The organism is Citrobacter sp. Cpo089 (genome assembly GCF_030332695.1).
Taxonomy (GTDB): domain Bacteria; phylum Pseudomonadota; class Gammaproteobacteria; order Enterobacterales; family Enterobacteriaceae; genus Citrobacter; species Citrobacter portucalensis.
Genome location: NZ_JAOWHJ010000067.1, coordinates 1 through 57,671, shown reverse-complemented (window position 1 = coordinate 57,671; position 57,671 = coordinate 1). Strand labels below are relative to the sequence as shown.

Here is a 57,671-nt window from a genome sequence, read left to right as displayed (position 1 = left end):
AAAATCTGATGTGATGTTTGGTTATGATTCAGCAGCATTAACCCCAGAAGGGAAAGCGGCGATTGCGCAGTTATACCGAAATCCCGGTCTGCAACCGGCCAAAGACAAAGCGACCGTTGTTATTGGCTATAGCGATCGCACCGGAGCCGCAGATTATAACCAGCAACTGTCAGCCCAGCGCGCTCAGGCTGTTGCCGATGAATTAGTCGCGTTAGGCATGCCGGCTGCAAATATTACTGCACAAGGATATGGTTCGAGTGATTCTGTCACGGGATCCAGTTGTGATGGGCAGACCGGACAGCAGCTGATTAATTGTCTTGCTCCAGATCGCCATGTCGTTGTTGAGATCACTGATAAGCACTAAATCGGTGTACAAAAAGCCCTCCTCATTATCGAATGGGGAGGGCTTTTTTATTCGCACAGTGAACTATCATTAACTGTGACAATTTAAAGATGTTAGAGCGTAATCATGTTCATAGAATCGTTAGTTTCGAGAGCTAAAGGTAAATTATGGCGTTATTTTCTGCCACGGTTTACTCTGAAAAATCATGTGGATGATCAAGTATATAATTACTATGGTGTTTATTTTTCGGATGTAAAACAAGAAAAATATCAGCTTGTGAGTCTAAGAGGCAAAAATGTTGTGCTTGAAAAATGGCATGCTGAGCAGCACGCCTATATGGAGAAAATAAACCTTCCACTCAATGATATTGAAAAAATGAATGTTGAGATTATTCATTGGAGAAAGCAAGGTCCGTTAAGGTTTAATTCGATTTTTCTTTTTGCAATAAATTATTTTACGCGTATTGCTTATGTAAAAAATGCTCTGACGAGAGCAAAAAGCAATCTCTTTTCTTCATTCGCCAGTAACAAGGCGTTGAGTGGACTTGATCGTATAATGTTGCTACAGATGCTGGTGAACGAATATGTACATCAATCGCCAGAGAAAACTCACACTGGAGTAACATGTGATGAGGTTATTGATCTATTGTACGGGACGCTTTGGTATAAACATATCAAGAATGAAGATTTCAGGAGGAAGGTCTTTCTGCTGCTCCAGTCACTTGTAATTACAGAGGATGTCAGATTTAGTGATGAAAAATATTATATTCAGGGCAAGGCTATTTCAACAATTGTTTCATGGGAATCTGAAGATAAACGGGAAAAGCAGCAGATCAGGATCCAGAAAAATATTAGTCGTTTGATGCTTGTGATTACCGCGTCCACATTGATGATCACCCTGGCGATACTGGCTCAGGCAGGCCTTATTAATCTACATAATCTTTGGGTGCATCTGACACAGTTAAAACCAATCAGGGTGTTGTTCAAACTAATATAATAAAAATCAATGCGTTAACATAATCAGTAATCATATATTTTACAGCCAAATAACAAATCTGATAGTATACCCCCCTATAGTATCTGGAGGGCGTATGCCGCATTCACCTGAAGACAAGAAACGCATTCTCACCCGTGTACGCCGTATTCGCGGTCAGGTTGATGCGCTTGAGCGCGCACTGGAGTCCGGCGAACCGTGTCTGGCTATCCTGCAGCAAATTGCCGCCGTGCGCGGTGCATCCAATGGCCTGATGGGCGAAATGGTTGAGATCCATCTGAAAGACGAGCTGGTCAGCGGGGAAACTACGCCAGATCAGCGTGCCGTGCGCATGGCTGAAATCGGCCATCTTCTGCGTGCTTATCTAAAATAACACCATCACCTCGCAATAATGGGAAGAGACAAATGAAATCACGTGCAGCAGTTGCATTCGGCCCCGGCCAACCGTTAAAAATTGTCGAAATCGACGTCGCACCGCCAAAGAAAGGTGAAGTGCTGGTTAAAATTACCCATACCGGCGTGTGCCACACCGACGCCTTTACGCTCTCTGGCGACGATCCGGAAGGCGTATTCCCGGCGGTACTTGGCCATGAAGGTGGTGGCATTGTGGTTGAAGTAGGCGAAGGCGTTACCAGTCTGAAACCGGGCGATCATGTGATCCCGCTGTACACCGCAGAGTGCGGCGAGTGTAAGTTCTGTAAATCGGGTAAAACCAACTTGTGCCAGGCCGTACGTGCGACCCAGGGCAAAGGTCTGATGCCGGATGGCACAACGCGCTTCTCGTATAACGGTGAGCCGATTTATCACTATATGGGCACCAGCACCTTCAGCGAATACACTGTTTGCGCGGAGATCTCTCTGGCGAAGGTTAACCCGCAGGCCCCGCTGGACAAAGTGTGTCTGCTGGGTTGTGGCGTGACCACCGGTATCGGAGCCGTCCATAACACCGCAAAAGTGAAAGAAGGCGACACCGTAGCCGTATTTGGTCTGGGCGGTATTGGTCTGGCGGTCATTCAGGGCGCGGTGCAGGCGAAAGCCGGGCGTATTCTGGCCGTTGATACCAATCCGGAAAAATTTAAGCTGGCAGGTGAGATGGGCGCGACCGACTTCATCAACCCGAAGGATTACGACAAACCGATTCAGGATGTGATCGTCGAACTGACTGACGGCGGTGTGGATTTTAGCTTTGAATGTATCGGTAATGTTAACGTGATGCGCGCAGCGCTGGAATGTTGCCATAAAGGATGGGGCGAAAGCATCATCATTGGCGTGGCGGGAGCAGGACAAGAGATCAAAACGCGTCCATTCCAACTGGTTACCGGGCGTGTCTGGCGCGGCTCCGCATTTGGCGGCGTGAAAGGGCGCACTCAGCTTCCTGGCATGGTTGAAGATGCGATGAGTGGGAAAATTCAGTTGGATCCGTTTATCACCCACCGTTTACCGCTGGAGCAGATTAACGAAGCGTTCGATTTAATGCATCAGGGTAAGTCCATCCGTACCGTTATCCACTTTGGCGATAACTGATTCATTGGCCAGCGGATTTAACCGCTGGCACTTTCCTGAATTTTTTAGAATTATGTTGTGAAAGTGTGACGAATCCGGCGCTTTTCAAGGTAAGTAAACTTCCCGGATTGCCGATGACTATCTAACGGGCGTGTTTTCACGCATAAACCCTACAAGAGAGTCGACGGTCATGGACAACACTACATCGATGCAAGCCCAGCATAAACTGGGCTTTCTGCATCAAATCCGGCTGGTTCCGCTGTTTTCCTCCATTCTCGGTGGCATTCTCCTGCTGTTCGCCCTAAGTTCTGGGCTGGCAAGCTATTTTCTTATGCAGGCCGATCGCGATCAGCGCGACGTGACCGATGAGATTCAGGTCAGGATGGGGTTATCTAACAGCTCTAACCACTTACGCACCGCACGTATCAATATGATCCACGCCGGCGCGGCGAGCCGTATCGCCGAAATGGATGACATGAAGGCCAATATTGCCGAGGCCGAAAAACGGATCAAGCAGTCGCAGGACGGTTTTAACGCGTATATGTCGCGTGCGGTAAAAACGTCTGCTGATGAAGCGCTAGATGCTGAACTGAGCGCCAGCTTCAAAGCCTATACCGACGGCTTACAGCCCATGCTGAAGTACGCTAAAAACGGCATGTTTGAAGCGATCATCAACCATGAAAATGAACAGGCCCGACCGCTGGACTCTGCTTACAATAAGGTATTGTTAAAAGCGATCGACATTCGTACCGCAAGGGCGAACCAGTTAAGCGAGCAGGCGCATCAGCGTACACAACTCGGCATGGCTTTTATGCTGGGTGCATTCGTTCTTGCGCTGGCGCTGACCGTAATGACGTTCATTGTTCTGCGCCGCACGGTCATTCATCCTCTGTTACGCGCGGCCAAGCGTATTGAGCAAATTTCCGCGGGCGATCTGACGATGCAAGATGAACCGACCGGGCGTAGCGAAATTGGTCGCCTGAGCCGTCACCTACAGGCAATGCAACGATCGTTGGGGAAAACGGTGGGCACGGTACGTCAGGGCGCGGAAGAAATCTACCGCGGTACCAGTGAGATTTCGGCGGGTAATACCGATCTGTCTTCACGTACTGAACAACAGGCCGCAGCGATTGAACAAACGGCAGCCAGCATGGAAGAGCTGACCGCCACGGTGAAGCAAAACGCCGACAACGCGCATCACGCAAGCAAGCTGGCGGAAGATGCGTCCGGCAAGGCCAGTCGGGGCGGTCAGATGGTTTCTGGCGTGGTGAAAACCATGGGCAATATCTCAACGAGCTCGAAGAAAATCTCCGAAATCACAGCCGTGATTAATAGCATTGCTTTCCAGACCAATATCCTGGCGCTGAACGCGGCGGTTGAGGCGGCGCGGGCAGGAGAGCAGGGGCGTGGATTTGCAGTGGTGGCCAGTGAGGTCCGTACGCTGGCAAGCCGCAGCGCTCAGGCGGCAAAAGAGATTGAAGGATTGATCAGCGAATCGGTCCGACTGATTGATCAGGGCTCCGGAGAAGTCGTCGCGGCGGGCAATACGATGACGGATATTGTCGATGCGGTAAAACGCGTCACCGACATTATGTTAGAAATTGCGGCGGCTTCTGATGAGCAGAGCCGGGGCATCGTACAGGTGAGCCAGGCGATATCAGAAATGGATAAGGTTACGCAGCAAAATGCCTCGCTGGTTGAAGAAGCATCGGCTGCGGCGGCGTCTCTGGAAGAGCAGGCTGCACGCTTAACGGAAGCCGTTGGCACGTTTCGTTTAACAGGAATAAGCGCGATTAAACGCGCTTTCGTGACCACTACGCCTGACCCTTCACGTCCGCAGACGGCAACGGCCAGTGGCGATAACTGGGAAACGTTTTAACAATAAATTAAGGGACCTGATGGTCCCTTAATTTTTGGTATCAAAACGGTACGGTTTTGCGTATTGCGGCGATAAGGATCTGCGCGGCCTGAGAGAGTTGCACATCGACACGGGTAAGAATACCGATGGGTTCGCCCGCCCCGTGGGTAGGTATCGGCAACGAAACCAGCGTCGCCTGGCGTAAATCTTCTCTAACCGCGCCTGAAGGGACAAACCACACATAGTCGTAATCAACCGTCAGCTGGCGGGAAAGCGATGCTGACAGTGTTTCAATGCAGCCTGGCGGCATTTTACAACCCTGACTTTGCAACAATGCTTCTGCGTGCTGGCGAGGTGCGGTTCCTTTTGGCGAAACCACCACCGGCCACTCCATTACCCGACTTAACGTGATGGTTTCCTGCAACAGCGGATGGTTAGGGCGCACGACCAGTTTAAGTGATTCCAGAAACAACAATTCATAATTCAGACCGACCATCAATTCTGGATCGGCCATGCGACCAATGCCAAGGTCGATTTCCCCGGATTTTAAACCTGCCAAAATCATCGGATTGCTCATGGTGGCAACCTGTAGCGTGGTCTCCATTTGCTGCTTGTGGAAAGGACCAATTACCGCAGGCAAAATACCCAGTGCTGCGGTGGGTAAGGCCCCAATCCGTACTACATCAGTCTGCGACTCTTCGCGCTGATTTAACGCTTGTCCGGCGGTGTTGAGCGCATCCAGCACTCTTACCGCGTGGGTAAGAAACTGTTCTCCGGGCAGCGTTAACTGCGCGCCAAGGCGGCCACGCTCAAAGAGCCGGGTCCCGGTCAGTTGCTCCAGTTCATTTAGCGTTTTGGAGAGAGCCGGTTGGCTCAGGTTAAGGGTCTCAGCCGCGCGCCCCAATGTTCCCTGCTGTGCAACGGCGACAAAAGTATGAAGGTGGCGCAAGCGAATGCGCTGATTGAACAGAACATTTTTTTCCATAAGCGATGTTAAAAACAGAGCCGTATCGGTGACAAGTAAAGTTGTTTGTTTTTGATAACCTGATAGCAAAATATTATTAACATTTATCATGTTTTACTTACAACTGATTTATTTTGCTTATGTTTTGTACAGCATTGCTGGGGAGTGGGATCATGGAAGGGAGTATGTTCAGTCGTTATACTTTGGTTATTGTTTACTTTTGAACGATTTCTCTTCACAAGGCACTGATGAATGATACATGTAATAGGGCACCTTAATCCCGATAGCGATGCCATCTGCACCGCCGCAATGACGGCACGTTGGCTTAGTTTACGTGGCCGGCAGGCGACGGCATGGCGTTTGGGCGAGCCTAACCGCGAAACGCAGTTTATCTTTGAACATGCGGGGCTGACGATGCCTGAACGGTTGACGTTTGAACTGACCGATCGTGATGTCTGGCTGGTCGATTTCACCGAGCCTGCCCAGGGGCCGGAATCGTTGACTGAAAGTAACGTGGTGGGAATTATCGATCATCACCGACTTGGTGGGCTAGTCACCCGTCTGCCACCGGAAGTGTGGGTGAAGCCCGTCGGCAGTAGCGCAACCCTGTTGTGGCAACTGATGACGGAAGATGAACGCAACCAGCTATCTTCCGCTGAAGCTGTTTTACTGCTCGGCGCCGTATTGAGTGACACTGTCACGCTACGTTCACCAACGACCACCTCTGACGATCGTCAGGCGGTTGATGCGCTGGCCCAAAAAACCGGAGTGGATCTTGACGCTTTCAGCCGCGACCTGCTGTCAGCCAAAACAAGCGTGGAAGGGATGAGCGCCCGCGAACTTCTGCAGAAAGACATTAAAACCTTCACCATCCATGGACATTCAGTCTGTGTAGCGCAGCTTGAACTGTATGCGCTGCAACAGGTGGATTCGGTGCTGGACGATCTCCGTCAGGAAATGGCGAGCTATGCAGAAGAAAAGAATGCTGCGTTAGTCGTGCTGATGCTCACTGACATCAATCTGGGTGACACCAGCCTGTGGTTTGCTGGATCAGAACTTTCAGACATCCCGCAGCCTTGCAAGGTAGAAGGTATGCTTAGCCGTAAAAAACAGATGCTGCCCTGGCTGGAAAGTCATTTGAAACCACGCCAGTAGGTACTGTTCATCTTTTGTATGGGTGGGAAGTTTACGCGGGGTCACACTTTGTAAATTCTTCCCACCGGAGTCAGCGGCGTTTTCTACACTCCAGGTAATATTCACTGGAGGCATGACATTATGGCGAACACCATCACGGCAGATGAGATTCGGGAACAATTTTCGCAGGCAATGTCAGCAATGTACCAGCAGGAAGTCCCGCAGTACGGCACGTTGCTGGAACTTGTCGCTGATGTGAATCTGGCGGTACTGGAAAATAATCCGACGCTGCATGAAAAACTGGCGAATGCGGATGAACTGGCCCGGCTAAACGTTGAGCGTCATGGCGCCATTCGAGTGGGTACCGCGCAGGAGCTTTCTACGCTGCGCCGGATGTTTGCCGTTATGGGCATGTATCCGGTGAGTTATTACGATCTCTCCCAGGCGGGCGTCCCAGTACATTCCACAGCCTTCCGTCCCATCGACGATGCCTCGCTATCGCGCAACCCGTTTCGGGTATTCACCTCGTTATTACGGCTCGAACTAATCGAAAACGCCGCGCTGCGGCAAAAAGCCGCTGAGATCCTCGCGAAACGCGATATTTTCACCCGCCGTTGCCACGAGCTGCTGGATGAATTTGATGCGCAGGGCAGTTTTACAACTGAACAGGCGCAAGAGTTTGTGCATGAAGCGCTGGAAACATTCCGCTGGCATCAGCACGCCACGGTCGATGAAGAGACCTATCACGCATTACATAACGAACATCGGCTGATTGCTGATGTAGTGTGCTTCCCCGGTTGTCATATCAACCATCTGACACCGCGAACGCTGGATATTGACCGGGTGCAGTCGATGATGCCGGAATGCGGCATTGAGCCCAAAATACTGATTGAAGGGCCGCCGCGCCGCGAGGTGCCCATTTTATTGCGTCAGACCAGTTTCAAAGCGCTGGAAGAACCGGTGTTGTTTGCCGGTGAAATGCGCGGCACTCACACGGCACGTTTTGGTGAAATCGAACAGCGCGGCGTGGCCCTGACGCCGAAAGGCAGAGCGTTGTACGACGAATTGCTGAATAAAGCGGGAACGGGGAAAGACAATCTGACGCATCAGCTACATCTTCAGGAGGTGTTCAAAGCCTTCCCTGACAGCGAATTCCTGCTGCGCCAGCAGGGGCTAGCCTGGTTCCGCTATCGTCTGACGCCATCGGGTGAAGCGCATCGGCAGGCGATTCGCCCGGATGACGATCCGCAGCCGCTTATTGAACGGGGCTGGCTGGTTGCGCAACCCATCACCTACGAAGATTTTTTACCGGTGAGCGCCGCAGGAATTTTCCAGTCCAATTTGGGTAATGAAACACAAGCTCGCAGCCACGGAAATTCCAGCCGCGACGCGTTTGAACAGGCGCTGGGTTGCGCGGTTTATGATGAGTTTGCGCTGTATCAGGAGGCTCAAGAGCGAAGTAAACGTCGGTGTGGTTTACTTTAATGGAATTTACATGGGATTCGGTCTGTTCCCATCGACATAAAATATTTTCGATTTTGTACAGATAATCGGCGACCAACAATTGGATTATTAATGAATTTTGTCTAGAGTGAGCGGTCAGAAATGTGCACTCTCTTGCCGCTGATTTTGACCGGCGCGGGACCATTTACACGACCAGAAGGACTCACTTTCAGGCATGAATCGCAGACGATTTATTAAAGGTTCAATGGCAATGGCCGCCGTGTGCGGAACCAGTGGTATTGCATCACTCTTTTCCCGCGCCGCCTTTGCGGCAGAGTCTGACATTGCAGACGGAAAAACCGTACGTTTTGATTTTTCCGTTCTGCAATCGATGGCCCATGACTTAGCACAGAAACCCTGGGGCGGCGCACCGCGCGCGTTACCGGATACGCTGGCAAAACTGACGCCGCAGGCCTACAACAGCATTCAATATGACGCAGAGCAGTCTCTGTGGAACAACGTTGAAAACCGTCAGCTTGATGCGCAGTTCTTCCACGTGGGAATGGGTTTTCGTCGTCGTGTACGCATGTTCTCGGTTGATGGTAGTACGCATATGGCGCGTGAAATTCACTTCCGTCCGGAACTGTTTAAATACAACGACGCGGGTGTGGATACCAAACAACTGGAAGGGCAGACTGACCTCGGATTCGCTGGATTCCGCGTGTTTAAAGCGCCAGAACTGGCCCGCCGCGATGTCGTTTCTTTCCTGGGCGCCAGCTATTTCCGCGCCGTGGATGACACCTATCAGTACGGTTTATCGGCCCGTGGTCTGGCGGTAGATACCTACACCGACAGTAAAGAAGAGTTTCCTGATTTCACCTCTTTCTGGTTCGAAACGGTTAAACCGGGCGCAACCTCTTTTACCGTGTATGCGCTTCTCGACAGCCCAAGCGTAACCGGCGCATTCAAGTTCGTGATCCACTGCGAGAAAACGCAGGTGATTATGGATGTACAAAACCACATCTATGCGCGCAAAGACATCAAGCAGCTCGGCATTGCGCCGATGACCAGCATGTTCAGCTGCGGCAACAATGAGCGTCGGATGTGCGACACTATTCACCCGCAAATCCATGACTCAGAGCGTCTGGCGATGTGGCGGGGCAATGGCGAGTGGATCTGCCGTCCGCTGAATAACCCGCAAAAGCTGCAGTTCAACGCCTATACCGATAACAACCCGAAAGGGTTTGGCTTGCTGCAACTCGATCGCGACTTCTCCCATTATCAGGACATCATGGGCTGGTATAACAAGCGCCCAAGTCTGTGGGTCGAACCGCGCAACCAGTGGGGCAAGGGGACCATCGGTCTGATGGAGATCCCGACGACCGGCGAAACGCTGGATAACGTTGTCTGCTTCTGGCAGCCGGACAAGAAGATCAAAGCCGGCGATGAGCTGGAATTCAAATATCGCCTGTACTGGAGCGCTCAACCGCCGGTGCGTTCACCGCTGGCTCGCGTGATGGCGACCCGGACAGGTATGGGCGGCTTCCCGGAAGGATGGGCACCGGGCGAGCATTACCCGGAAAAATGGGCGCGTCGTTTTGCCGTTGACTTCGTTGGTGGCGATCTAAAAGCGGCTGCGCCGAAAGGCATTGAACCGGTGATTACGCTCTCCAGCGGTGAAGCGAAACAGATTGAGATCCTCTACGTGGAGCCTATCGACGGTTATCGCATTCAGTTTGACTGGTATCCGACTTCTGACTCAACCGATCCGGTAGATATGCGTATGTTCCTGCGTTGTCAGGGTGACGCCATCAGCGAAACCTGGCTGTATCAGTACTTCCCGCCAGCGCCGGATAAACGTCAGTACGTTGACGACCGCGAGATGCGTTAATCACGCCCTTTACGGCTCTCCTGATGGGGAGCCGTATCTGCATTCATCCTCGTAACGACTCTGTACACTATTTACTCGATCCTGTTCGCATTTTTCTGTATAGCAAATGGGTACTCTGTGGGTGTGTATTTCTTATACACGTTCTTGTCCACTAACAGGGAGAAAGTATGTTTCCAGAATACAGAGACCTTATTTCCCGACTGAAATCCGAGAACCCTCGCTTTCTGTCCTTATTCGAAAAACACAACAGCCTTGATCATGAGATCTCCAGACTGGAAGGTTCGGATGGTCGGGGGTATAGTTTGGACATTGTTCGTCTTAAGAAACAGAAACTCCACCTGAAGGAAGATCTGCTCAAAATATTGCAAAAAGAGAGTGTCAGTGAGAGCTAAGTAGAACGGCGCTTGCTGTGTAAAAGGGCTTCCTGCGAGAAACGGAAGCCCTTCCTGTTTTAGGTGTTAATCGACCATCACGCGTTTGTTCGTCGCCCCCCAGAGGATCGACATTTCAGTGAACAACGCGCCGCTAATTTCTTCGACTTCTTCTGCACTAACCTGCGCATTTCCCTGTTTACCGAACAGCACCACTTCATCACCGGATGCAACCTGCGGCAAATCGGTTACATCGACGATCACGGTATTCATGGATGTTTTACCCAGTACCGGAACCCGCTGGCCGCGGATCAGCACGTGCCCCGCATTACTGAACACACGGCGATAACCATCGGCATAACCTGTCGGGATATTGGCCAGAACGGAATCACGTTTAAGGGTATAGGTTCTGTCATACCCGACGGTGTTTCCTTTGGGGTAATGGTTTACCGACGCGATGGCAGATTTAAACGTCATGACGCGTTTGTATTCGGTGCTGGCGATGGTATCGCCATAGAAAATACCGCCAACACGCACCATGTCGAGCCAGGATTCTGGAACGGTCAGGGTAGCGAACGTATTCGCGACATGCAGGGTGACATCTTCGCGCTTAAGCCCGGTAATTTTCAATACCTGGGCTGATTGCGTATTGAAACGAGCCAGATCGCGTTTTACCACTGCCGCATCTTCTTCCGGGAAATGCGACATGATGCCGACAATTTTCAGGCCGGGTAATGCGGAAATAGCGCGTGCTTCTTCCAGACCTGCGGCGGTACTGACTTCCAGACCGTTACGCGACATACCGCCAGAGTTCAGCGCCAGATGGATACGAATAGTTTTACCTTTCTCCTGAGCGATTGCACTTAGACGCTTAGCCATATCCAGATTACCGATAAGCTCTTCGGTATCGAAATCCGCCGCCTGGCGCATCTCTTTTTCCGTCGCGTTACGCACGCGCATGAGCTGCGATGTATAGCCTGACTGGCGAACGGTACTGATTTCCTCGTTACTGGCGATGCCAATACATTGCACGCCGTTTTGCATCATCACCGGCGTTACCAGTGAGAGATCGTGGCCGTACGCGTCGCCTTTAAGAATGGCGCACATCCGGGTTTTATCTCCCAGCAGTTGCTGAACTTTATGGATGTTATATTCCAGCGCGCTGCGGGAAATTTCCAGCGTGGTATTATCCACAACCTGTTGCTTATTGACCGCAAAGGGAACGGGGCCTGCTTGCGTGGTGGAAACAGGTTGGTGACAGGCGGTAATCAGTAAAAGCGGAATAAGTGCTAAACGACCCAAAGGTGCTGCCATGCTTGCTCCTTAGCAATAGAATGAAAGTGTTATTGTCATCATTACGGTCTATCCATGAGGGGATACCCGGATCACCAGAGTAACGGGTTCCACGCCAGAGATTCTTTCTAAGTGATTGCTGTTACAGCATAAAAATAAGACATCCTCGGTGCTAAACAGAGTAATATCGGCTACTGCCAGTCAGAAATGCCCCGTTTACGATCGCAAAGGAGATAAACATGTCAGAAATAATTATCGTTAGTGACGCGCTGGAACTGCGGGCGGTAGAAGAACAACACGTCACCCCTCTGCATCAGTTGGTGCTTAAAAATAAAACCTGGCTCCAACAGTCACTGAACTGGCCGCAGTTTGTCGAATCTGAGGACGACACGCGCAAAAACGTGCAGGGGAATATGATGTTGCACCAGCGCGGCTACGCCAAAATGTTCCTTATTTTCGAACAAGGGGAGGTGGCTGGCGTTATCTCGTTTAACCAGATAGAGCCGCTGAACAAAGCCGCTTATATTGGTTATTGGCTGGATAAAGAGCACCAGGGCAAAGGCATTCTGTCTCAGGCGCTACAGGCAATGATTCGTCATTATGCGCAGCGCCAGGAGATTCGCCGTTTCGTGATTAAATGTCGTGTAGATAACGTCAGGAGCAACCAGGTTGCACTGCGCAATGGCTTCCGACTGGAAGGATGTATGCAACAGGCGGAATTCCTTAATGGCGATTACCATGACGTGAATCTCTACGCCCGCATCATTGATGGTTCTTCAGAATAAACCGGCGATAGGGGTGCGCGTGATACGTTGTTCGCCGTTGATCACTTTTGGCCCGCGCAGATGGATCGCATCGCCATCAAAGGCTTCAACTTGGGCCTGATCGGTTATCTCAATATGATGCTCGATCAGCACTTCACCCAGAATACAGGCATAGCCTTCAATAAGGATGTGACCGTCAAGCTGGAGCGGTCCGCCACGTAATTGCGCATGCCCCCCAACCAGCACGTGGTGTTTCAGCACGCAGTTACCTTCAACCACCGCGTGTTCCGCCACCTGCGAGCTGTAGCGCAGGGTAGGAATGGCGTCTTCATCCGTTCCGGCAATGACGCGTGCATGCCCATAGACTTTGGCGCAATCGCAGATCCAGACATTATTCTCTTCGTTGCCTTCTATCCGTGCAAAATCAAAAACTTCAGCCCGATGTTCTATAAAAGCATAATTGATCATCGCATCGCCATAGATTTGCGCCTGATGGACCACGCGTGAATTGCTGACTGCCGCCCGCTCGTAAATTTGCAGGAGCTGGTCGCTTTCACGGGTTAACCCTCTGGCCGCAATGATTTCAGAGTCACACACAATGCGTGCATCACCGCAGATGAGGCACTCACCGCGAACAACAGAATCCTGAATGGTGACGTTGTCACGTATTTGCGCGTTATGGCTGATTTCTGCTCGGTCAATCCAGACGGCATCACCAATCTGCGCGCCATCTCTGACCACGCTTGCCTGTGTAATACGGGCGTCTCCGGTTATCGTCGCGCCGGAAAACGCGAGCGCATTCTCATCGTATATCCAGCAATTACCGCTTTGCGACAGAACGCTTTCATCATCAATCCAGCCACCGAGCGTACCGGATCTAACATCATTAAAATCAATGAGTGCGATGATTTGGCGTAGTAATACACTTTTTTTATTGCCATTATCCAGGTAACTAAAGGAGCGAGATTCATCGCTTAGACGGTATTTGGTCATAGCTCATTTCCATGTTGCGCACCTTAGTTAAACGTAGCAAAGTTTTCTGCACTGGCTAAACCGGCAGATATTCCATAAAATGCATTTCAAATATACTTTAAAAAATAAACAAAATGAGTAAGAACAAACAGAGTGAACGGGTCCTCAATCTTCCGGCTGGTTATTTTGGCATGGTACTGGGTACCATCGGGATGGGATTTGCGTGGCGCTACGCCAGCCAGGTGTGGCCGGTGAGCCACTGGATTGGTGATGGCTTAGTGATCCTCGCAATGGTCATTTGGGGATTGCTGACGCTGGCATTTGTGAATCGCTTACTACGTTTTCCGCACAGCGTACTGGCGGAAATTCGTCATCCGGTGATGAGCAGTTTTGTCAGTCTGTTTCCAGCAACAACGATGCTGGTCGCGATTGGTTTTGTACCTTGGTATCGACCGCTGGCGCTAGGATTGTTCAGCATTGGCGTGGTGATACAGCTGGCGTACGCCGCCTGGCAAACGGCAGGGCTGTGGCGCGGCGAGCATCCGGAAGAGGCCACCACGCCGGGTCTGTATCTGCCGACCGTTGCCAATAACTTTATCAGCGCCATGGCCTGTGGTGCACTTGGGTTCAACGATGCCGGGTTGGTGTTTTTGGGCGCCGGGGTATTTTCCTGGCTTAGCCTGGAGCCGGTGATTCTGCAGCGTTTACGTAGCTGCGGTGAACTACCGACGGTTTTACGTACTTCACTTGGTATACAGTTGGCACCCGCGCTGGTCGCCTGTAGCGCCTGGCTTAGCGTCAACGGCGGCGAGGGGGATACGTTAGCTAAAATGCTATTTGGTTATGGTCTGCTGCAACTTCTGTTCATGCTACGCCTTATGCCGTGGTATTTGTCACAGCCATTTAATGCGTCTTTCTGGAGCTTCTCGTTTGGCGTGTCTGCGTTGGCGACAACGGGATTGCATCTTGGACACGGCAGTGAATCAGGATTTTTTCATACTCTGTCTATCCCACTGTTTATTTTTACCAATTTTATCATTGCATTATTACTGATACGTACGTTTGCATTGCTGATGCAGGGGAAACTGCTCATCCGCACGGAGCGTGCTGCATTACTGAAATCTGAGGATAAATAATGACCCTTTGCGACGAAAACTACTTTACTGAAAAATATGATTTAACCCGTACGCATTCCGATGTCGTTGAAGCGGCAAAAGTGGTTGCACCAGGTAAAACGTTAGATCTGGGCTGCGGTAACGGCCGAAACAGCCTGTACCTGGCGGCAAACGGCTATGACGTTACCGCATGGGATAAAAACCCAATGAGCATCGCTAACCTTGAGCGCATCAAAGCGGCTGAGGGGCTGACCAACCTCAACGCGAAGGTCGCTGACCTTAATGCGTTACGTTTTGAGGGTGAATACGATTTTATTCTTTCTACCGTTGTACTGATGTTCCTTGAAGCTAAAACGATCCCTGGCCTTATTGAGAATATGCAACGTTGTACTAAACCGGGTGGATATAACTTAATCGTCGCAGCGATGGATACTGATGATTTTCCGTGCACAGTAGGTTTTCCGTTCGCGTTTAAAACCGGAGAATTACGCAACTATTACAGTGGGTGGGATCTGCTGAAATATAACGAAGACGTAGGTGAACTTCATCGTACAGATGAAAACGGTAATCGAATTAAACTGCGCTTTGCCACCATGCTGGCACGCAAAACTTCCTGAACCTCCCGTTTGGGTTAACTCTTTCTGCGTTCAGCATTTTTTGTGCTGAGCGCAGAGATAAAATTGTGCGGTGCTTACCATTTTTAGTACATCCAAAATGAAACTGTTTTGCTATCCTTTTTAGGCATCATTGCGAAAACTAAAGGGATCGTTTCATGCGTACTCAAACTTTATTTAAAGTTGCAGTGCTTACTGGCTTGTTGGCATTATCCGGCTGTGCGTCAAAAGTGACCGAGCCGGATAAATATTCTGGGTTTTTAAAAAATTACTCTGATCTGAAGGAAACAAAATCAGCATCGGGACAAACGGTACTCCGTTGGGTTGACCCGAGCTACAACGAATCCAAATATGACAACATTGTTTATAACCCGGTAACGTATTATCCGGTTCCTAAACCTACTACGCAGGTAGGGCAGCAGGTTCTTGATCAATTACTGACCTATACCAATACGAAGTTGAAAACGGCGATCGGTCAGCGTAAACCTCTGGTTACAACCCCAGGGCCACGTAGTCTGATTTTCCGCGGGGCGATTACCGGTGTAGCGACCAGCAAAGAAGGACTGCAGTTCTATGAAGTGGTCCCGGTTGCACTGCTCGTTGCAGGAACGCAAATGGCGACGGGTCACCGTACCATGGATACCAACCTCTATTTCGAGGGTGAGTTGATTGATGCAGCGACCAATAAACCGGTGATTAAAGTTGTACGTAAGGGTGAAGGTAAAGACCTGAACAACGAAAGCACGCCGATGGCGTTCGAAACGTTGAAGAAAGTTGTTGATGACATGGCGACCGATGCCTCCATGTTTGATGTGAACAAAAAACCACAATAAAAATGATGAACGCACCATCTCAGGATGGTGCGTTTTTTTATGCCACACGACGACGATAGAGTATTTTACCCATCAATGCTTCCGGTCGGGCAAACATCACCAGATTTCCCAGTAAGATCAACACCAATCCGGCAATCGCATTAACTTGCCAGATGTATCCTTCATACAATGTTGACAACGTCAGCGCCACCAGCGGGAACAGCAGCGTGCTGTATGCCGCCTTACTGGGACCAATACGACCTACCAGCGTGAAATAAGCGCCAAAGGCAATCACTGAGCCGAAAATAGCCAGATATAACAGCGCGCTAAGATAGCTGAATGTCCACTGTGGCGTGAAGTTGTCGCCGCGCACCAGCGCAATGGCCGCGATCAGCAATGTGCCGTACAGCATGGCCCAGCTGTTGGTCGTTAACACTTCTAACCCTTTTTTCTGGTGACGCAGACTGATCATATTGCCCAGTGAGAAGCCGAAGGTTCCCAGAGCGCTCAAACCGATGCCCAGCAGCAGTGAATGATTAAACCCGCTGTTGAGCAAATCCTGCCAAAACAGAGTCACGATGCCCGTCAGTCCCAGACCCGCTGCAATATAGAAGCGCAGCGGTGGTTTTTGCCCAAAAAAGATGAAGCTATTAACTGCATTGAACAGGACGGCCATCGAGAAAATCACCGACTCCAGGCCGGTATTAATCCACGCCGCAGCCGTATAAAAACACCAGAAGTTAAAGCAAAAAACGCATCCGCCCTGTAACAGACAAAACAGATGATCGCGGCCAGACAGTTTGCGTAATTTACCGCTTAGCAACAGGATCACTATCATCACCGAGCTGGCAACTGCGAAGCGCCAAAAGATAGAAACCGGTGCAGAAACCGGACCTTGCTGCAAATAAATCGCAATCCATGTCGTTCCCCAAATAACCACCACCAGGCAGTACAACAGTGCGTTCATACAACTCTCTCTTTTTGTCGTCAGACTTACACTGTGTCACGACGGAATGCAGGAGACTTTCATCGGCTTGCGGTGTACTTGCAAAATCTTGCGCTTTTTTTAGCGTAATAGTGAAAAGGCAGCTGTTAACGATATGTAGCTGATATAGACTGAAAGCCTGCTAACTTATTTTGAATGTGATGGTATGTCTCAGCCCTACGGTGCCTTTGAAAACTTGCGCAAACATAATGCCGTGCTGCATGAATCGGTTGCGTTACATTCAGGGATCCAACTGGCGGCCTGGTCGAACAAGCGCGATACCATCACCCAATATTGCGATCACCATACGCTCAGTTTATACATCGCAGATGGTTACGAGAGTTACCACAAGACGGCGGGAGGATGGAAGAATGGCGGGGGACCAGACCGTTTTTGCCTGATGCCGAAAGAGAGTGAGTCCAGTTGGGATATTCGTGACGATCTTTCCTTTGTTCATCTCTATTGTACGGACGCGCATTTGCGAGAAGTGGGTGAAAAAGTTTGGGACAAAAGCCCCTATAGTTTCACGCTGGACGAGCATACGTTTGGCAGTGACCCGGGGATCACGGCGGTTTACCGTCAGTTTTTGCTTGGTAACGACTGGCAGCAACCGGCCAATCACCTCACGCTTAGCGCGGCATCTTCACTACTGTTAACGCATCTGATCCAGCATTACAGCAATGTGCAATGGCGACTTCCCGTTGTCACCGGAGGGCTTGCGCCTGCCACATTGCGCAACGTGCTGGCCTATATTGAAGCACATCTGGCGTATCCCATAACGTTGAGCGATCTGGCAAGCGAGGCAGCGCTAAGTGAATTCCATTTTGCCAGAATGTTTCGCCAGTCGATGAATATGGCGCCTCATCAGTACGTCATGCAACGCCGTATGGCGCTGGCGCAGCAACTGGTCTGTTATTCATCACGCAGCCTGTCGGATATTGCAATGGCCTGTGGGTTCAGTTCGGCGAGCCATTTCAGTAACCGGTTTAAACAAGTGACGGGTAAAACGCCAACGCAGCTACGCGCGGCGAAATAATGTCAACACTGAGTAGCAAATACCGCCGACGACCAGCCCCCAGAATGCAGACCCAACGCCAAATACCGTCAGACCACTGGCCGTAACCAGAAAAGTCACGATGGCCGCATCGCGTTCTGCTTCATTATGTAAGGCTTGAAATAAACTACCGCTAATCGTGCCGAGTAATGCCAGACCAGCAAGCATCTGGATCCAGCTTACGGGGAGGGCTGCCATCAGTCCTGTGACCGAACCGCCAAACACTCCAGCCAGAATGTAAAAGACACCCGCTGCCGCTGCGGCAAGCCAGCGTCGATTTGCATCTGGATGGGCTTCGGGGCTTTGGCAAATTGCGGCGGTTATGGCGGCGATGCAGATGGAATAGACGCCAAACGGCGAAAATAGCAGTGCCAGCAGACCCGTAAAAACAATCAGGGGTGAAACGGGTAACGAATATCCAGATGCTTTCATGGTCGCAATACCTGGGGCATTTTGCGAAGCCATAGTAACCAGAAACAGCGGTAGCGCAATGCTGATACTGTGGGCTAATGAAAAGTGTGGGGCAATAAACGCTGGCAACACCGGTGACAGATTAACACCATCGGTGACAATGTCACCTTTAACCAGGGCGATAGCTATGCCTACCAACATTGCGGCGATTACGGCATACCGTGGGGCAATCACTTTTAGTACTAACCACGCCAGCAGCATGCTGCCGCACAAGATAAGCTCACTGTTCAGGCTATTGAACGCCTGCAAACCAAAACGCAGCAAGATCCCGGCCAGCATGGCTGATGCCAGCGAGTGGGGAATAATTTTCATCAGGCGAGCAAACAGCCCGGTTATACCGCACAGCACAATCAACGCATTAGCTACGATAAAAACACCGATAGCATCCTGAATCGATACCCCTTGCAGGCCCGTCACCAGCAGCGCGGCACCAGGCGTTGACCATGCGGTGAGTACAGGGGCGCGATACCACAATGTCAGCGCCAGCGTACTGACCCCCATTGCTAGCCCAAGTGCGGTCATCCAGCCTGCGATTTGTCCGGTCGTCGCACCTGCGGCGAGCGCCGCTTGCCAGATAATGGCCGCTGAACTGGCGTAGCCGACCAGGACCGCCACAAAACCCGACAAAACTGTAGGCAGGGGGATGGAAAATGTGCGCATAGCAACTCCGCGTGCGTTATAACGGTCAGTTACTGTAGCACTGTGCGTTATAGCGTACAAGTGCTAAGCTGTAGCCCCGAGAAAGGAGAGCGACGAAGGAGAAAAATGGACAACTTAACCCACTATCTGGCCACAACGCTCAAGACGCTACGTCACCAGCGTGAATGGAGCCTTTCGCGTCTGGCGGAGGAAACTGGCGTCTCAAAAGCGATGCTGGGGCAGATTGAGCGTAATGAATCCAGTCCAACGGTGGCAACATTGTGGAAAATTGCCACTGGACTGAACGTCCCGTTTTCAACGTTTATTTCACCACCAGAGTCAGACGGCACGCTAACATTCGATCCCCAGCAGCAGGCGATGGTCGTCACGCCGTTGTTCCCGTGGGATCCGCAACTGTGCTTCGATCATTTTTCGATACTGCTGGCACCCGGCGCGCTCAGTGAATCTACTCCGCATGAAACCGGCGTAATTGAGCACGTGGTGGTGATTAGTGGTCTGCTGGATATGTGTATTGAGGGGCAGTGGCGCACCTTTAAATCCGGTGAGGGTGTCCGTTTCGCCGGAGATACGGCACATAGCTACCGTAACAGTAGCGAGCAAACGGTTCATTTTCACTCGCTGATCCATTACCCACGCGGTTAATCGGGAAAACTATTCCGAAACGCCGCGCTTGTGACTACAATAACCGCCATTTTTACCGCTTGTGGATGGTAACAACTGTATGCGCCAGCAGCCTCATCACCTTGAATTGTTAAGCCCGGCTCGGGATACCGCCATTGCGCGCGAAGCCATTTTGCACGGCGCAGACGCCGTTTACATTGGTGGACCAGGTTTTGGCGCGCGTCATAACGCCAGCAATAGCCTGAAAGATATTGCCGAATTAGTGCCTTTTGCCCATCGTTACGGGGCAAAAATCTTTGTGACGCTAAACACGATCTTGCATGATGATGAGCTGGAGCCCGCACAACGGTTAATTACCGATCTGTATCAGACCGGCGTTGATGCCCTGATCGTGCAGGATATGGGGATTCTTGAACTGGATATTCCCCCGATTGAACTGCACGCCAGCACCCAGTGCGATATTCGCAGCGTTGAGAAGGCGAAATTTCTATCTGATGTGGGATTCACCCAGATTGTGCTGGCGCGCGAACTGAGCCTTGAGCAGATTAACGCTATCCATCAGGCTACCGATGCGACCATTGAGTTTTTCATTCACGGTGCGCTGTGCGTTGCCTATTCAGGGCAGTGTTATATTTCACATGCACAAACCGGACGCAGCGCTAACCGCGGCGACTGTTCCCAGGCTTGCCGTCTGCCGTATACCCTGAAAGACGATCAGGGGCGCGTGGTGTCCTATGAAAAACATCTGCTGTCGATGAAAGATAACGATCAGACCGCCAACCTGGGTGCGTTGATTGACGCAGGTGTGCGTTCCTTCAAAATTGAAGGGCGCTATAAGGACATGAGTTATGTGAAGAATATTACCGCGCATTATCGCCAGATGCTCGACGCCATCATTGAAGAACGCGGCGATCTGGCCCGTTCATCAGCGGGACGTACCGAACATTTCTTTATCCCATCCACAGAGAAAACCTTCCATCGCGGCAGCACCGATTATTTTGTGAATGCCCGTAAAGGGGATATCGGCGCATTCGACTCGCCAAAGTTTATCGGTTTGCCGGTCGGCGAAGTCCTGAAGGTGGCGAAAGATCATCTCGATGTTGAGGTGACTGAACCGCTGGCAAACGGGGATGGCCTGAACGTGTTAATCAAACGCGAGGTTGTTGGATTCCGCGCCAACACCGTGGAAAAAACGGGGAACAATCGTTATCGGGTATGGCCGAATGAAATGCCCGCCGACCTGCACAAAGTGCGTCCGCATCATCCGCTGAATCGCAACCTCGATCATAACTGGCAGCAAGCGTTAACAAAAACTTCCAGCGAACGCCGTGTTGCGATCGATATTGAGCTCGGCGGCTGGCAGGAGCAGTTGATTCTGACGCTCACCAGTGAAGAGGGCGTGAGTATCACCCATACGTTGGACGGCCAGTTTGAGGAAGCGAACAATGCGGAAAAAGCGTTGAGTAACCTACAGGACGGACTGGCAAAACTTGGTCAGACGATGTACTACGTCCGTAATATTCAGGTGAATCTGCCGGGCGCGCTGTTTGTGCCAAACGGTCAACTAAATCAGTTCCGGCGTGAAGCCGTTGATATGCTGGATGCAGCACGCCTGCAAAGCTATCAGCGCGGTAGCCGCAAACCGGTATCTCAGCCAGCGCCGGTTTATCCACAAACGCACTTGAGTTTCCTGGCTAACGTCTACAACCAAAAAGCGCGTGAGTTTTATCACCGTTATGGCGTTCAGTTGATTGATGCAGCCTATGAAGCTCATGAAGAAAAGGGCGAAGTGCCGGTGATGATCACCAAACATTGCCTGCGTTTCGCCTTTAACCTGTGCCCGAAACAGGCGAAAGGTAACATCAAAAGCTGGAAAGCAACACCGATGCAACTGGTTAACGGCGATGAAGTCCTGACGCTGAAATTTGATTGCCGACCGTGCGAAATGCACGTGATCGGCAAGATGAAACATCACATTCTGAAGATGCCGTTGCCCGGCAGCGTCGTGGCTTCGGTCAGTCCAGAAGAACTGATGAAGACACTGCCGAAGCGCAAAGGTTAATCGTTAGCTCAGATGTGTATCGGGTTTGCGTGATTTTTGCCAGTGATGGTGTTCACGAAGATCGGCGGCGGATTCTTCCGCCGTCACTCGCAACTCATCGCTGTCGGCCGTGTGTCGTAGTAAATGATCGGCATCCTGCACCTGAAGATATTCATGTCCCTGATTAGTAGCGAAAAGTTGACCGGAAAAAAGCGCGCTGGCCAGCAATAACACCGTTAACCCTTTCTTAAACATCATGCACCCTCTGGTACGTTAGCTGCGGAATTGGCGATAATTTCGCCAGGTGACTATTCAATATTTTAATCGGGTTAATGACAATCTCTGTTTTGCCATTTCGATGTTTTTTACATATTTGTTTAGCCAGTGTTGGGATTTGTTACAACCGGGCAATACAGTGCAGCCCGGTTGTTTGCAAGGAGAGTATCAGGACTTAAATCCGGCAGCTGTCATCAGGAGACGAAAGAACATACCAACGGCGGCCAGGGCCAGCACGCTGCCCCCCCAGAGGATCACCAGCCACATCAGGCGTTTCCAGATTGTTTGTTGCATCAATGATACCCCTCACCATGTTGAACTTTGCCGCGGAAAACGTAGTAGCTCCAGAAGGTGTACACCAGAATTATCGGGATAATCAGCAGTGTGCCAACCAACATAAAGCCCTGACTTTGTGCCGGAGCCGCCGCCTGCCAGAGCGTAATAGACGGTGGAATGATATGTGGCCAGATACTGATCCCCAGCCCGCTAAACCCGAGAAAAATCAGCCCCAGTGTCAATACAAAAGGCAGCGTATGGCAGTTATGTTGCCCCAGCGAACGCCACAGCCAGAGACTGATAAGCGCAACCAGCAGCGGAACCGGCATCAGAAACCACAGGTTGGGCAGGCTAAACCAACGCTCGGCAATCGCGCTATGTGCCAGTGGTGTCCACAGGCTGATAATGGCAATCACAACCAACATTGCCAGCAGCAGTTTTTTGGCCACACTGCGCATTTTATCCTGCAACGGATTTTCGCTTTTCATCACCAGCCATGTCGCCCCCAGCAGGGCGTAAGCCACGACCAGACCAATGCCGCAGAACAACGTGAACGGGGTCAACCAGTCGAAAGGACCGCCGCTGTAGCTGCGTCCGGTAACGGAGAATCCGTTGAGTACGGCACCCACCACGACACCTTGCGTGAATGTCGCGAGGATTGAACCGCCGAGAAAGGCTTTATCCCAGAATGGTCGGTGCGCAGGTGTGGCTTTGAAGCGAAACTCGAACGCGACGCCGCGAAAAATCAGGCCGATTAGCATCAGGGTCAACAGGATCGTCAGCGCATCGACAATCACCGCATAGGCCAGGGGGAAAGCGCCGAATAATCCGGCTCCGCCCAACACCAGCCAGGTTTCATTGCCGTCCCATACTGGGGCGACGCTGTTGACCATCACATCGCGATCGTCAGCGTCCTGAATCGCTGGGAATAAAATGCCAATCCCGAGATCAAAACCGTCCATCACGATATACATCAGCGTGGCGAAGACGATAATCACAAACCAGATAACTGATAAATCGATACCCATTAGCGGTGTGCCTCCGGTTGAGAATCGAGGACGGCAGCAGAAAGCGGCCGTGCAGGCGTGCCGGTTGGCGGAATGGTCGGGTCATCTTCCTGTGGTCCTTTACGGATCAGGCGGATCATGTAGCTGTAACCCACGCCAAACACTGAGCTGTACACCACAAAGAAAGACAGCAGGCTGATGCTCATATGTAAATCGCCATGTGCGGAAACCGCATCCGCCGTACGTTGCAGACCGTAAACAACCCACGGTTGACGGCCAACTTCAGTGGTCACCCAACCGGCAAGGATGGCAATCAGACCGGAAGGACCCATCCACAAGGCAAAGCGCAGGAAAGGGCGCGAGGTAAATAAACGCTGCTTATAGCGCAGCCACAGGGCAAAAGTACCCAGCAGGATCATCAGCATGCCTAGCCCGGCCATTATGCGAAACGACCAGAACACCATGGTGGAGTTGGGCCTGTCTTCTTTAGGAAACTCTTTTAGGGCCGGGACCTGTTTGTCCAGACTATGGGTCAGGATCAGACTGCCTAGCGCCGGGATTTCCAGCCCATAGCGGGTGCGTTCCTGCTCCATATCCGGCCAGCCGAACAACAGCAGCGGAGTCGGTTCACCGGGGCGATTTTCCCAGTGTCCTTCAATCGCAGCAATTTTTGCCGGCTGATGCTTCAGCGTATTCAAACCGTGCATATCGCCAATCAAGGCCTGCAGTGGAGCGACGATTAATGTCATCCACAGCGCCATCGAAAACATCGCTCGAATTGCTGGTGTGTTATTCCCGCGCAGCAAATGCCATGCCCCAGAGGCGGCAACAAACAACGCGCTGCTCAGGAAGGCGGCAACCGACATATGCAGCAGACGATAGGGGAATGAAGGATTGAAAATAACGGCGAACCAGTCGACGGGAACGACCTGGCCGTTAACTATTTCATAGCCTTGCGGTGTCTGCATCCAGCTGTTGGAGGCGAGGATCCAGAAGGTTGAAATAATGGTACCCAGTGCGACCATGCAGGTGGCAAAGAAATGAAGCCCTGGACCAACCCGATTCCAGCCAAACAACATCACCCCAAGGAAACCAGCTTCGAGGAAGAAGGCGGTTAATACTTCATAGGTCAGTAACGGCCCAGTGATACTCCCGGCGAACTCGGAAAAACCACTCCAGTTGGTGCCGAACTGATAAGCCATCACCAGCCCGGAAACGACACCCATACCAAAATTTACGGCGAATATTTTCGACCAAAAATGGTAAAGCGATCGCCAGGTGGGGTTTTTCGTTTTTAGCCATAGCCCTTCAAGCACAGCCAGATAACTGGCGAGTCCGATAGTAATAGCCGGAAAGATGATGTGAAAGGATACCGTAAACGCGAACTGGATCCTTGCCAGGTGAAACGCGTCAAGACCGAACATGCTTAACTCCGCAGGCAAAATTGATTTAGCGCAATTCTAAGTCTGAGGAGCAATGGAAGGCAGAAACAGAACAGTTCTTTTTAACCATAACAGTTGCAGCGCTGTTATAAGTTGCACTCGCTGATATGAAATCTGGAAGCTTGATTCCTGTTATTGAATAGCGTTCTCTTCTTGAAATACGCGCCGTAGGCAAAGAACTGTCATTACCGATGTTGTAAAACTGTTAACTATAACAGTTAAATAAAATACCCTGATTATGTAAACTGATATATACAGTGGTTGTCACCGACACCGGTAATCAGGACGAAAAATGAAAAAGTACCAGCGACTGGCAGAGCAAATTCGCGATCAAATTGCGTCTGGCGTATGGCAGCCAGGCGATCGCTTGCCATCTTTGCGTGAGCAGGTGGTCAGCAGCGGAATGAGTTTTATGACTGTCGGACACGCATACCAGTTGCTGGAAAGCCAGGGGCGGATTATCGCCCGACCGCAATCGGGTTATTATGTCGCCGCGCGCCCGGAACGTGAACTGGCAGCGCCGCAGGTGCAGGTCATGCGCGATGAAGCGGTGGATATCAATACCTACATTTTTGATATGTTGCAGGCCAGCCGGGATGCGTCAGTGATGCCCTTTGCCTCCGCATTCCCCGACCCGCGGCTGTTTCCACTTCAGCAGTTGAATCGCTCGTTGGCGCAGGTGAGTAAAACTGCCACCGCCATGAGCGTGATTGAAAACCTGCCGCCGGGGAATGCTGAGCTGCGTCATGCCATTGCCCGTCGCTATGCTCAACAGGGGATGACCATTTCACCTGACGAAATCGTCATCACCACCGGCGCGCTGGAAGCCCTTAATCTGAGCCTGCAAGCGGTCACTGAACCGGGTGACTGGGTGATTGTCGAAAACCCCTGTTTTTACGGGGCGTTGCAGGCCCTGGAACGATTACGTCTGAAGGCGTTGTCGGTGGCCACCGACGTTAAAGAGGGGATCGATCTTGCTGCGTTGGAGCAGGCGTTGCAGGAGTACCCGGTAAAAGCCTGCTGGCTAATGACCAACAGCCAAAACCCACTGGGTTTTACGCTCAGCGCAGAGAAAAAGGCGCGTCTGGTCGCCTTGCTGGAAAAATACCACGTAATGTTGATTGAAGATGATGTTTACAGCGAGTTGTACTTTGGCCGCGAAAAACCGTTGCCTGCCAAAGCCTGGGATCGCGCCGACAGTGTTCTGCATTGTTCGTCTTTCTCGAAGTGCCTGGTGCCAGGATTTCGTATTGGCTGGGTAGCAGCAGGGAAACATGCCCGGCGTATTCAGCGACTCCAGCTAATGAGCACCTTATCTACCAGTTCACCCATGCAGCTTGCCCTTGTTGATTATCTTTCAACCCGGCGCTATGACGCGCATTTACGGCGCTTGCGTCGGCAACTGGCGGAACGTAAACAACAGGCCTGGCAAACGCTGCTGCGTCATCTTCCGGCGGAAGTCAAAATTCACCACAACGACAGCGGTTATTTTCTGTGGCTGGAGCTGCCGGAACCGCTTGATGCCGGTGTGCTCAGTACCCATGCGCTGGCACACCACATCAGTATTGCGCCGGGGAAAATGTTCACGACCTCGGGAAGCTGGACACGTTTTTTTCGTTTTAATACTGCATGGCACTGGGGAGATCGCGAAGAGCAGGCCGTAAAACAGCTTGGTAAATTAATTCGTGAAATGATGAAATAAACCATAACGCGCTATTCAATATAAATGAATAGCGTGTTCTTATTTTCGAAATAGTGAATGCCGAACCACGGTATTATTTATATCGGGTGCGTCCATACAAAATATCAATAGTTAATGCTATTGCCACCTCTGCGTCTAACTCCTTGTCTATACTCCAGAAGATTACCCCCTGGTCAGAGTCTGTAGCGTAATGAGCGTTAGCTCACAACCTGATTAAATTTCCTTGCGCCAGCAGGAACGCTTACAACACCCCGACTATTTTTAGAAAAGGACATATATTTACGGCAAGGCTGCCGCTCAATATTTTTTAGACAGGAGTAAGACGTTATGAGCAAGCAGTTTGCCCTCAGTAGCCTGTGCGCACTCAGTATGACGCTGATGACTGCGCAGGCAGCCGAACCCCCCACATCATTAGATAAACCGGAAGGCCGCCTGGATATTATTGCCTGGCCGGGTTATATCGAACGTGGGCAAACCGATAAACAATATGACTGGGTCTCACAGTTTGAGAAAGATACTGGCTGCGCGGTTAATGTAAAAACGGCAGCCACATCTGATGAAATGGTCAGCCTGATGGCAAAAGGCGGCTACGACCTGGTTACCGCTTCTGGTGATGCCTCACTGCGCCTGATTATGGGAAAACGCGTTCAGCCAATTAATACCGCGCTGATCCCTAACTGGAAAACCATCGATCCACGCGTGGTAAAAGGCGAATGGTTTAACGTTGGCGGAAAAGTTTATGGCACACCGTACCAGTGGGGACCAAACCTGCTGATGTATAACACCAAAATTTTCCCAACGCCGCCGGATAGCTGGAGCGTGGTGTTTGTTGAGCAAAAACTTGAGGATGGGAAAAGCAATAAAGGGCGCGTTCAGGCCTACGATGGCCCGATCTATATTGCCGATGCCGCGTTATTCGTTAAAGCCACTCAGCCGCAGTTGGGTATTACCGATCCCTATCAGCTCACTGAAAAACAGTATCAGGCGGTGATCAAAGTCCTGAGCGATCAGCACGCGCTGATCCATCGCTATTGGCACGATACCACCGTGCAAATGAGCGATTTCAAAAATGAAGGCGTGGTAGCGTCAAGCGCCTGGCCTTATCAGGCTAACGCCTTGAAAGGCGAAGGTCAGCCAATTGCCACGGTCTTCCCAAAAGAAGGGGTTACCGGATGGGCTGATACCACCATGCTGCACAGTGAAGCGAAACACCCGGTTTGTGCTTACAAATGGATGAACTGGTCATTAACCCCGAAAGTACAGGGCGACGTAGCGGCCTGGTTTGGTTCTCTGCCAGTAGTGCCTGAAGGTTGTAAAGCCAGCCCGTTACTGGGTGAAAAAGGCTGTGAAACCAACGGTTATAGTTATTTCGACAAGATTGCCTTCTGGAAAACGCCGATTGCCGAAGGTGGAAAATTCGTTCCTTACAGTCGCTGGACGCAGGATTACATCGCCATTATGGGCGGTCGTTAATTCCGCTGGGGGTTTTATGACGTACGCAGTGGAGTTTCATAACGTCTCGCGTTTGTATGGGGATGTTCGAGCAGTTGATGGGGTAAGTATTGCGATTAACGACGGTGAGTTTTTCTCTATGCTGGGGCCATCCGGCTCCGGCAAGACCACCTGTCTGCGCCTGATTGCTGGGTTTGAACAACTGTCAGGCGGCGCAATCACTATTTTTGGTAAACAGGCCAGCGAATTGCCGCCCTGGGAGCGGGATGTAAATACGGTATTTCAGGATTACGCGTTATTCCCGCATATGTCGATTCTCGACAACGTCGCTTACGGGCTGATGGTCAAAGGCATCGATAAAAAACAGCGCCACGCCAAAGCGCGAGAGGCGTTGGATAAAGTTGCGCTCGGTTTTGTTTATGAACGCAAACCGTCGCAACTTTCCGGTGGTCAGCGGCAGCGCGTGGCGATTGCCCGGGCGCTGGTCAATGAGCCGCGCGTCCTGCTGTTGGATGAACCGCTCGGGGCATTGGATCTCAAACTGCGTGAGCAGATGCAGCTGGAGCTGAAGAAATTACAGCAATCCCTTGGTATCACCTTCATTTTCGTCACTCACGATCAGGGGGAAGCCCTGTCGATGTCCGATCGTGTGGCGGTGTTTAATAACGGTCGCATCGAACAGGTGGATTCTCCGCGCGAACTGTACATGCGTCCGCGGACACCGTTTGTGGCAAGTTTCGTCGGAACGTCCAATGTCTTTGATGCCACGATGTCAGCGAACGTTTGCGGGCTACAGGGGATGTTCTCCCTGCGTCCGGAACACATTCGCTTGAATGATACCGGAGGAGAAGTTCAGGCCAGGGGGGTTATCCAGGCGGTGCAGTATCAGGGGGCGGCGACGCGGTTTGAGCTAAAACTGGCCGGTGGTGAAAAATTGCTGGTTAGCCAGGCGAACCTGACGGGCGAAATGCTGCCCTCAACGTTGTCGCCAGGTCAGCAGGTGATGGCATCCTGGTCACGCGACGTGATGGTACCGCTGGTTGAGGAGAGGTGAATGGCTATGAACGTCTTACATTCGCCTCCACAGTCGACCAACCTGAACCGGATCTCAGGTTACTTCTGGCGTAATCCGGGGCTGGGGCTGTTTTTGCTGCTCCTCGGACCGCTGATGTGGTTTGGCATCGTCTACTTTGGCTCATTACTGACACTGTTGTGGCAAGGTTTTTATACCTTCGACGATTTCACCATGTCGGTCACACCAGACCTGACGCTGGCGAATTTGCAGGCGCTGTTTAATCCCGCTAACTACGACATCATTTTGCGCACTCTGACGATGGCGGTAGCGGTCACCATCGCCAGCGCGATTCTGGCGTTTCCGATGGCGTGGTATATGGCTCGCTATACCAGCGGCAAAATGAAGGCTTTTTTTTACATTGCCGTAATGTTGCCAATGTGGGCCAGCTACATCGTTAAAGCCTATGCGTGGACGCTGCTGTTGGCTAAAGACGGCGTGGCGCAGTGGTTTTTAACCCACCTTGGGCTGGAGCCGTTGCTGCTTTCGTTCCTGACATTACCTGCGGTAGGCGGCAATACGCTGTCGACTTCAGGGTTAGGGCGTTTCCTGGTGTTCGTCTATATCTGGCTGCCGTTTATGATCCTGCCGGTACAGGCCGCGCTGGAGAGACTTCCGCCGTCGCTGTTACAGGCTTCTGCTGATTTGGGCGCGCGTCCGCGTCAAACCTTCCGCTATGTGGTGCTTCCATTGGCGATACCGGGCATTGCAGCGGGTTCGATCTTTACCTTCTCTCTGACGTTGGGTGACTTTATTGTGCCGCAACTGGTGGGACCGCCGGGCTATTTCATCGGCAACATGGTGTATTCGCAACAAGGGGCGATCGGCAATATGCCGATGGCGGCGGCATTTACTCTGGTGCCGATTGTGTTAATCGCACTGTATCTGGCGTTCGTGAAGCGTCTGGGAGCTTTCGATGCACTCTGAACGCGCACCCTGGCTACTCAAACTGGCGGCATGGGGCGGGGTTATTTTCCTGCACTTTCCCATCCTCATCATCGCCACCTATGCTTTTAATACTGAGGAGGCTGCTTTTAGTTTTCCACCCCAGGGATTAACGCTGAAGTGGTTTAGCGTTGCTGCGCAGCGTAGCGATATCCTGGAGTCTGTGACGTTGTCACTTAAGATCGCTGCGTTGTCCACAGCTATTGCCCTTGTTCTGGGGACGCTGGCCGCGGCCGCGCTGTGGCGTAGGGACTTTTTTGGCAAAAGTGCAATATCGCTGTTGCTACTGTTGCCGATCGCGCTGCCGGGCATTATTACCGGCCTTGCGCTGTTGACGGCGTTTAAAACCATCAACCTGGAACCGGGTTTTCTCACGATCGTGGTGGGCCATGCGACGTTTTGCGTGGTGGTGGTGTTTAACAACGTTGTGGCGCGTTTTCGCCGTACCTCATGGAGTCTGGTCGAAGCGTCTATGGATCTTGGCGCCAATGGCTGGCAAACCTTTCGTTATGTCGTGCTGCCAAATCTGGCATCGGCACTTCTGGCGGGGGGGATGCTGGCGTTTGCCTTGTCGTTTGATGAAATCATCGTGACAACGTTCACTGCCGGACATGAAAGAACACTTCCTCTGTGGCTGCTCAATCAATTGGGTCGTCCACGGGATGTGCCGGTCACCAACGTTGTGGCATTGCTGGTAATGCTGGTGACAACACTGCCAATTTTAGGGGCCTGGTGGCTAACGCGTGAAGGCGACACTCTCGCCGGAAACGGTAAATAAACGACGATATGGGAAATTGCTATGCAACATCAATTACTGATTAATGGCGAGCTGGTCAACGGTGAAGGTGAAAAGCAGCCAGTCTATAACCCTGCCACTGGTGAACTCATTCTGGAGATTGCTGAGGCGTCAGCCATGCAGGTTGATGCCGCTGTAAGTGCAGCAGACGCCGCGTTTGCCACCTGGGGGCAAACCACGCCGAAAGTCCGCTCTGAACTGCTGCTGAAACTGGCGGATGCTATTGCTGATAACGCGCAAACCTTCGCTGAGCTGGAATCACTTAACTGCGGTAAACCGCTGCACTGTGTTCTCAACGATGAAATTCCCGCTATTGTCGATGTTTTCCGCTTCTTCGCCGGTGCGGCGCGTACCCTGCAAGGACAGGCGGCCGGTGAATATCTGGAAGGGCATACCTCGATGATTCGCCGTGATCCACTGGGCGTGGTGGCCTCTATTGCGCCGTGGAACTATCCGCTGATGATGGCGGCGTGGAAGCTGGCTCCAGCGTTGGCGGCGGGAAACTGCGTGGTGATTAAACCGTCAGAGATTACCCCGCTGACGGCGCTTAAATTGGCCGAATTCGCCAAAGACATTTATCCGGCTGGCGTGATTAACGTGCTGTTTGGTCGCGGTAAAACGGTGGGCGATCCGCTGACCGGCCATGAAAAAGTGCGCATGGTTTCGCTGACCGGCTCCATTGCAACCGGCGAACACATTATTCAGCACACCGCGCCGTCAATTAAGCGTACGCATATGGAACTGGGCGGAAAAGCTCCGGTGATCATTTTTGATGATGCCGATCTGGATGCTGTGGTGAGCGGCGTGCGGACCTTTGGTTATTACAACGCCGGGCAAGACTGTACCGCCGCTTGCCGAATTTATGCCCAGAAAGGCATTTATGATGCACTGGTCGAAAAACTTGGCGCCGCCGTTGCCAGCCTGAAAATCGGTCCGCCGAATGATGAATCGACCGAGCTGGGACCGGTGAGCTCGCAGGCACATCTCGATCGCGTGACTAAAGCGGTCGATGAGGCTAAAGCGTTGGGCCATATTAAGGTCATCACCGGCGGTAAAAAAGTGGATGGTTCAGGCTACTATTTTGCCCCGACGCTGCTTGCTGGGGCAAAGCAGGACGATGCCATCGTACAGCGGGAAGTTTTCGGTCCGGTGGTCAGCGTGACCGTATTTGATGATGAAGATCAGGTGCTGGCATGGGCCAACGATTCGAAATACGGCCTGGCATCCTCCGTCTGGACCCGGGATGTTGGGCGAGCGCATCGCTTTAGCGCTCGCCTGCAATATGGTTGCACTTGGGTCAATACCCATTTCACGCTGGTTAGCGAGATGCCGCACGGTGGGCAAAAACAGTCCGGCTATGGAAAGGATATGTCGGTTTACGGGCTGGAGGATTACACGGTTATTCGCCATGTTATGATCAAGCATGAGTAATATCTTAAGCGCGATCGGCGAATGGGGCACGGATAGCTAAATATTGGCATACGTGTGTCTATACTATTCGCGCCACTGGCCTCGTCGCCATCGGACGGCGGTAAGTTGGAAATATCCGCGAGGTCAGGCTAATTGATACAACAAAGCCCCAGCATATAGCCGGGGCTTTGTGCTTTCAGGATCGCCATCGGGTTTATCTGCGGCCCAGACTGCAAAGCCAGGCGAGTAGGGCACAGACGCTCAGAACCAGCCCCAGTTGCTGCACCACGCCTGCTAAACCCAGCATCATCCCAAGTAACAGGTAATAGCTTAATCCGAACAAAGCACCGGCGGCACCGGCCTGTTCACGGTAGTGACGCAGCGCCTGACTCAGCACATTGGGAATGGCGATACCATAGGCAATCACCACGCCGAACACCGGAATCAGGATCCACGCGGAGTGCTGTAAACACCACGCGACGAGACCTGACAACGCTGCCAGCACACAGGCATAACGTACCAGTCGCTCCGGCGTCAGACCAGTCGTTAACAGTCTTCGGTTCAGCAGGCTACCTGACAGAGAAGCAAACGCAAGTAGTAACCCCGTCCAGCCAAAGGCTCTGGAGCTCCATCCTAATTGCCCAAAAAGAAACGGCGCCAGGCTGTAATAGCTAAACAGCATGGTGTTCAGTAGGGCAACCAGCAAGGCGTTTTTCCGCAACTCATTGTCCCGCATCATGCGGGAGAACAATCCGGCAAGCTTCGGGCTGAGCGTATGTTCGGGCCGGGTTTCTGGCAGCATGGTCGCTGTCAGTATTAGCAGTAGCAGCGCCAACAGCACAAGGGCAACAAAGACACCGGTATGGCCATACAGACTTACTAACCAACCTCCGCTTAGCAGGCCAAAAACTGGACTCAATGCCAGTGCGGCCCCCATCACGGAAAAGACGCGGGATAGCGCAGTTGATTCATAACAGTCCCTTAGCATGGTCTGTACCACGACCGACCCGGCAGCCGCACCGATGGCGGAGATCATCCGCGCCAGCAGCAAAACGCTGAAGTCGGTGGCAACAACAGCTGCTGCGCAACCTGTTCCATAGCAGATAAGTCCTGCCAGCATCGCCCAACGTCGTCCGATGCAGTCGCTTAGCCACCCCCACATCGCTACGCCGACGGCAAAGGCAACAAAATAAACGGAGAGTGTTTGAGCCGCGCGCTCACTGCTTACGTGAAAAGAGGTAGCGATACCCGGCAACGCCGGGCTGTAAATGGTTTCCACCAGTTGTGGAAACATAATCAGTAGCGTAAGAAGCCACAGCGGTGGGCGACGAAGTGTGTTCATAGCAATATCCAGACAGACAGAAAACAGGCGGGCATTATTGCTGAAAGGAATATGTCGTATTACCATTATCAGGACTTTAAATATCAAATATCAGACAGATAATGAAAATTGCCCCCGATGATGCTTTTGATGCGGATAGCTTTGATAAACCGGTAATCGGTATTGCTGCCGATATGGGCGTACATGATTCCGGGCGGCACAGTCATCTTCGTCATCAGCTACTTTTTTCGGCTGCAGGAAGTATTACGATTGAACTGGAGCAGGCCCTGTGTCTGCTACCGCCACGTCGTGCGGTTTGGATCCCGGCAGGCACGGTACATCGCGCCATAATGCGTGGTGTGATGGCTTATCGCTCTTTGTATTTTTCAACCACATTGCCGTTATCTGAGTTACCGCTGCAGATAGTCGAAGTTAATCCGCTTTTTTTTGAAGTGATAGAACGTATGGCATTCTGGCCATGGGAAATGCCTGCCGCTCAGCAGTCCAGCCTTATTACCGTTTTTTGTGAGGAAATGCGTGCCGCCCGCAGTGAAAACTGGACATTGCAATATCCCTCAGATCCGCGGCTTAACGTGTGGCTCAAGGGATTACGCATGGGTGAATTGCCACCACGACTGAATCAATTGTCCCGACAGGTTGGGGCATGCGAGAGGACGATCAGTCGAATATTTATCAGGGATACCGGGATGAATTATCAGGACTGGCGGCAGCAATTTAGGTTGTTAAAAGCCATGGAAATGTTGGCTGATGGATGCCATATCAGCCAGGTCGCGCAATATCTGGAGTTTGTCAGCGACAGTGCTTTTATTGCTTTCTTCCATCAGCATACCGGCACAACACCAGGCCGATATTCGGGCAATATAATGCCGCAGAAGGATTAGGGGTATTACATATTAAGGATAATTTACCCGGTGATGGCAGAGTGGGAAGATCGTTTACTGATGGCAGAGAGAAGATCCTCTCTGCCAGCGGACGCTGCAATTAATCAAGAAGAGTTACATCAAGCAAACCAGCCGAACCTTGCGGATATCAGACTGAAAAGTCCTACAGCAGCAAATATATTTATCAGCACCACAGTTTTACTGGAAACATTCATTTTTGCCACCTTTCGTTTTAACCCTTATGGGTATAGTACGGCTTATAACTATCCGCAATAGTACGAATTCTGAACACAATGAAAATGGGTTGTTTTACAGCCGTTTTTCTTAAATTAATTAATAAAACTTGATGTGAGTCATGAAAAAGAGCATATTGCGCGCGATTTTCCCTTCTGGCCAGGATGCCTTAAATGTCCCTATACCAAAAAATGTTGGTTTTTTATGCGGTGATGGCCGTCATCACGGCAATCATCACCTGGTTTCTTTCCCGCGATAAAAAGCGGATTCGCTTTCTTAGCGCGGTATTAGTCGGGGCGACCTGGCCGATGAGTTTTCCCGTTGCGCTGATGTTTTCTCTTTTCTGATGACGGCGTATTCGCCGTTTCAGGAGAAAAGCAGGGCATCTAATCGTTTTTTGTCGGTTTCAGTGACATCCTGTGGGTGCTGATATCCCGCATTCTCATTCGCACGGGTGTACAAGGCAACCAGCCAGTCGTAAACGTAACGGCTTGCACCATGCGAGGGTTGTTCATCCAGCTTCGTCAGGCGTAGCATCGGCGATTGCTTCGGCGCGCTAAAAATAGCCGATCCTTTTTGGATCCTGCTGGCAGGGCGCTGTTCCTCAGCAACGTCGGCAAATCCAAGCCAGGTAATAAAATCACCAATATCGGCGTGTAGCTGCGCGGCACAGACGTTTTCTCGCTGCATAATGCGCTGTAAGCGTTGTGGCATCTCCAGGCGATAGCTGGTGGTGACGAGAATGTCGGCAACCTGCCTTAACGTACGGGGATCGAGTCGTAAACGACGGGCATTATTTTCATCGCGACACCACTGGCGCATGTGGTTAATCCACATTTTGTGTGCCTGATATCCGGTCTCCTGGCTTTCCGGCGAGTGCAGTGTGTCACGCACCTCGGCAAACAGGTCAATCTCTTCATTAAATAAACCGCTTACCTGCTCCTCGCGCGGTTGCTGAATACGCAGCAGCGACTCAAAAATGCGCATCGGCGGGAGCAAACCATCCAGCAGTTCGCCATGTTTTGCCGCTTGCGCCTGTAACTGGCGGATCACCGACTCGTGGCTATCCGATTCAGCTTGAGCGGGATTAATCCAGCTTATCAGAGTTTCGCGGATGCGCTGTTGATGCTGCTCGCATAGAGAAGTCAACCTGGCCTGGCGCTGCTGCGGTGAGGTTGCCTGAGTCAGCCATTCGACAAGACGTTGTAAGCTATGTTTATCCAGCGCCTGCAACGTACCCCAATGCAGCCCGGGCTTGCCCATCAATTGCTGCACGGATTCATCAAGGTTTTGCTGGGTACTAAAACGCGCATCCTGCGGGGTAATGGCCCAAACCACGCCCGGTAATGCGGCATCATGAACAGGTTGGGTATCGTTGACCCAGCCCAACAGCTTGCGGGTGATGGCGGGCGTCTGGGCGCGTGTAGAGACCGCGTTGCAGATTAAGAGCACATCCGGTTGCAGGTGCTGGCGATAATGTTCCAGCATCCAGCCTAATTTTGCCTGCCACAGTGGATGAGGATGAGCATCCGGTGCGAGGGGAATATCGAGCAGATCGACATTCTCCAGCACCGAGTCTTCAACCGTCAGGACCAGCTCGCGCGTGAGCAGCGCCAGTGACGACAAAGAAAGACTGACCGCATTGAGCAACTGATGATTTTCAATCGGATGAACCACCACATCGCTTTGCGTCTCATTATTGCCGGTCAATGCCACCTGGGTCAGGAAACTTTCGGCAGGTAAACCAAAATGATCAACCAGCAGGCTCAGCGGGGCCGCTAATTCTTGCGCGTGTCCGGTTTGTTGCAACGTGTGTGCCAGCGCCAACCACTGCTGCGTCAGCTCTGGTTGTTCTCCCCACAGTAACGCCCAGGCGTTTGCCCGGGTAGTCAGGTCCAGTGCGGGCAGCAACGTGGCAAACTGATACCATAGTGCATCGTCAATTTGCTGCTGGTTTGCCGGTACGCAGGAGCGCCAGAAACGACCGATTGCAGCAACATTATGTGCGGTAATGCCCGGCACCGGGTGACGCTGACGCAGCGTTTGCCATTTTTCCAGGCGCGCCTCAATAATCGATTTCTCGACCTGTCGGTTGTCCGGGAGCGCGCTGAACTGGGCGATAAATAGCTGTACCAGTTCGGCTTCACTGAGTAACCGCAGACGCAACGGCCATTCGCTATCATGCGGATTTTCATCGCGCGTAAAGCGGATCGCCATATTGGTTGGTGCGTGGCCCGGATTAATATGCGAGAAATAATCAAAGCTGCGATCCGGGGTAACAATATTCACTTTGCCAGTGGCATTGCAGCACAATGCCGCCAGCAGATGTGCTTTTGCCGATTGTGAGTGTCCATATAACCCTATACATCCTTGCGATGAAAAGGTCGTCTTCAGCGCAGATTCACTCACTGCGGCTAGCGTAAGCTGTGCCAGCAGGGCATCCGCTTCATCATCAAGACGCGCTGCACGTTGACGGGTATCTACCACCCACTCGATGGCGGCCTGCGCGGTATTTAACATCTTACTCATTTCAGGTACACGCTCCCGCTATCAATCCAGTAATGGCTTCCGCTATGGCGACGGTCTGCCAGCGTATTCAGTTTTAACGTTAAGGCATTGGCGGCAACGGGGGTGCCATCCTGTAACCAGGCATCACTCAGGATGAAGAATTCCGGGCCACTTTCTTTGCTGCCGCCGCGTAGCTGCAGCCGAACATTCAACACGCCATCTCCGGCGATAGTTTTTGCCAGTTCAGCAGAGTTTATGCTGAGCGTATACAGCGGCGTGGCAGGCCAGCGGCTGTTTGCCAGTTGCCGGAATCCTAACGTCACGTTGCCACGTAACGGGAAATGCAACCGGGCATCCAGCTTCGCCCCAGGTTTATCCAGATCAATATCGTGATACCAGATGTTCTCATCACGCAGGGTATTGACCGTATTATCCAGCACACCGAGAAAGCGTACGGTCGAGTAAGCGCCGATATCGGCAGCTTTAAAGTTAAAGCGTGGCAAACGCAAATCCAGCGCCAGGCTGCACAGCATAGCGCCTACAGCAGCGGTGGATTTAGGGTTACCAATTCGCCCCTGTTGGCTGAACGGATACCACTCATGCACGCGGTAGTTATCCATCCAGATCATACGGTTAACCGGGACAGGTTGCAGATGGCGGATCAACGCCTGTACACCCGGTAAACAGGCGGGCCTGCCGGTCACTAATAAGATATCGCAGCGATAATGTGAAATAGCCTCACAAACCGCGTGCAGCGGGGAAGTCAGGGTAAATTGCCCCGCCAATAGTGCTTCTTGTAACTGCCTGAACTGTACCTGTAACGGCACGCTCAGAACATCAAACGCAGGCGACCCTGCAGGCAACGCATGGTCGATAGCTTGTTGGATGTAGTTCATCACGTTGCGCGTGGGTTGTTGACTCAGGAGTTCCCCAAAGGTGGCATGTAGCCCGGCGACCGGGTCGTTAATATCGCTTTGTTCCCAGGCAGAGAGGACCGCATGACCGAGCGGCATAAAGAGCTGCAACGCCGTTTGTTGACGCAGAATTGCCTGAGTATCAATGCGCCCGGAATCGCCAAACAGCGTGGCCAGCAATGCGGCGGCGTCGGTCACGCCAGCCTGTTGTAAGCGGGTTTGCAGCGCAGGCAACACGCAGCGCTGAATCACGTCCAGCAGCATGTCATCGCCCGCAACTTTAAAACCTTCACGGAACAGCAGATGCGGGGTAATTTTGACATTCGCGCCAACGCCGTCATCAAGCTGGTAATGAACGACGGCCATATCCGTTGTCCCGCCGCCAATGTCGATCGATGCTACGCGCAGCGCACGGCCTTTAGTCTCACCAGGCTCCGGCAAACGGTCCGGGCGGGCAAGGGCGTTAAAGAACGATTCGGTGTGGCCATCGTAGTGTGAGATAGCCTCGTTATACAGCCACACCAGTTGCCCGCAGCTGGCTTCATCCCATTCCATCTGAATTTCAGGTACGGGAACCACACTTTTTTCCTGCTGCTTACGGGTGGTGAAGTCTTCATCCTGTGGGTGCCAGCCCATCGCTTTCCAGACCAGGGCAATAGCTTCAAACATGCGCAGGCGGAAAATCTCGCGCTCCTGTTTGGGCATCGCCGACGGTAGGGTCAGGATCAGCGTCCGTAACTGACGCGGAGATGCCGGGAATCCGAGGCGCAAACGCGTCGCTACGCTGTTAATTTGCCCCAGCGCCTGGGCCAGTATTTCGCACAACATATGCGTCATCAGCGTGCTGCGGCTGTATTGTGGTGAGAACACTGGTAGACGATCGTCCTGCGGCAGGCTGAACAGCGGTTGCCCGTCATCGTTCATCAGGTTCATCAGCGGGAAGGCGGTAGCCAGCGGTTCGCGCTGGGTTTTGCCATTCATCTGGCTAAAGCGCCAGTCATGTAACACCGGCGTTTCATCCCACAGATAGCGGCGCGGGCTTGAGATCCCACTGTTGCCCTCGGTGCCCATACGCTGCATCGCCAGCTTACGGGCTTCATCACCCACACGCACAATCGACGGCCAGATAAAGGCGTCATCACGTCCGCTCTCAACGGAAAAGTGCTGTTTACCAAAGCGCGCTTCGGAAAACTCCAGCCGACTGGTGAATAGCGGATCGTTGAGGAACTGCGGCTCGCTTAACGAACGGACCTGCAATTCAGCGGTCTGACGCAGCCCGTCATTGGCATCCCCGTGATCTTCAATCAGGACACCACAGGTATGGGTATTACCGATATCCAAAATAAGATCGACGGGAATGGCGGGTGTGCTAAGGGTGTGTGTAACCAGTTTCACTTCCGGGACAGAAAGCTGCTCACCTAACAGGGTCAGCACATTCAGCCAGTGCGCCTGGTATTCAAAGTTACGCAGCGCCTGCTGGATCTCTTGTTCTGAGCGGTTCTCATGTTGGGTGACATGGTGCATAAAAGATTCGCGCAACCAGCCGTCAATCCAGGTCTGGTCAAGGAAATCAGCAATTTCGTTGTCATGCCAGGCCAGCGCAAACCGTGTACCGTTAAGCAGATCATTTTCGTTGGGAGTTAACGCCGCAGGTGCATTTTCAGTAAGCTGGCTGTCCAGCGCTACGGTAACACGGTGGGTGTTACCCGCGCTGTCCGGCTGCGCCAGCTTTCGCACCTGCACGCGTGCCCAGTTATCCGGGCCTTCAACAAACGTACGCGGCGGGTTAAAGCGCAGAAACGGTAGCGGCAGCCAGACGCCGTCGAGCACGTCCAGCGAATAATGTAACGTCTGGGTACTTTCCGGCTTCACCACTTCGGGTTGTGCGCCGGTGCTGCCCGGTAGGGTATAGCGTCCTGACGTCAGATCGAAGTCCAGTCGCAGTAGCGGACCGTTTGCCGTTTTGCGCACAAAGCGTCCATGGTGCGCAGATTCCTGCGGCGTGAGGCCGAAATCCAGAAATTGTACACCGCTATTGGCGATGAGCGTCACGCTCTGTTTGTAATCACACAGATTCACCAACATAAAATCAGGCACCTATCTTTTTGATCGTCAGAGGGATTTCCGCGTGATCGTCATAACGCGCGGTACAGGCGGCGACGTCGTTGGTTCCCGCTTTACAGGTAATTTCAGGCATCGGATAACGTGACCCGTCGGTACAACGGGCATTGCCGCGACTCTTAATCATTAATTCACCCGACTGGTGCAAACCGGAGAAAATCTCGGCACGACAAACAATATTGTCACCATGAACCACGCGTGCAGTGCCTTTATTGGCCTGGATCTGATAGCGCAGGGACGGCGCTTTGCCGCTCACCGGATCTTTAACATCGACCATGACGCGCCAGTTACCGTTGAGAAAACGTGTCGTTCCTGCCTTCATCTGGTTGGCATCCATCACCAGTGCATCTTTTGGAATTGCGGCAATCACCACCGGTCCTTCGACAGGTTTCTCTTTCTTCACAGCGGGAGTCACTTCAGCACGATGCAGGGGCAGTGCAGATGTCAGTGCTGGCAGCGGTGCCATATCAACCTTAGCGACTTCAACAGCGGCGACTGCGGGTCCGGGCTGGGCGGTCTGTTGCTTCCACAGCAGCGGCCCAACGATGGCTGCAATAATCACTGCGGCAACGGGCAGGCTCCACAGCGGCAGGCGGCGTATGGGCTTCTCCTGTACCGGGGGCGCAGTAACTTCAGGTTCGTTAACAATGACCGGGGGTTGAGGTTGAGGTTGAGGTTCAGGTTCAGTCGGTTTTGGCAGATCAACGACCGGCGTCAGTAAGGGGGCATCGGCCTCGGCAAAGGTAATTTCCGGTGCGATTTCTTCTTCCTGTTCTGGCTCTGCTACGGTAACCACAGGAGGAACATCGGCAATGCGCAGGCAGTCGAGGACATCGTCGCGGGGATTTTCATTCAAATTGACGAAGCCCCAGAACGTAATAACGGGTTTGCCATCAACCAGAAACACGTGGTTTTCACCGGGAAACTGGACGGCTTTTTCGAGCAGCGAACCAAATAGCTGTAGCGAGGTTTTCCCCGATTGCAGACTTTTACGGCTCAGGGTCGCCGCATTTTCCAGCGTGCTTCCCAGATAGCGCAGCGCACGAAAACGTGCCTCTTCATCAGCGGCTTTCCACGCCACGGCTTTCCCTTCTATCGGGGAATACCAGTCAACCCGATCGCCGCTGTCGTTAATTTGTGGGATCGCCAGACAATCCACCATCGCCTGCTGTTTACGCAGACGAAGCGTTTCACGAATTTGCAATGCTGAATCAAACACGGCCTGACCACCGCCGCCCACGGCCTGATAGTCATCCAAATTGCCGCTGCGCAAGAGAGTTTTTGCCACGTTGTTACCCCTTAGACTTCTTCACGTATCTACTTTACGTTTTATAAAAACGAGCAAACGGCGAAAGAGAGGCAAAAAGGGGCTAATTTTCATGGCATAGAGTGCCGGGAAAAATCTTGACGTTTTGAAAAAGACTTAAGGGAAATTAATTCGCTTAGGGTGATGAATTATTCAGCGAAATACACCGGATTAGAATAACCTGATAGTGATTTGTTATTGGTCAGTTTTTGTCAGCTATGCTCTGATATCCCAGTTAATAATAAAATAAGAAGGCTTATAACCATGATTGCAAGGAAAACGATACTCGCGCTGGCTCTCAGCGCCGTCTTACCGTCAGGCGCTGCGTTCGCGGCCAATACTGACACCATCATCTACTGCTCTGAAGCATCGCCGGAGTCATTTAACCCGCAAATTGCCAGTTCCGGTCCCTCATTTGTGGCCAGTTCACAAGTGCTCTACAACCGACTCATCAACTTTGATCCGGTAAAGAATACCCCGATACCGTCTCTGGCAACGGACTGGACGATTTCCCCGGACGGTAAGACTTACACGTTTACCCTGCGTCAGGGCGTGAAATTCAACAGTAATAAATTCTTTAAACCGACCCGCGACTTCAACGCTGATGACGTGATTTTCTCGGTATTACGGCAGAAAGATGCCGATCATCCGTATCAAAAGGTTTCTCAGGGAAGCTACGAATACTTTAACGATGTCGGTCTGGATAAACTGATTAAAGAAGTGAAGAAGGTTGATGATTTTCACGTTCAGTTTGTCCTCAATGAACCTAATGCCGCGTTTCTTGCCGACTGGGGTATGGATTTTGCCTCCATCCTTTCTGCGGAATATGCCGACGCGATGCTGAAAAAAGGCACCCCGGAAAACGTCGATAACTGGCCGATTGGCACCGGGCCTTACGTGTTGCAGCAGTACAAGCAGGACTCGCAAATCCGCTATCTCGCTAACCCTAACTACTGGGATGGCGCCGTTCCAACAAAGCACCTGATCTTCTCCATCACGCCAAACGTCCAGACGCGCCTGGCAAAACTGCAAACCAATGAGTGCCAGATAATCCCGGCGCCAGCCCCCGTACAGTTTGACGAGATTAAAAAGAATAAAGATTTGACGCTGCATTCGGTTGAAGCGCTGAACGTCGGATATCTGGCGTTTAATACCGAGAAAAAACCGTTTGATAACGTACTGGTGCGTCAGGCGCTAAACTACGCGACCGATAAAAAGGCCATTATTAACGCCGTCTTTTTAGGTTCCGGTACGGTGGCAAAATCGCCGATTCCGCCGAATATGATGGGCTTCAATAAAGATCTGCAGGATTACACTTACGACCCGCAAAAGGCGAAAGATCTGCTGAAGCAGGCGGGGCTGGAAAACGGCTTTGAAGCGACGCTGTGGTCAATGCCGGTTCAGCGCCCTTACAACCCGAACTCCCGACGGATTGCTGAGATGATCCAGAGCGACTGGGCAAAGGTGGGCGTGAAGGCGAAAATTGTGTCGTACGAGTGGGGGGAATATCTCTCCGGAATGCGTAAAGGTGAGCATGACACCGCGTTGTTTGGCTGGATGTCAGACAACGGCGATCCGGATAACTTCGCCGATGTGCTGCTGGGCTGCGACAGCATAAAAACCGGATCTAACGCCGCGCGCTGGTGCGATAAAGAGTATAATTCGCTGGTTCAAAAGGCGAAGTTGGTGAGTAAACCGGAAGAGCGCGCCGCGCTTTACCAACAATCGCAAGAGATTTTCTACCAGCAGGCTCCGTGGATAGCCCTGGCAAACGGTAAAACGTTCTACGCTACGCGCAGCAACGTCAGCGGATACAGCGTCAGTCTGATGGGCAGTGATTTTTCAAAAGCAAAATTAAATTAATGAGTTAAGGAGAGGTTATGTCGCATCTGGATGAGGTCAGCGCACGTGTTGATGCCGCCATTGAAGAGAGCGTCATTACGCATATGAATGAATTGCTGATTGAGCTCAGCGATGATGTCGCGTTGAGCCGGGAAGACCGCTATACCCAGCAACAGCGTTTGCGTACGGCTATCGCACATCATGGTCGTCAACATAAAGAGGATATGGAAGCCCGTCGCGAACAGTTGACCAAAGGTGGCACAATCCTCTGATATTTCCCTTATCCGGCCTGCAGACACGCTCTGTAGGTCGGATAAGCGAAGCGCCATCAGGCAATTAAAACGAACGTCTCGCCACTAGCCACGCCCCGATGACCAACAGCACCGCGCCACAGACCGGACCTACCAGCGCCCGCAGCGGCACGCCGTGACTACGTAGAATATCCAGCACCAGCCCGCCGATTAACTGGCTAGCCACCAGCACCGCGATAGTGGTAGCGGCCCCCACATTTTGGTACCCATTGATGCTGGCAAAAACAAAGAACGATCCCAGCAATCCGGGGATGAGCGTCCACCAGCGCACGCTGGATACCAGTTCTCCAAATCCCGCAGCTCCTTGCTTAAACCACAGTATGCTGACAAACAGCACGATCCCGACCAGCGAGTTAAGCAACATGGCGATGAGGATCGTCGAGGACGTCTGGGTGATGCGTACCATCAAGGTATTTTGCACCACCAGACCAATACCCGCGGCAATCAGAAAGGAGAGGGTCAGCGTCTGGTTCATCTACGGGCATCCGGATCGCGGCGATCGTCTAACTGTAACTGCATGAAGGTCAGATCCAGCCACCGCCCAAATTTAGTGCCAACCTGCGGCATTTGCGCGGTGGTTTTAAAACCCAGCAAGCCGTGCAGATGCAGTGATGCCTGATTCTGAGATTCAATACCTGCCACCATCACATGCTTGCCGCATGCGCGGGCTTCGTCTATCAGTCTGCTGAGCAGTGCCCGTCCTAGCCCTTTTCCCTGATGTTCAGGATGAACATACACCGAATGTTCAACGGTATGACGGAAGCCATCAAAGTTACGCCAGTCGCCAAAGGAGGCGTATCCCGTAACCACGCCATTCTCTTCACTCACCAGCACCGGATACCCCATCAATTGTCGGGCTTCATACCAGGAAATACGGTTTTCGGCATCGACCGTTTGATCGTTCCAGATAGCCGCCGTATGCAGTACCGCATGGTTGTAGATTTCTGCAATGGCGGCGCAGTCTTCTTTGCTGGCAAATCGAATTGACATGTTGAACCTCAGGGCTTGTTCACTATAGTATTACAATATGAATACTATTGAAGACAGCATAAATCAACGGATCAGTGCAAGAATTCGCATCGAGCGGGAATCTCGCGGTTGGTCACTCACGGAACTTGCCGAGCGCGCGGGCGTGTCGCGGGCCATGATCCATAAAATAGAACGCGGCGAGAGTAGTCCAACGGCTACGCTGCTGGGTAGGCTTTCCGGTGCGTTTGGCATCAGCATGTCTACCCTGATTGCGCGGGCTGAAATGCAGGAGGGCAAGCTGCTGCGCTTCGTCGATCAGCCCGTCTGGCACGACCCGCAAAGCCACTATCTGCGCCGCCATGTTTCACCGCGCAGCGATCTGCCTATCGATCTGGTGCAGATTGAATTACCCGCCGGTAGTGATATCCCGATGCCTGCCTCTTCCTATGTGCAGGCCAGACAACTTATCTGGTTACAGCACGGGGAATTAGTCTTTGTGGAAGGGGACGTACGCCATGAAATGCAGGCAGGTGATTGCCTGGAACTTGGCCCGCCGAATGACTGTCGGTTTATCAATGAAACCGCGCAACCCTGCGTTTACCTGGTTGTGCGGTTAAACCACGTCGTCAGCTAAATAGCAGGCACAGACTGCTACTATTGATGGATTCATGCCAAAAGCAGAGGAGCACATCATGGGTCAACAGACTAATCGTAACCGTCGCTGGGTACTGGCTTCACGCCCGCATGGCGCGCCAGTCCCGGAGAACTTCCGTCTTGAAGAAGATGAGGTGGCAGCGCCAGGTGAAGGCCAGATTTTGCTGCGCACCGTTTATCTTTCCCTCGATCCCTACATGCGTGGCCGTATGAGCGATGAGCCATCTTACTCACCACCAGTAGAGATTGGTGGTGTTATGGTGGGGGGGACCGTAAGTCGCGTGGTGTCATCCCACCATCCGGACTACCAGCCAGGCGAATGGGTATTGAGCTACAGCGGTTGGCAGGACTATGACATCTCCGACGGTAACGGGCTGGTGAAGCTTGGCGATCATCCCGAACATCCCTCCTGGGCGCTGGGTGTTATGGGTATGCCGGGGTTTACCGCTTATATGGGCCTGCTGGATATCGGTCAGCCGAAAGCGGGAGAAACGCTGGTGGTAGCCGCCGCAACCGGGCCGGTTGGCGCAACGGTCGGGCAGATCGGTAAGCTTAAAGGTTGTCGGGTGATCGGTGTGGCGGGTGGGGCAGAGAAATGCCGACATGCCACCGAGGTATTGGGCTTTGATGTCTGTCTCGATCACCACACACAAGATTTTGCGCAACAACTGGCAAAAGCCTGCCCGCAGGGTATTGATATTTACTACGAAAACGTCGGTGGAAAAGTATTTGATGCCGTTCTGCCATTGCTCAATACCTCAGCGCGCATCCCGCTTTGTGGCCTGGTCAGCGGTTATAACGCCACGTCGCTTCCGGCCGGACCTGACAGATTACCGCTGTTAATGGCAACGCTGCTGAAAAAGCGTATCCGCATGCAGGGTTTTATCATTGGTCAGGATTATGGACACCGTATTCATGAGTTTCAGCGGGAGATGGGGCGCTGGGTTAAAGAGGGCAAAATCCACTACCGTGAGCAGGTGACCGAAGGTCTGGAAAATGCGCCACAAACCTTTATCGGTCTGCTGACCGGCAAAAACTTCGGCAAGGTAGTTATTCGTCTTGCTGAGGATTGATGCGTAAAGGTGGAAGACGGTGAATGCCTGTAACCAGGCCTGCTTCGTACAAAATGTAGGCCTGGTAAAATGCCAATGTCGTTAACTGGTATTCATGGAGGAAATAAGAAGGTTACTACATGAAAGCGAATAAACACTCCACATTGAGATAAATAATGATTACTATTCTCATTCTTAAAAAGGCAAAACCATGATTTTGCTCATTGAAGCTATGTGAAGCAGTAACAAACGAATTTATCAAAGGGAGTCGTCATGTCTTTACGTCATTTGTTTTCACCGCGTCTGCGTGGTTCTTTACTGTTAGGTTCACTGCTCGTTGCATCATCTTTTACTACGCAGGCCGCAGAAGAACTGCTGCGCAAAGCCGTCGGCAAAGGCGCCTATGAAATGGCGTACAGCCAGCAAGAGAACGCGCTGTGGCTGGCGACCTCACAGAGCCGCAAACTGGATACCGGCGGGGTGGTTTATCGTCTTGACCCGGTCACCCTCGAAGTGACCCAGGTGATTCATAACGATCTCAAACCGTTTGGTGCCACCATCAACAACGCCACGCAAACGCTGTGGTTCGGCAACACGGTAAACAGCGCGGTTACGGCGATGGATGCCAAAACGGGTGCGGTGAAAGGACGTCTGGTGCTGGATGCGCGTAAGCGCTCTGAAGACGTTCGCCCGCTGCAGCCGCGTGAGCTGGTCGCCGATGATGCTACCAACACGGTATACATTAGCGGTATTGGTAAAGAGAGTGTGATTTGGGTGGTGGACGGTGAGACGATCAAGCTGAAGGACACCATCCAAAATACCGGCAAAATGAGCACCGCTCTGGCGGTCGACAGCAAGGCTAAACGCCTGTACACCGCCAATGCGGACGGCGAATTCATTACCATCGACACCGCCACCAACAAAATTCTTAGCCGCAAAAAACTGCTGGATGATGGGAAAGAGCATTTCTTTATCAACCTGAGCCTGGACACCGCTGGCAACCGCGCATTTGTCACCGACTCTAAAGCGGCGGAAGTGCTGGTCATCGACACCCGTAATGGCAACGTACTGGCAAAAGTCGCCGCGCCGGAATCTCTTGCTGTGCTGTTCAACCCAACGCGTAATGAAGCCTACGTGACTCATCGCCAGGCCGGTAAAGTGAGTGTGATCGACGCGAAAAGCTATAAAGTCGTCAAAACATTCGAGACCCCAACGTTCCCGAATAGCCTGGCGCTCTCCGCCGACGGTAAAACCCTGTACGTCAGCGTGAAACAGAAATCTACCCGCGAGCAGGAAGCTACCCAGCCGGACGATGTTATTCGTATTGCGCTGTAAAAAATCCGGAGGGGGAAACCCCTCCTGTCATTTCTCTAAACCCCACGATACGCCTCGTTACACCCCGCCAGTAGCCCGACCCACTTCAGGGACTTACACTACGCCCTCAACGGCTAACTGAATAACACGGGAATACCATGAAAAAGCCATTTATCTGTCTTTGTGCAGGCGTAATGCTGTTTACCCTGGCAGGATGTACTACCGATTACGTCATGACGACCAAAAGCGGACAAACCATTACCACCCAGGGTAAGCCAAAACTGGATAAAGATACGGGAATGACCAGCTATACCGATCAGGATGGAAATGCGCGGGAAATTAACAGCAATGATGTAGCGCAGTTGATTGAAGCGAACTAAAAAAGAAGGCCTGAAGGGTTAACCTGTCAGGCCTTCAGCCATTACGGCGCGGTGCGGTGGATTTCCGCGACGCGTTTACGCACACCGAACCAGCCTGCAACCAGCAGGATGGCAATCAACGGTAACGACGCGATGGTGTAGGTGCCGTTTGGATAGTCAAATGCCATCAGCACCAGCACGCTCAGCAGGAACAGTAGGGTTAGCCACGAGGTAAACGGAGCGCCCGGCAGTTTAAAGCTGACGTCTGCCGTTTTACCTTCTTTTATGGCCCGGCGCAGACGCATCTGACAGACCATGATAAAGCCCCACGACGCAATAATGCCCAACGACGCGAAGTTCAACACGATCTCAAACACCTGCGACGGGACGAGATAGTTCAGGAATACCCCGACGACATAGACGACCAGCGTGGCGAGGATCCCAGCCCAGGGTACTTGTTGACGGCTCATTTTAGCCATGAATTTAGGCGCCGATCCGCCCATCGACATGGAACGTAAAATACGCCCGGTGCAGTACAGCCCAGAGTTAAGGCTGGAAAGCGCGGCGGTGAGCACCACAATATTCATGATACTGCCGATATACGGCACGCCCAGTTTGGAGAAGAAGGTAACAAACGGGCTTTGCCCCGCCTGATAGGCATTCCACGGCAGTAACAGAACCAGCAGCACGACAGAACCCACATAGAACAGACCAATACGCCAGATAACGCTATTGATCGCTTTTGGCACCATGGTTTGCGGATCTTTGCACTCACCAGCGGCCGTGCCCACCAGTTCAATAGAGGCAAATGCGAAAACCACCCCCTGAACCAGTACCAGCGCCGGCAGCAGGCCATGTGGGAAGAATCCACCGTTGTCGGTGATCAGGTGAAAACCGGTGGCGTTACCATCCAGCGGCTTTCCAGTGCCTAAAAAGACGGTACCCACCACCAGGAAAATCACAATCGCCAGCACTTTGACCAGTGCAAACCAAAACTCCATCTCCGCGAACCACTTCACGCCGATCATGTTCATAGTGCCGACAATAGCCAGCGCGCCGAGGGCGAACACCCACTGCGGAACATCCCCAAATGCGCCCCAGTAGTGCATATACAACGCCACCGCGGTGATATCGACAATGCCGGTCATCGCCCAGTTGATGAAGTACATCCAGCCAGCCACATAGGCGGCTTTCTCACCTAAAAATTCACGAGCGTAGGAGACAAAGCTGCCGCTGGAAGGGCGATGTAAAACCAGTTCGCCAAGCGCACGCAGTATAAAAAACGAAAAAATACCGCACACCAGATAAACCAGCGCCAAAGCAGGACCCGCCATCTGCAAGCGTGCGCCAGCCCCTAAAAACAATCCGGTACCAATTGCGCCGCCAATGGCGATCATTTGTACCTGTCGATTACCCATCGCTTTGTGATACCCCTCTTCGTGGGCATTCAACCAGCGTCGTTTCGCCGCATGTTGTTCCGCGGCTTGCGTGTTGTTTGTGTTCATTACTTTTCCTGTTGGCCTGACAAAAATACAAAATCCTTTTTGCCGCACCAGCTGCGGCGAAAACAGCCTTACCCTTCATTGTGTTATGGGGGAAAACTGCCGGCCGAGCATCCTACATTCAATTGTTCGGTTCCGCAAAGCCCCGATAACAAGAATTCAGCATTTTGTACAGCCAGCACTGGCGCGGTGTGGCCTCGATTCAGCCAATAAAAGAGAAGGGTGTAAATACGTGGAGAGGTGTGCGCTTATCGAGACATTCATCCGATAAGCGCCGTAAGGTTATGCTGATACGCCAAAGACCTGAACAGCCTGCTGTAAGCGCGATGAACGTTGAGTCAGATCGGCGGTAGCATCGGTGACACGCTCCACCATCTCGGCGTTATTGTGTGTCATGGTGCCAACGCGTGAAATCGAATCGTTAATCAGATCCAGCGCCTGGGTTTGCTCACGCGTCGCCAGACTAATATCTTTGATCATCATCGACATCTGCAGGACATCGCCAATCATCCCAGTGAGATGCGTTTCCGTTTGCTCCACCATTTTGACGCCGCTATTGACGTTGGCGACGTTCTTCTCAATCAGTTGTTTGATCTCTTTTGCTGCAGACGCCGAGTGTTGCGCCAGATTACGGACCTCTGCCGCCACAACGGCAAATCCACGCCCGGACTCCCCGGCTCGCGCGGCCTCAACCGCGGCATTGAGCGCCAGAATATTAGTCTGGAAAGCAATACTGTCGATAACGCCGATGATGTCGACTATCTGCCCGTTGTCACGCGATATCGCCTGCATCATGGCAATAGTTTGTTTCATAATATCGCCGCCTTCTGCCGCATTGGCGCTGGTTTTATCGGCCATGGTCATAGTATGAGCCGCAGTCTCAGCAGTTTGCTGTACGGCGCTACCAATTTCTTCAATGGCTGCAGCGGTTTGTTGCAGGTCGGCAGAGGTTTCTTCTGAACGCTTGTGCAGCGCCGTACCTTCTTTTGATACCCGCTGACTGATGGCGCGAATACCGGATATTTGCGTACTGACATCATCGACCAGGGAATTCAGATTAAGCCCGGACTGATTAACCAGACGCATCAGCATTCCGATCTCATCCACCCGATTTAAATGACAGTTATCAGGTTTTCTCCCGGAGACCACTTTCTTCATTTGCGTCAGTAGCGTATTAACTGGCTGACAAATTTGATACTTAAGGTAAATAGCAAGCATCAGAAATAAGAACAGCAACCCTCCCGCCTGAATAAATGGATTAACAGGAGCGAAGAGAAATAGAACAGCGAGCAGGGCGATTACCCCTAAAGAATAATTGACGCGCTGGCTAATGCTCAGCCATTTAAACATTGATGCCCATGACAATATTCCGCGACGAATGACAATGCCTTTAAAAAGTCGAAATCCTTTAATCTGCTGATTATTAATTTTATGATATAAGCTTTCGCTTTGAGTTATTTCATCGCGCGAAGGAACGGTACGCACCGAGATGTAGCCGGTGAGTTTTTCATTGTGCCAGACCGGCGTAACGTTGGCGCGAACCCAGTAATGGTCGCCATTCTGCCGGCGATTTTTCACCATCCCCGTCCAGCTGTCTCCCTGCTGTAGCGTGTACCACATATCGGCGAACGCCGCGGGAGGCATATCGGGATGGCGAATAATATTATGCGGTTCGCCCATTAATTGCTGTTCGTTAAATCCGCTGGCATCAATAAACGCGGAGTTAGCGTAGGTAATATGACTTTCTTTATCCGTCGTAGAAAGCAGCGTCGCTTTATCGTTAAGTGCGTGCTCAATTTGTGTAACGGGCATGTTACTTTTCATAGAGGTCCCATGGTGCTATGTATAATCCATACAAAAATCCCCGCAATAAAATCGGGGGATATTAAAATCTGTTTTAAACCGTTTTAATAAGAAACGTTGCATTCTCTACTAATCATCAATTCTGTGGAAGTAGTTAAAATAAAAATTCCTATGTAAATCATTCATCCTGTGTCATAAAAGTGAAACAATTAATACAAGCGCATAACGTGACAAGTCGTTTAAACTGACTTAACGTAAATCGCGTTAAAAAACCTTTTCGTAAAAAGAAAACTGGCATGAAATGATTTTGATGCTATTACCGTGATGCCAACGACCCTATTATATTTTGTAGGCTATTAATTGCGGGTGTTTTTCTGTTTAGCGTTACAACCAGTACTGGGCGATCCAAATTTTAACCCTGGCAGCGACAGGGGTTGTTATCTACTTTTTAGCTGAGTAAATGTGAATTAAATGTTTCAGTATGGCTATTTGATAAATTAATAATAAAGACATGTTAACAAACATAGGCTCTTAACATGTCATATCGCCTGAGTATTCTGGATAAAAGCCCCATCGGGGAAGGTGAAACTGCCGCGACCGCGCTTTCCCGGACGTTGCGCCTGGCGCAACAGGCAGAAGAGTGGGGGTACCATCGTTTCTGGATCGCGGAACACCATAATACGCCACAGCTGGCCAGCCCATCGCCGGAGCTGGTGATCGCCTGGATCCTCGGGCAAACCCAGCATATCCGCGTAGGTTCCGGCGGCGTGATGCTGCAACATTACAGCCCGTACAAAGTGGCGGAAAACTTCAATCTTCTGGCATCGCTGGCTCCTGGACGTGTCGATCTCGGCGTAGGGAAAGCCCCTGGCGGCTTACCGCTGTCGACCCAGGCGTTACAGCATGGGCTGCATCAGGAAGAAAAAGGCAGTTTTGCCGACCAGCTTTCTTTGCTTAACGATTGGCTGGCGCTGAGCGGAACGGAAAGCGGGGAAACGGTATTCCCGACGCCAATTCCACCGATACCACCGGAAAAGTTTGTACTGGGAGCCAGTGTGCAAAGCGCGCAGTTAGCTGCGCAATCCGACTGGAATTTCATCTTCGCAGCGCACCTCAATGGTGACAAAGCGTTATTGCATGACGTTTTGTCCTTCTGGCAGACCCACAGTGCACGCCCGACGATAGTCGCCGTGCAGGTGATTGTGGCTGACAGTTACGACACCGCTGCGCAACTGGCGGAAAACGTACAACTCTGGGGCGTGGAGCTGGAAGATGGTCAACGTGTCACGGTAGCCAGCGAAGAACAGGCGCTGGCGTTTGCCGCTCAGTCTGGCAGCCCACCACGCAAAATCGCGCGTCGTGAGCAGGCGTTGCTACACGGCACCGCTCAGGAGGTGATGGCAAAGCTGAATGCTCTGCATACGCAATTTGGCATTGACGAATTCATTATCGACACGCCAGTGGCGCAAGGGCATGCGCGTCTGACATCGCTGCGTTTGTTGGCGCAAGCCCATAATGCCGTGGAGGTGCTCTGATGACTCTCGGCTCAACGCTTATCGACTGGCGTCGTGAACTACATCAGCATCCGGAGCTTTCTCTACAGGAGGAAGCAACCACGGCGCGCATTCACGCCTGGTTGCACGCTGCGGACGTCGACATTCTGCCATTCGAGCTGAAAACCGGTCTGGTCGCTGAAATTGGTCAGGGAGAAGATGTCATCGCGCTGCGGGCGGATATCGACGCGCTACCGATAGAAGAAAGGGCCGACGTTCCGTTTCGCTCCCTCACGCCGGGCGTGATGCATGCCTGCGGGCATGACGTCCATACCAGCGTTATGCTTGGTGCAGCACTTCTGCTAAAACAACAGGAAACAACCTTACCGGGGCGAGTACGTATTTTGTTTCAGCCAGCTGAAGAGAGTTTCGGCGGCGCAAAAACGTTGATCCGCGCCGGTGCGCTGCAAAACGTAGCGGCTATTTTCGGTATGCACAATGAGCCCGGTTTGCCGGTGGGCGAATTTGCCACACGCGGCGGCGCATTTTATGCCAATGTCGACCGCTTCGTACTGCGCATTAATGGCAAGGGCGCACATGCGGCGCGTCCGCATGAAGGTAAGGATGCCATCCTGCTCGCCAGCCAACTGGTAACGGTGCTGCAAAGCGTTGCCAGCCGCGACGTTAACACGCTGGATTCGGTGGTGCTCAGCGTGACCCGTATTCAGGGGGGAAACACATGGAACGTACTGCCGGAGTCCGTTGAGCTGGAAGGGACACTCAGAACGCACCGAAACCAGGTACAGCAGCAGGTTAAGGCTCGGGTTAATGACATCGCCGCCGGATTTGCCCACGCCTTTGGCGCACAAATCGACGTAATCTGGCATGCGGGACCAACCGCATTGGTAAATGACGATCGTTGGGCCGATATTGCCACCGCGGTGGCGAAACAGTCAGGCTATACCACCCACCATGCCGACCTGCATATGGGCGGGGAGGATTTTGCCGTCTACCTGCAAAATACGCCTGGCGCATTTGTCAGTATTGGCAGCGCCAGTGAATACGGATTACATCACCCGGGATTCAATCCGGACGAGCGTTTAATTGAACCTGCCGCGCATTACTTTACGCAGTTAGCAAAAACGGCATTCGCACACCTTTAAGTTTACCTGTTGGGTAGGGGTTATTATGGCTGAAAATCGACAACTACGGCTCGGCACTATTCTGCATGGCGCATCGGGAAATATGTCCGCATGGCGCCATCCAGCGGCTCAGGCTGATGCCAGTATTAATTTTGATTTTGTCAAAGAGACGGCGCTTATTGCGGAAAAAGGGAAGCTGGATTTTATTTTTGTCGCCGATGGTCTGTATATTAATGAAAAATCAATCCCGCATTTTTTAAATCGTTTTGAGCCGCTGACAGTATTATCCGCTTTGGCCAGCATCACTCAGAATCTGGGGCTGGTTGGCACAGTGTCCACATCATACAGCGAGCCGTTTACGACCGCACGGCAGTTCGCTAGCCTGGACCATCTCAGCCAGGGGCGCGCCGGGTGGAACGTGGTTACGTCTCCTCTGGAAGGATCGGCAAAAAACTATTCTCGCGCTCAGCATCCAGAGCATGCCCAGCGTTATCGTATTGCTGATGAATATTTACAGGTAGTGAAAGGGCTGTGGGATTCCTGGGAAGACGATGCGTTTACCCGTAATAAAACAAGCGGGGAATTTTTTAATCCGCAAAAACTACACACGCTTAACCATCATGGAGATTATTTCCAGGTCGCCGGACCGTTAAATATTGGGCGTACGCCACAAGGCCGTCCGATTATATTTCAGGCGGGAGCTTCAGCAGATGGCAAGAAATTAGCGGCGCAGCATGCTGATGCCATTTTTACCCATCAGGAGTCGCTGGCAGAGGCTAAAGCGTTCTATCAGGAAGTAAAAAGCCAGCTGGAAGTGGCCGGACGACATCCCGATCAACTGCATATATTCCAGGGCGTCAGCGTTATTGTTGGCGACAGCGCAGAGGACGTTGAGCAGCAGTATCAGACTACCGCTGCGCTGGTCTCCGTTACTGACGCGCTGAACTATCTTGGCCGCTACTTTGAACATCATGATTTTGCCCAATATCCGCTGGACGCACCGTTCCCGGATCTGGGCTCTCTCGGACAAAACAGCTTTCGCAGTACGACTGATGAGATCAAGCGCAACGCACGCGAGCGTGGTTTAACACTTCGTCAGGTTGCTCTGGAAGCGGCAAGTCCTCGTCCGCGTTTCAGCGGCACGCCACAACAGGTTGCCGACGGACTGCAGCAGTGGTTCGACGAAAAAGCCGCAGACGGTTTTATCATCCAGGGTGGCACGCCGGATACCTTTCCGCGGTTTGTCGAACAGGTTGTCCCCGAGCTTCAGGCGCGCGGTCTGTTCCGCCATGAATATCCCGGTACGACCCTGCGCGCAAGTCTGGGATTAGCGACACCTGCAAATCAATTCACACAATAAGAGAAAAACGCTATGCAGAAAAAATCACTATTCCTCGCGCTGTCACTGGCTTTCAGCGCTACCGTCTGGGCAAATGAGGTGACGATTAATGGCACGGGCGTAAGCCTGGAAGCGAATAAAGCGCCGATTAATACGGTAAAAAATCCGCAGGCGATTGCGCAGTTACCCGCAAACCTGCACCTGGCCGTACCGGGTAAATTCACCGTGGCGATTGCCGGGCTCAGCCAGCCGCCGCTGACCGTCTTTGCCGATGACAATAAAACGCTGATCGGCAGCGAGGCAGATATCGCGCGTCTGGTGGCTGACAGTTTGGGGCTGGAACTCAACGTTGTACCTACGTCATGGGAAGACTGGCCGCTGGGCGTCACTTCCGGCAAATACGATGCCGCGATCAGCAATATTACCGTCACCAAAGCACGCAAAGAAAAATTCGATTTCGCGACGTATCGGAAGGACTCTCTTGGCTTTTATGTCAAAACCGGTAGCAAGCTGAAGAAAATCGAGCAGGCGGAAGATATCGCAGGACTACGCATTATCGTCGGTTCGGGGACAAACCAGGAAGCCATTCTGTTGGCCTGGAACGATGAGAACGTGAAGAAAGGGTTACAGCCGTTTACGCCGGTGTATACCAAAGATGATGCCGCGCAAACCCTGGCCCTGCAGTCAGGCCGCGCCGATGCCTACTTCGGTCCTAATGTAATCGGCGCGTGGAAAGCTGCACTCAACGGTAAAACGCAATTAGTGGGTAGCGTTGATGGCGGTTGGCCAAAAGCGGCACATATCGCTGTGACGCTGAAAAAAGACAGCGGTCTGGTTCTGCCGGTACAAACCGCCCTCAACGGCGTGATTGGCAACGGCGACTATGACAAGGTGCTGAATCGCTGGGGAGAAGGGGTGGAACGCATTCCACAATCTGAAATCAACCCGGCCGGTTTAGGCGACTAAGGAGGTCATCGTGAGCGATCAATTTCGCGTGCTCTCACCGGAAGCCAGCGAGCTGCAGCCCATTTTGAACGGTCTGTTCGGTGAATATGCCGCCCGCTATGGCGATTACTTTTCTCGCGACGCTGAAGTGGAACTGACCGAATGGTATCTGGCGCCGCAGGGACTTTTTGTGGTACTGGAGCGCCGGGGCGAAATTATCGCCACCGGAGCTTACAAACCTTACGACAAGGACACCGCCGAGATTAAGCGTATCTGGACAAAAAGCAGCCTGCGTCAGCAGGGGCTGGCGGCGCGCGTGGTGCAGGAACTGGAACGTAGAGCGCTGCTCGCAGGCTACAGCCGGATTTATCTGACCACGGGATTTCGCCAGCCGGAGGCCGTCAGACTTTATTTAAGCCAGGGCTACGATCCGCAATTTGATACGACGCGCGATCCCGAAGAGTACAGCCTGCCGCCGTTTGATGGACGGCTGCGCTTTACCAAACTGCTGACTATTGCCGGTCAGGCCAGAATCGCCTGAGGAGAGAAAATGAAAACGACAGATAGCATTAGAGTCGTACCGGCACGTTATCCCATGCGTACCGTAGGCGCGGTCATTGCCTTATTTGCCCTTGCGGTAATTCTCCAGTCCGTGGCGTTTAATCCGCGCTGGGAATGGAGCGTGTTTGCCCGCTGGTTCTTTGATCCGGTTATCTTGTCCGGCCTCGGGCAAACACTGTTACTGACGCTGATCGGGACGCTGTTGAGTATTCTCATCGGCGGTCTGCTGGCGTTGGCGCGGCTTTCATCTTCCTGGCTGTTGAACGGTCTGGCATGGGGATACATCTGGCTGTTTCGTTCGTTACCGCTGATTGTAGTGCTGATCGTTTTGTACAACTTCTCCTATCTGTACGACACGTTGACGATTGGTATTCCGTTCACTCCCATTCAGTGGGGAAGTTTTGAGACCATCAATGTACTCGGTCAGTTTTCCACTGCGGTGGTTGGCCTGACGCTGGTACAAAGCGCCGGTAATGACTCCAACTTATTGATAGTGTTTTATGTTCAGATAATGCCCGATGACTTTGTCATGCAGCTCCACCGATTTTGAGAACGACAGCGACTTCCGTCCCAGCCGTGCCAGGTGCTGCCTCAGATTCAGGTTATGCCGCTCAATTCGCTGCGTATATCGCTTGCTGATTACGTGCAGCTTTCCCTTCAGGCGGGATTCATACAGCGGCCAGCCATCCGTCATCCATATCACCACGTCAAAGGGTGACAGCAGGCTCATAAGACGCCCCAGCGTCGCCATAGTGCGTTCACCGAATACGTGCGCAACAACCGTCTTCCGGAGCCTGTC

At 52.1% G+C, this 57,671-nt stretch carries 53 protein-coding genes and 2 pseudogenes (1 of these 55 running past the window's edge); 36 read left to right on the top strand and 19 right to left on the bottom strand.

Annotated features, from left to right (window positions below):
- The 5 genes from ompA to OGX92_RS16040 form a co-directional block, all read left to right on the top strand.
- Positions 1-364: the end of a porin OmpA gene (gene ompA / locus OGX92_RS16060; RefSeq protein WP_003833180.1), read on the top strand. The gene continues 683 nt to the left of window position 1, outside the view; the window shows 364 of its 1,047 coding nt (coding positions 684-1,047); its start codon lies beyond the left edge, outside the window; its stop codon occupies positions 362-364.
- Between the two features lie 186 nt (positions 365-550).
- Positions 551-1,339: a hypothetical protein gene (locus OGX92_RS16055; protein WP_050542087.1), complete on the top strand. Its 789-nt coding sequence runs from the start codon at positions 551-553 to the stop codon at positions 1,337-1,339.
- A gap of 94 nt (positions 1,340-1,433) precedes the next feature.
- Positions 1,434-1,709, top strand: coding sequence for a metal/formaldehyde-sensitive transcriptional repressor (locus OGX92_RS16050; RefSeq protein ID WP_003833178.1), 276 nt, complete (start codon positions 1,434-1,436; stop codon positions 1,707-1,709).
- Between the two features lie 32 nt (positions 1,710-1,741).
- Positions 1,742-2,860 (top strand): S-(hydroxymethyl)glutathione dehydrogenase/class III alcohol dehydrogenase, encoded by a 1,119-nt coding sequence (locus tag OGX92_RS16045; protein WP_126957613.1) that lies wholly within the window; start codon positions 1,742-1,744, stop codon positions 2,858-2,860.
- A gap of 169 nt (positions 2,861-3,029) precedes the next feature.
- Entirely contained in the window at positions 3,030-4,718 is a 1,689-nt protein-coding gene (locus OGX92_RS16040; RefSeq protein WP_126957611.1) for a methyl-accepting chemotaxis protein, read from the top strand.
- Between the two features lie 40 nt (positions 4,719-4,758).
- On the opposite strand, the gene pcaQ is transcribed toward OGX92_RS16040, so the two are convergent.
- Entirely contained in the window at positions 4,759-5,682 is a 924-nt protein-coding gene (gene pcaQ, locus OGX92_RS16035) for a pca operon transcription factor PcaQ (protein ID WP_003020288.1), read from the bottom strand.
- A 231-nt stretch (positions 5,683-5,913) separates the two neighbouring features.
- On the opposite strand from pcaQ, the gene OGX92_RS16030 reads away from it, so the two are divergent.
- The 4 genes from OGX92_RS16030 (at position 5,914) to OGX92_RS16015 (ending at position 10,521) form a co-directional block, all read left to right on the top strand.
- Positions 5,914-6,816 (top strand): manganese-dependent inorganic pyrophosphatase, encoded by a 903-nt coding sequence (locus OGX92_RS16030; protein WP_257661962.1) that lies wholly within the window; start codon positions 5,914-5,916, stop codon positions 6,814-6,816.
- Between the two features lie 120 nt (positions 6,817-6,936).
- Entirely contained in the window at positions 6,937-8,280 is a 1,344-nt protein-coding gene (gene hglS, locus OGX92_RS16025) for a 2-oxoadipate dioxygenase/decarboxylase HglS (protein ID WP_003833171.1), read from the top strand.
- A 193-nt stretch (positions 8,281-8,473) separates the two neighbouring features.
- Positions 8,474-10,129 (top strand): glucan biosynthesis protein D, encoded by a 1,656-nt coding sequence (locus tag OGX92_RS16020; protein ID WP_286586803.1) that lies wholly within the window; start codon positions 8,474-8,476, stop codon positions 10,127-10,129.
- A gap of 167 nt (positions 10,130-10,296) precedes the next feature.
- Positions 10,297-10,521 (top strand): HP1242/YdcH family protein, encoded by a 225-nt coding sequence (locus tag OGX92_RS16015; protein ID WP_003833168.1) that lies wholly within the window; start codon positions 10,297-10,299, stop codon positions 10,519-10,521.
- 66 nt (positions 10,522-10,587) lie between these two features.
- On the opposite strand, the gene alr is transcribed toward OGX92_RS16015, so the two are convergent.
- Complete coding sequence (gene alr, locus OGX92_RS16010) at positions 10,588-11,814, bottom strand: alanine racemase (protein ID WP_003833167.1); 1,227 nt, start codon at positions 11,812-11,814, stop codon at positions 10,588-10,590.
- A 218-nt stretch (positions 11,815-12,032) separates the two neighbouring features.
- On the opposite strand from alr, the gene rimL reads away from it, so the two are divergent.
- The gene (gene rimL / locus OGX92_RS16005; protein WP_218667414.1) at positions 12,033-12,578 is read left to right on the top strand and encodes a 50S ribosomal protein L7/L12-serine acetyltransferase; all 546 of its coding nucleotides are present in this window, start codon (positions 12,033-12,035) and stop codon (positions 12,576-12,578) included.
- On the opposite strand, the gene ydcK is transcribed toward rimL, so the two are convergent.
- The gene (ydcK, locus tag OGX92_RS16000) at positions 12,570-13,550 is read right to left on the bottom strand and encodes a YdcK family protein (protein WP_048235315.1); all 981 of its coding nucleotides are present in this window, start codon (positions 13,548-13,550) and stop codon (positions 12,570-12,572) included. The genes rimL and ydcK overlap by 9 nt on opposite strands.
- Positions 13,551-13,663: 113 nt before the next feature.
- Here ydcK and tehA point away from each other — a divergent pair, with 113 nt between their 5' ends.
- From tehA to OGX92_RS15985, 3 genes are all read left to right on the top strand, one after another.
- Positions 13,664-14,665 (top strand): dicarboxylate transporter/tellurite-resistance protein TehA, encoded by a 1,002-nt coding sequence (tehA, locus tag OGX92_RS15995; protein ID WP_003833162.1) that lies wholly within the window; start codon positions 13,664-13,666, stop codon positions 14,663-14,665.
- The gene (gene tehB / locus OGX92_RS15990) at positions 14,665-15,261 is read left to right on the top strand and encodes a tellurite resistance methyltransferase TehB (RefSeq protein ID WP_003833160.1); all 597 of its coding nucleotides are present in this window, start codon (positions 14,665-14,667) and stop codon (positions 15,259-15,261) included. The genes tehA and tehB overlap by 1 nt, the downstream gene beginning before the upstream one ends.
- 155 nt (positions 15,262-15,416) lie before the next feature.
- The gene (locus OGX92_RS15985; RefSeq protein ID WP_003833157.1) at positions 15,417-16,091 is read left to right on the top strand and encodes a DUF3313 domain-containing protein; all 675 of its coding nucleotides are present in this window, start codon (positions 15,417-15,419) and stop codon (positions 16,089-16,091) included.
- Between the two features lie 37 nt (positions 16,092-16,128).
- Here OGX92_RS15985 and OGX92_RS15980 read toward each other — a convergent pair whose 3' ends face one another.
- Complete coding sequence (locus tag OGX92_RS15980) at positions 16,129-17,037, bottom strand: DMT family transporter (RefSeq protein ID WP_003833155.1); 909 nt, start codon at positions 17,035-17,037, stop codon at positions 16,129-16,131.
- 184 nt (positions 17,038-17,221) lie between these two features.
- Between OGX92_RS15980 and OGX92_RS15975 the strand changes: the two genes are divergently transcribed.
- Entirely contained in the window at positions 17,222-18,091 is an 870-nt protein-coding gene (locus OGX92_RS15975) for an AraC family transcriptional regulator (protein WP_003833154.1), read from the top strand.
- Here OGX92_RS15975 and OGX92_RS15970 read toward each other — a convergent pair.
- Entirely contained in the window at positions 18,074-19,240 is a 1,167-nt protein-coding gene (locus OGX92_RS15970) for a benzoate/H(+) symporter BenE family transporter (RefSeq protein WP_126317998.1), read from the bottom strand. The genes OGX92_RS15975 and OGX92_RS15970 overlap by 18 nt on opposite strands.
- Before the next feature lie 105 nt (positions 19,241-19,345).
- Here OGX92_RS15970 and OGX92_RS15965 point away from each other — a divergent pair, with 105 nt between their 5' ends.
- Both OGX92_RS15965 and rlhA read left to right on the top strand, forming a co-directional pair.
- Positions 19,346-19,882, top strand: coding sequence for a helix-turn-helix domain-containing protein (locus OGX92_RS15965; protein WP_071446326.1), 537 nt, complete (start codon positions 19,346-19,348; stop codon positions 19,880-19,882).
- A gap of 79 nt (positions 19,883-19,961) precedes the next feature.
- The gene (gene rlhA / locus OGX92_RS15960) at positions 19,962-21,923 is read left to right on the top strand and encodes a 23S rRNA 5-hydroxycytidine C2501 synthase (protein WP_003833148.1); all 1,962 of its coding nucleotides are present in this window, start codon (positions 19,962-19,964) and stop codon (positions 21,921-21,923) included.
- 3 nt (positions 21,924-21,926) lie between these two features.
- Here rlhA and OGX92_RS15955 read toward each other — a convergent pair whose 3' ends face one another.
- The 4 genes from OGX92_RS15955 to OGX92_RS15940 form a co-directional block, all read right to left on the bottom strand.
- Positions 21,927-22,157 carry a DUF2554 family protein gene (locus OGX92_RS15955; protein WP_003020233.1) on the bottom strand — a complete coding sequence of 77 codons (231 nt, stop codon included), beginning with the start codon at positions 22,155-22,157 and terminating at the stop codon, positions 21,927-21,929.
- A 189-nt stretch (positions 22,158-22,346) separates the two neighbouring features.
- The gene (locus tag OGX92_RS15950; RefSeq protein WP_003020230.1) at positions 22,347-22,472 is read right to left on the bottom strand and encodes a DUF2474 domain-containing protein; all 126 of its coding nucleotides are present in this window, start codon (positions 22,470-22,472) and stop codon (positions 22,347-22,349) included.
- On the bottom strand, positions 22,472-23,482 hold the full coding sequence (cydB, locus tag OGX92_RS15945) for a cytochrome d ubiquinol oxidase subunit II (protein ID WP_286586800.1): 1,011 nt from the start codon (positions 23,480-23,482) through the stop codon (positions 22,472-22,474). The genes OGX92_RS15950 and cydB overlap by 1 nt, the downstream gene beginning before the upstream one ends.
- Positions 23,482-24,885: a cytochrome ubiquinol oxidase subunit I gene (locus OGX92_RS15940; RefSeq protein ID WP_003833142.1), complete on the bottom strand. Its 1,404-nt coding sequence runs from the start codon at positions 24,883-24,885 to the stop codon at positions 23,482-23,484. The genes cydB and OGX92_RS15940 overlap by 1 nt, the downstream gene beginning before the upstream one ends.
- 310 nt (positions 24,886-25,195) lie before the next feature.
- On the opposite strand from OGX92_RS15940, the gene OGX92_RS15935 reads away from it, so the two are divergent.
- The 6 genes from OGX92_RS15935 (at position 25,196) to patD (ending at position 32,301) form a co-directional block, all read left to right on the top strand.
- Positions 25,196-26,605 (top strand): aminotransferase-like domain-containing protein, encoded by a 1,410-nt coding sequence (locus OGX92_RS15935; RefSeq protein ID WP_191222566.1) that lies wholly within the window; start codon positions 25,196-25,198, stop codon positions 26,603-26,605.
- Between the two features lie 327 nt (positions 26,606-26,932).
- Entirely contained in the window at positions 26,933-28,078 is a 1,146-nt protein-coding gene (gene ydcS / locus OGX92_RS15930; RefSeq protein ID WP_008784842.1) for a putative ABC transporter substrate-binding protein YdcS, read from the top strand.
- 16 nt (positions 28,079-28,094) lie between these two features.
- Positions 28,095-29,111: an ABC transporter ATP-binding protein gene (locus OGX92_RS15925; RefSeq protein ID WP_063940776.1), complete on the top strand. Its 1,017-nt coding sequence runs from the start codon at positions 28,095-28,097 to the stop codon at positions 29,109-29,111.
- Positions 29,112-30,056 carry an ABC transporter permease gene (locus OGX92_RS15920; RefSeq protein WP_003833133.1) on the top strand — a complete coding sequence of 315 codons (945 nt, stop codon included), beginning with the start codon at positions 29,112-29,114 and terminating at the stop codon, positions 30,054-30,056. It abuts the gene before it with no gap.
- Positions 30,046-30,852 carry an ABC transporter permease gene (locus tag OGX92_RS15915; RefSeq protein WP_003020204.1) on the top strand — a complete coding sequence of 269 codons (807 nt, stop codon included), beginning with the start codon at positions 30,046-30,048 and terminating at the stop codon, positions 30,850-30,852. Before OGX92_RS15920 ends, OGX92_RS15915 begins: the two co-directional genes overlap by 11 nt.
- A 21-nt stretch (positions 30,853-30,873) precedes the next feature.
- A complete protein-coding gene (patD, locus tag OGX92_RS15910; RefSeq protein WP_149335302.1) occupies positions 30,874-32,301 on the top strand; it encodes an aminobutyraldehyde dehydrogenase in 1,428 nt (475 codons plus the stop codon).
- A 193-nt stretch (positions 32,302-32,494) separates the two neighbouring features.
- Here patD and OGX92_RS15905 read toward each other — a convergent pair whose 3' ends face one another.
- The gene (locus OGX92_RS15905; protein ID WP_284962559.1) at positions 32,495-33,622 is read right to left on the bottom strand and encodes a multidrug effflux MFS transporter; all 1,128 of its coding nucleotides are present in this window, start codon (positions 33,620-33,622) and stop codon (positions 32,495-32,497) included.
- 101 nt (positions 33,623-33,723) lie between these two features.
- On the opposite strand from OGX92_RS15905, the gene OGX92_RS15900 reads away from it, so the two are divergent.
- Complete coding sequence (locus OGX92_RS15900; RefSeq protein ID WP_003833119.1) at positions 33,724-34,503, top strand: AraC family transcriptional regulator; 780 nt, start codon at positions 33,724-33,726, stop codon at positions 34,501-34,503.
- 119 nt (positions 34,504-34,622) lie between these two features.
- Here the strand turns inward: OGX92_RS15900 and yncL are convergent, their stop codons facing one another.
- Positions 34,623-34,718, bottom strand: a complete 96-nt coding sequence (gene yncL / locus OGX92_RS15895) for a stress response membrane protein YncL (RefSeq protein WP_071524268.1) — start codon at positions 34,716-34,718, stop codon at positions 34,623-34,625.
- Between the two features lie 192 nt (positions 34,719-34,910).
- Here yncL and OGX92_RS15890 point away from each other — a divergent pair, with 192 nt between their 5' ends.
- Positions 34,911-35,084, top strand: coding sequence for a GhoT/OrtT family toxin (locus tag OGX92_RS15890; protein ID WP_003020198.1), 174 nt, complete (start codon positions 34,911-34,913; stop codon positions 35,082-35,084).
- Between the two features lie 19 nt (positions 35,085-35,103).
- Here OGX92_RS15890 and OGX92_RS15885 read toward each other — a convergent pair whose 3' ends face one another.
- The 3 genes from OGX92_RS15885 to OGX92_RS15875 are packed head-to-tail and all read right to left on the bottom strand — an operon-like array spanning position 35,104 to position 41,568.
- Positions 35,104-37,266 carry a virulence factor SrfC family protein gene (locus OGX92_RS15885; protein WP_286586798.1) on the bottom strand — a complete coding sequence of 721 codons (2,163 nt, stop codon included), beginning with the start codon at positions 37,264-37,266 and terminating at the stop codon, positions 35,104-35,106.
- Positions 37,263-40,244 (bottom strand): virulence factor SrfB, encoded by a 2,982-nt coding sequence (locus OGX92_RS15880; protein WP_126957581.1) that lies wholly within the window; start codon positions 40,242-40,244, stop codon positions 37,263-37,265. The genes OGX92_RS15885 and OGX92_RS15880 overlap by 4 nt, the downstream gene beginning before the upstream one ends.
- A gap of 4 nt (positions 40,245-40,248) precedes the next feature.
- Positions 40,249-41,568 (bottom strand): SrfA family protein, encoded by a 1,320-nt coding sequence (locus OGX92_RS15875; RefSeq protein ID WP_286586796.1) that lies wholly within the window; start codon positions 41,566-41,568, stop codon positions 40,249-40,251.
- A 282-nt stretch (positions 41,569-41,850) separates the two neighbouring features.
- Between OGX92_RS15875 and OGX92_RS15870 the strand changes: the two genes are divergently transcribed.
- Entirely contained in the window at positions 41,851-43,449 is a 1,599-nt protein-coding gene (locus tag OGX92_RS15870; protein ID WP_286586795.1) for an ABC transporter substrate-binding protein, read from the top strand.
- 17 nt (positions 43,450-43,466) lie between these two features.
- A complete protein-coding gene (locus tag OGX92_RS15865; RefSeq protein WP_003020183.1) occupies positions 43,467-43,700 on the top strand; it encodes a YdcY family protein in 234 nt (77 codons plus the stop codon).
- A 64-nt stretch (positions 43,701-43,764) separates the two neighbouring features.
- Here the strand turns inward: OGX92_RS15865 and OGX92_RS15860 are convergent, their stop codons facing one another.
- Together OGX92_RS15860 and OGX92_RS15855 are read right to left on the bottom strand one after the other, a co-directional pair.
- Positions 43,765-44,214, bottom strand: coding sequence for a DMT family transporter (locus OGX92_RS15860; protein ID WP_148361949.1), 450 nt, complete (start codon positions 44,212-44,214; stop codon positions 43,765-43,767).
- On the bottom strand, positions 44,211-44,729 hold the full coding sequence (locus tag OGX92_RS15855) for a GNAT family N-acetyltransferase (RefSeq protein WP_003833100.1): 519 nt from the start codon (positions 44,727-44,729) through the stop codon (positions 44,211-44,213). The genes OGX92_RS15860 and OGX92_RS15855 overlap by 4 nt, the downstream gene beginning before the upstream one ends.
- 37 nt (positions 44,730-44,766) lie before the next feature.
- On the opposite strand from OGX92_RS15855, the gene OGX92_RS15850 reads away from it, so the two are divergent.
- From OGX92_RS15850 to OGX92_RS15835, 4 genes are all read left to right on the top strand, one after another.
- A complete protein-coding gene (locus OGX92_RS15850) occupies positions 44,767-45,342 on the top strand; it encodes a helix-turn-helix domain-containing protein (RefSeq protein WP_213194275.1) in 576 nt (191 codons plus the stop codon).
- 58 nt (positions 45,343-45,400) lie between these two features.
- A complete protein-coding gene (gene curA / locus OGX92_RS15845) occupies positions 45,401-46,435 on the top strand; it encodes an NADPH-dependent curcumin/dihydrocurcumin reductase (RefSeq protein WP_286586794.1) in 1,035 nt (344 codons plus the stop codon).
- A gap of 252 nt (positions 46,436-46,687) precedes the next feature.
- Entirely contained in the window at positions 46,688-47,749 is a 1,062-nt protein-coding gene (gene yncE / locus OGX92_RS15840; RefSeq protein ID WP_003833093.1) for a 7-bladed beta-propeller protein YncE, read from the top strand.
- Between the two features lie 137 nt (positions 47,750-47,886).
- Complete coding sequence (locus OGX92_RS15835) at positions 47,887-48,108, top strand: YgdI/YgdR family lipoprotein (protein ID WP_003020157.1); 222 nt, start codon at positions 47,887-47,889, stop codon at positions 48,106-48,108.
- 41 nt (positions 48,109-48,149) lie between these two features.
- On the opposite strand, the gene ansP is transcribed toward OGX92_RS15835, so the two are convergent.
- Together ansP and OGX92_RS15825 are read right to left on the bottom strand one after the other, a co-directional pair.
- Positions 48,150-49,592: an L-asparagine permease gene (gene ansP / locus OGX92_RS15830; protein ID WP_003833088.1), complete on the bottom strand. Its 1,443-nt coding sequence runs from the start codon at positions 49,590-49,592 to the stop codon at positions 48,150-48,152.
- 279 nt (positions 49,593-49,871) lie between these two features.
- Positions 49,872-51,413, bottom strand: a complete 1,542-nt coding sequence (locus OGX92_RS15825; protein ID WP_200921564.1) for a methyl-accepting chemotaxis protein — start codon at positions 51,411-51,413, stop codon at positions 49,872-49,874.
- A 515-nt stretch (positions 51,414-51,928) separates the two neighbouring features.
- On the opposite strand from OGX92_RS15825, the gene OGX92_RS15820 reads away from it, so the two are divergent.
- The 6 genes and pseudogenes from OGX92_RS15820 to OGX92_RS15800 form a co-directional block, all read left to right on the top strand.
- Positions 51,929-52,927, top strand: a complete 999-nt coding sequence (locus tag OGX92_RS15820; RefSeq protein ID WP_191222573.1) for an MsnO8 family LLM class oxidoreductase — start codon at positions 51,929-51,931, stop codon at positions 52,925-52,927.
- On the top strand, positions 52,927-54,048 hold the full coding sequence (locus OGX92_RS15815; RefSeq protein ID WP_286586792.1) for an amidohydrolase: 1,122 nt from the start codon (positions 52,927-52,929) through the stop codon (positions 54,046-54,048). Before OGX92_RS15820 ends, OGX92_RS15815 begins: the two co-directional genes overlap by 1 nt.
- A gap of 25 nt (positions 54,049-54,073) precedes the next feature.
- Positions 54,074-55,387: an LLM class flavin-dependent oxidoreductase gene (locus OGX92_RS23610; protein ID WP_003833079.1), complete on the top strand. Its 1,314-nt coding sequence runs from the start codon at positions 54,074-54,076 to the stop codon at positions 55,385-55,387.
- A gap of 12 nt (positions 55,388-55,399) precedes the next feature.
- On the top strand, positions 55,400-56,332 hold the full coding sequence (locus OGX92_RS23605; RefSeq protein ID WP_149335316.1) for an ABC transporter substrate-binding protein: 933 nt from the start codon (positions 55,400-55,402) through the stop codon (positions 56,330-56,332).
- Between the two features lie 10 nt (positions 56,333-56,342).
- Entirely contained in the window at positions 56,343-56,852 is a 510-nt protein-coding gene (locus tag OGX92_RS15805) for a GNAT family N-acetyltransferase (protein ID WP_003833076.1), read from the top strand.
- Between the two features lie 9 nt (positions 56,853-56,861).
- Positions 56,862-57,341 (top strand): annotated as a pseudogene (locus tag OGX92_RS15800) (amino acid ABC transporter permease); the annotation flags it as partial.
- Between the two features lie 15 nt (positions 57,342-57,356).
- On the opposite strand, the pseudogene OGX92_RS15795 reads toward OGX92_RS15800, so the two are convergent.
- Positions 57,357-57,671 (bottom strand): annotated as a pseudogene (locus OGX92_RS15795) (IS1-like element IS1B family transposase); the annotation flags it as partial.

Coding starts and splice junctions, on each gene's coding strand:
- OGX92_RS16050 (WP_003833178.1), top strand. CDS start 1,434: ATGCCGCATTCACCTGAAGACAAGAAACGCATTCTCACCCGTGTACGC.
- OGX92_RS16045 (WP_126957613.1), top strand. CDS start 1,742: ATGAAATCACGTGCAGCAGTTGCATTCGGCCCCGGCCAACCGTTAAAA.
- OGX92_RS16040 (WP_126957611.1), top strand. CDS start 3,030: ATGGACAACACTACATCGATGCAAGCCCAGCATAAACTGGGCTTTCTG.
- pcaQ (WP_003020288.1), bottom strand. CDS start 5,682: ATGGAAAAAAATGTTCTGTTCAATCAGCGCATTCGCTTGCGCCACCTT.
- OGX92_RS16030 (WP_257661962.1), top strand. CDS start 5,914: ATGATACATGTAATAGGGCACCTTAATCCCGATAGCGATGCCATCTGC.
- hglS (WP_003833171.1), top strand. CDS start 6,937: ATGGCGAACACCATCACGGCAGATGAGATTCGGGAACAATTTTCGCAG.
- OGX92_RS16020 (WP_286586803.1), top strand. CDS start 8,474: ATGAATCGCAGACGATTTATTAAAGGTTCAATGGCAATGGCCGCCGTG.
- OGX92_RS16015 (WP_003833168.1), top strand. CDS start 10,297: ATGTTTCCAGAATACAGAGACCTTATTTCCCGACTGAAATCCGAGAAC.
- alr (WP_003833167.1), bottom strand. CDS start 11,814: ATGGCAGCACCTTTGGGTCGTTTAGCACTTATTCCGCTTTTACTGATT.
- rimL (WP_218667414.1), top strand. CDS start 12,033: ATGTCAGAAATAATTATCGTTAGTGACGCGCTGGAACTGCGGGCGGTA.
- ydcK (WP_048235315.1), bottom strand. CDS start 13,550: ATGACCAAATACCGTCTAAGCGATGAATCTCGCTCCTTTAGTTACCTG.
- tehA (WP_003833162.1), top strand. CDS start 13,664: ATGAGTAAGAACAAACAGAGTGAACGGGTCCTCAATCTTCCGGCTGGT.
- tehB (WP_003833160.1), top strand. CDS start 14,665: ATGACCCTTTGCGACGAAAACTACTTTACTGAAAAATATGATTTAACC.
- OGX92_RS15985 (WP_003833157.1), top strand. CDS start 15,417: ATGCGTACTCAAACTTTATTTAAAGTTGCAGTGCTTACTGGCTTGTTG.
- OGX92_RS15980 (WP_003833155.1), bottom strand. CDS start 17,037: ATGAACGCACTGTTGTACTGCCTGGTGGTGGTTATTTGGGGAACGACA.
- OGX92_RS15975 (WP_003833154.1), top strand. CDS start 17,222: ATGTCTCAGCCCTACGGTGCCTTTGAAAACTTGCGCAAACATAATGCC.
- OGX92_RS15970 (WP_126317998.1), bottom strand. CDS start 19,240: ATGCGCACATTTTCCATCCCCCTGCCTACAGTTTTGTCGGGTTTTGTG.
- OGX92_RS15965 (WP_071446326.1), top strand. CDS start 19,346: ATGGACAACTTAACCCACTATCTGGCCACAACGCTCAAGACGCTACGT.
- rlhA (WP_003833148.1), top strand. CDS start 19,962: ATGCGCCAGCAGCCTCATCACCTTGAATTGTTAAGCCCGGCTCGGGAT.
- OGX92_RS15955 (WP_003020233.1), bottom strand. CDS start 22,157: ATGTTTAAGAAAGGGTTAACGGTGTTATTGCTGGCCAGCGCGCTTTTT.
- OGX92_RS15950 (WP_003020230.1), bottom strand. CDS start 22,472: ATGCAACAAACAATCTGGAAACGCCTGATGTGGCTGGTGATCCTCTGG.
- cydB (WP_286586800.1), bottom strand. CDS start 23,482: ATGGGTATCGATTTATCAGTTATCTGGTTTGTGATTATCGTCTTCGCC.
- OGX92_RS15940 (WP_003833142.1), bottom strand. CDS start 24,885: ATGTTCGGTCTTGACGCGTTTCACCTGGCAAGGATCCAGTTCGCGTTT.
- OGX92_RS15935 (WP_191222566.1), top strand. CDS start 25,196: ATGAAAAAGTACCAGCGACTGGCAGAGCAAATTCGCGATCAAATTGCG.
- ydcS (WP_008784842.1), top strand. CDS start 26,933: ATGAGCAAGCAGTTTGCCCTCAGTAGCCTGTGCGCACTCAGTATGACG.
- OGX92_RS15925 (WP_063940776.1), top strand. CDS start 28,095: ATGACGTACGCAGTGGAGTTTCATAACGTCTCGCGTTTGTATGGGGAT.
- OGX92_RS15920 (WP_003833133.1), top strand. CDS start 29,112: ATGGCTATGAACGTCTTACATTCGCCTCCACAGTCGACCAACCTGAAC.
- OGX92_RS15915 (WP_003020204.1), top strand. CDS start 30,046: ATGCACTCTGAACGCGCACCCTGGCTACTCAAACTGGCGGCATGGGGC.
- patD (WP_149335302.1), top strand. CDS start 30,874: ATGCAACATCAATTACTGATTAATGGCGAGCTGGTCAACGGTGAAGGT.
- OGX92_RS15905 (WP_284962559.1), bottom strand. CDS start 33,622: ATGAACACACTTCGTCGCCCACCGCTGTGGCTTCTTACGCTACTGATT.
- OGX92_RS15900 (WP_003833119.1), top strand. CDS start 33,724: ATGAAAATTGCCCCCGATGATGCTTTTGATGCGGATAGCTTTGATAAA.
- yncL (WP_071524268.1), bottom strand. CDS start 34,718: ATGAATGTTTCCAGTAAAACTGTGGTGCTGATAAATATATTTGCTGCT.
- OGX92_RS15890 (WP_003020198.1), top strand. CDS start 34,911: ATGTCCCTATACCAAAAAATGTTGGTTTTTTATGCGGTGATGGCCGTC.
- OGX92_RS15885 (WP_286586798.1), bottom strand. CDS start 37,266: ATGAGTAAGATGTTAAATACCGCGCAGGCCGCCATCGAGTGGGTGGTA.
- OGX92_RS15880 (WP_126957581.1), bottom strand. CDS start 40,244: ATGTTGGTGAATCTGTGTGATTACAAACAGAGCGTGACGCTCATCGCC.
- OGX92_RS15870 (WP_286586795.1), top strand. CDS start 41,851: ATGATTGCAAGGAAAACGATACTCGCGCTGGCTCTCAGCGCCGTCTTA.
- OGX92_RS15865 (WP_003020183.1), top strand. CDS start 43,467: ATGTCGCATCTGGATGAGGTCAGCGCACGTGTTGATGCCGCCATTGAA.
- OGX92_RS15860 (WP_148361949.1), bottom strand. CDS start 44,214: ATGAACCAGACGCTGACCCTCTCCTTTCTGATTGCCGCGGGTATTGGT.
- OGX92_RS15855 (WP_003833100.1), bottom strand. CDS start 44,729: ATGTCAATTCGATTTGCCAGCAAAGAAGACTGCGCCGCCATTGCAGAA.
- OGX92_RS15850 (WP_213194275.1), top strand. CDS start 44,767: ATGAATACTATTGAAGACAGCATAAATCAACGGATCAGTGCAAGAATT.
- curA (WP_286586794.1), top strand. CDS start 45,401: ATGGGTCAACAGACTAATCGTAACCGTCGCTGGGTACTGGCTTCACGC.
- yncE (WP_003833093.1), top strand. CDS start 46,688: ATGTCTTTACGTCATTTGTTTTCACCGCGTCTGCGTGGTTCTTTACTG.
- OGX92_RS15835 (WP_003020157.1), top strand. CDS start 47,887: ATGAAAAAGCCATTTATCTGTCTTTGTGCAGGCGTAATGCTGTTTACC.
- ansP (WP_003833088.1), bottom strand. CDS start 49,592: ATGAACACAAACAACACGCAAGCCGCGGAACAACATGCGGCGAAACGA.
- OGX92_RS15825 (WP_200921564.1), bottom strand. CDS start 51,413: ATGAAAAGTAACATGCCCGTTACACAAATTGAGCACGCACTTAACGAT.
- OGX92_RS15820 (WP_191222573.1), top strand. CDS start 51,929: ATGTCATATCGCCTGAGTATTCTGGATAAAAGCCCCATCGGGGAAGGT.
- OGX92_RS15815 (WP_286586792.1), top strand. CDS start 52,927: ATGACTCTCGGCTCAACGCTTATCGACTGGCGTCGTGAACTACATCAG.
- OGX92_RS23610 (WP_003833079.1), top strand. CDS start 54,074: ATGGCTGAAAATCGACAACTACGGCTCGGCACTATTCTGCATGGCGCA.
- OGX92_RS23605 (WP_149335316.1), top strand. CDS start 55,400: ATGCAGAAAAAATCACTATTCCTCGCGCTGTCACTGGCTTTCAGCGCT.